We start from the raw sequence: 57671 nt of genomic DNA, 5'->3' as shown, positions 1-57671 counted from the left end.
CGCCGGCCTGATCTTCACGGCGCGACTGAACCTCGCCGGGCCGAAGGCCGGTGACGGCTTCGAGCTGGAGGCGATCTCGGCGGCGTTCATCGGCGGCGCCGCCGTCCAGGGCGGCATCGGAACGATCGGCGGCGCGATCATCGGCGGTCTCATCATCGGCGTGCTGAACAACGGCATGTCGATCATGGGAATCGGCATCGAGTGGCAGCAGGCCGTCAAGGGTCTCGTGCTGCTCCTCGCGGTCGCCTTCGACGTCTTCAACAAGCGCCGCAACGCCGGTCGCTGAGTCGGCAGGGATGCATCCCGGACGTTGGGGAGTGCCGCGCGCGGCACTCCCCAACGTCGCGGGTCACGCGGTTGGGAGCTCAGTCGAAGCGGACGTCGCGCGCGGCCGCCTCGACGTCGACCGTCGAGAACACCCCGAGCCACACGCCGACGAAGCTCATCCGGCCGGCGGCACTCGCGCTTCGCGAGGTCAGGTAGCGCCCATCCACCGACGCGACCAGGCGGCCATCCGCCACGCAGTCGTAGCGGTACCCGTCCACCCGGAGCTCCAGGCGGGTTGCGGATCCCACCTCAGCGACCAGCTCGGCCACCCCATCCCGAACCTGCACCACGCCGTCCGACGAGAACAGCAGATGATCGTGCTCCGACTGGCGTGCGGCGAGCCCCACTCCATCCGGCACGGTCGCCGCGAGCGTCTGGGTCAGTGAGGTCTGGCGACGCCCCACGAACGCCGGCGTCCCCACCTCGGTGAGCGCATCGCCGGGCGACAGCCAGATCGTGTCCCCGTCGACGCGGCCAGCACGGCGAGCGCTGCGCACCTGCGTCCACGCCAGCGGATCCGGAATCGCAACCTGCGTCTCCAGCCGACGGGCGCCGTCGACACGCGCAAGCTGCCCGACTCCGCGGGCGAACACCGGCCAGTCGTCCTCCCAGTCGACCGAGGTCGCGAAGGTCTCGCGCGCCATCGGCCCCTCCTCGCCGTCGTGCGTGCGCACCGCGAGGAGGAACGCCCACCACTCGCCGTCCCGGCCCTCGACCAGGTCGGCGTGGCCGGCCGCCACGATCGGGTGCTGTCGGCCGAGATGGCGGTGGGTGAACACGGGATTGCGCGCGAAACCGGTGTAGGGACCGACGATCTCGCGTGACCGTGCGACCGAGATGGCGTGCTCCTGCGCGGTGCCGCCCTCCGCGGCCAACAGATACCACCAGCCGTTTCGCTGATACAGGTGCGGACCCTCGGCCCAGATGGCCTTGTCGAGCGCGCCCGTCCAGAGGACGTGTTCCGGTCCGATCAGTCGGCCCGCATCCAGATCGACCTCGCGAAGCCAGATCTCGGCCTGCTGGTGCCATGCGGGTTCGGCGGCGAGACGCGTTCCCGTGTACCAGCAGCGATCGCCGTCGAAGACCAGCGACGGGTCGAAGCCTGCCGCGTCGCCGAACCAGATCGGATCCGACCACGGCCCGGCCGGATCCGTCGCCGTGATGAGGAAGTTGCCGTTCTTCTCCGACCCGCCGACGACGGTGCAGACGAGGTAGAAGACCCCGTCGTGGTGCCGCAGCGTCGGCGCGTAGAGCCCGCCCGAGGAGGGCACGTCGCCAAGGTCGAGCTGATCCAGTCGATGGATCGCGTGCCCGATCTGCGTCCAGCTCCGGAGGTCAGTGCTGTGGAAGACCGGCAGCCCCGGAAAGTACTCGAACGTCGACGTGACCAGGTAGTAGTCGTCGCCGACGCGGCAGACGCTGGGATCCGGATACGTGCCCGCCAGGACCGGCGTCTCAGGCTCGAGCGGCATACTGCGCTCGAATCACCGGGCGGGTGTCTGATGACGGTGACGCGGACACCGCGAGCGGCCACTGCGGGCGAGCGCCGGTCAGCGCCCACGCCGCCTGTGCGCTCGCGCCGAAGGCGACGTACTCGGCCGGCTCGGGCACGACCACCGGCGCGTCGAACACCTGAGCCGCGATCGTCGCCACCGCAGGGTTCTGCGCCGCGCCGCCGACCAGCAGCACGCGCTCGGCCGTGACCCCGTGCGCGCGCACGGCGTCGAGTCCGTCAGCCAGACCGCACATCATCCCCTCGATCGCGGCCCGCGCCAGGTTCTCGCGGGTGGTGCTCGCGAGCGTCATGCCGAACAGGGTCGCGGTCGCGTCGGGCAGGTTGGGGGTGCGCTCGCCTTCGAAGTACGGCTGCAGCACGAGGCCTGCCGCACCCGGGTCGGCGGCGAGGGCAAGCCGCCCCAGTTCGTCGTGGTCGACCCCGAGGAGCCGCGCCGTCGCGTCGAGGATGCGGGCGGCGTTGAGCGTGGCGACGAGGGGGAGGAAGGCGCCGGAGGCATCCGCGAATCCGGCGACCGTTCCGGTTTCGTCGCGCACCGGCTGCCCGGTCACCGCGAAGACGGTGCCGCTGGTGCCGATGGAGACGACGACGTCGCCGGGGCTGGCGCCGAGCCCGAGCGCGGCGCCCGCATTGTCGCCCGCGCCGGGGCCCACGATGACGCCAGCCGGCACGGTCCCGTGGGCGGTGGTGGTGCCATCGGTGTCGGCGGGTCCGAGCACCCGCGGCAGGATCGCGTCGTGCCCGAGGGCGGCGATCAGCAGCTCGCGGTCGTACTCGCCGGTGCTGGGATTCCAGTAGCTGGTGCCGCTGGCGTCGGAGCGGTCGGTGGTGAGCGCCGCCAGGTCAGGGCCGAGCGGGCTCGCCTCCGCGGGCCCGTAGCCGAGCAGTCGCCAGGTGAGCCAGTCGTGGGGGAGCGCGACGGCGGCAACGCGGGCGGCGTTCTCCGGTTCGGCGTCGCGCAGCCAGCGCAACTTGGTGGCGGTGAAGCTGGCGACGGGCACGCTGCCGGTGCGCCGGGCGAGTTCGGCGGCGCCGAATTCGGCGATCAGGGCGGATGCCGCCCCGGCGCTGCGGGTGTCATTCCACAGCAGCGCCGGGCGGATCACCTCACCGGCGGCGTCGAGCACGACCATGCCGTGCTGCTGGCCCCCGACCGAGATCGCGGCGACGTCGTCGAGGCCGCCGGCGTCGGCGATCGCGGTTTCGAGGGCGGCCCACCAGGCATCCGGATGCACTTCGGTGCCCTCGGGATGCCCGGCGCGCCCGGTGCGCACCACGGCCCCGGTCTCGAGGTCGCGAATTACGACCTTGCAGCTCTGGGTGGAGGAGTCGACCCCCGCAACGAGCGTCACAACTCACCCCAACCGCGTGACCCGCGCCCCAACCGCGTGCCGCACGCGGCACTCGCTGGCGCCCGGGATGCATCCCTGCCGCAAACAGGCATGGTTAGCGGGCGCCGAGGAGGTGCTCGGTGGCGAGCTGCTGCAGGCGCACGAAGCCGAAGCCCTTGCCGCCGAGGTAGGCGTCGGCGTCGAAGTCCTCGAACGCGCTCGCATCCGCCAGCAGGTCGTCGTACGTCTCCCCGGCCGAGAGGGTCGGCACGGCCAGCTCGGGCACGCGCGAGGCGATGAGCGCCTCCTGCACCTCGGGGTCGGCGCGGAAGGCCGCGGCGCGCTCCTTCAGCAGCAGGTAGGTGCGCATGTTCGCGGCGGCCGAATCCCAGACGCCGGTCTCGTCTTCGGTGCGGCTCGGCTTGTAGTCGAAGTGGCGCGGGCCGGTGTACGACGGGCCGCCGTTGGGGCCGCCGTTCTCGAGCAGGTCGACGAGCGAGAACGCGTTGTGCAGGTCGCCGTGCCCGAACACCAGGTCCTGGTCGTACTTGATGCCGCGCTGACCGTTGAGGTCGATGTGGAACAGCTTGCCCTGGTAGAGCGCCTGCGCGATGCCGGCGGTGAAGTTGAGGCCCGCCATCTGCTCGTGGCCGACCTCGGGGTTGAGGCCGAACAGCTCGGGGCGCTCGAGCGTCTCGATGAACGCCATCGCGTGTCCGACGGTCGGCAGCAGGATGTCGCCGCGCGGCTCGTTCGGCTTCGGCTCGATGGCGAAGCGGATGTCGTAGCCCTTGTCGGTGACGTAGTCGCCGAAGACGTTGAGCGCCTCGCGATACCGCTCGAGGGCGCTGCGCACATCCTTCGCGGCGTCGTACTCGGCGCCTTCGCGGCCGCCCCACATGACGAAGGTGGTGGCGCCGAGCTCGACGCCGAGCTCGAGCTGGCGCATCGCCTTGCGCATCGCGAAGCGGCGCACCTCGCGGTCGTTGGAGGTGAAGCCGCCGTCCTTGAAGACGGGCGCGCTGAACAGGTTGGTGGTGACCATCGGCACCGTCATGCCGGTGGAGGCGAGGGCGCTCTTGAGTCGCTCGATCTCCTTCTCGCGCTCGGCGGGCGTCGAGCCGAAGGCGAACAGGTCGTCGTCGTGGAAGGTGAGGCCGTAGGCGCCGAGCTCGGCGAGCTTCTCGACCGCGTGGACGACGTCGAGCGGCTTGCGGGTGGGGCCGCCGAACGGGTCGGTGCCGTTGTAGCCGATGGTCCAGAGTCCGAAGGTGAACTTGTCGGCGGGGGTGGGCTGAAGGGCCATGATGCTCCTGGTTCGACGGTGAACGCAAAATGTTGCGTGCTCCAACTTATATCATGATGCGGACGCAACGGAAGGGTGCGATGTGGCGCAGATGCGCGCGGATATGGTGAACCAATGGTCAGCATGAAGGACGGCTCGGACGGAGTCCGCCGTCGCAACCTCGCCGCCGTGCTGGCGCGGGTGCACCGCGGCGGTCCCGCCTCGCGAGCGACCCTCACCGCCGAGACCGAGCTGAACCGCTCCACCATCGGCGCCCTCGTCGGCGAACTCGAGAGCCTGGGGCTGGTCGAAGAGGCGGATGCCCCGGCCACCCGGCGCGTCGGACGACCCTCGCCCGTGGTGCGGCCCCACGCTCGCCCCGTCGTCGTCGCGGTGAACCCGGAGCTCGATGCGGTCACGGTCGCGGTCGTCGGGCTCGGCGCCCGCGTCGAGCATCGTGTTCGGCGCGAGGTCGACCACGCGGTCACCGCGCGCGAGACCGCCGAGATCGTGGCGGAGGTGGTGGCCGCCTATCGAGCCGAGACGACCGATGCGCACCGGCTGATGGGCGTCGGCCTCGCCGTGCCTGGCCTGGTGCGCGCCAGTGACGGCGTGGTGCGCTGGGCCCCCCACCTGGGCTGGCGCGACGAGCCGATCGCCGAGCTGATCGCCGACCGGCTGCAGCTGCCGACGTTCGTCGACAACGACGCGAGTCTCGGCGCCCTCGCCGAGCGCCTGTTCGGCGCCGGTCGCGGCGTCGCCGAGCTCGTCTACCTCAACGGTGGGGCGAGCGGTATCGGTGGCGGCCTCATCGTGCACGGTCAGCTGCTGGGCGGGGCCCACGGCTACGCGGGGGAGTTCGGCCAGAACCGCCCCGGCATGGCGGACGCGGGCGACCGCGTGACCGCGCACGGCACGCTCGAGGACGAGGTGAGCCGATCCCGGCTGCTCGCCGTGCTGGGGCTCACCGGCGCCGACGAGCCCCAGCTGGAGCGCGCCCTGCTCGAGTCGAACGATCCGGCGGTCGCCGCGGAGCTGGCCCGGCAGCAGAGGATTCTCGCGGTGGCGCTCGGCAACGCCATCAACGTCGTCAATCCGGAGCTCGTCGTGCTGGGTGGATTCCTGGCGAGCCTGCTGGCCTGCGATCAGGCGGCGCTCGAGCGCGCCGTGGCGGCCACGACGGTGCCGGCCTCCTTCGAGGGGGTGCGCATCCAGTCGGCCGACCTCGGCGAGGACCGACTCCTCATCGGCGCCGCAGAGCTGGCGTGGCAGCCGATCCTGACCGACCCCGCATCGGCGGGAGACCCCGAAAGGTCGCGTCCATGACGACCGCGAATCCCGGAAGCACCTGGTCCGGCACCCACCGCTTCACCGCCCCCCGCCTGGTCGAGGCCCGCTCGATTGCCGACGTGCAGGCGGCCGTGCGAGCGGGCGGCCCGGTGCGCGCGCTCGGCACGCGGCACTCGTTCCACGACATCGCCGACACCGCGGGAACGCTCGTGACGGTGCTCGACATCGACCCGGATCCGGTGCTCGACGAGGCGGCACGTGAGGTGACCGTCGGAGCCGGCACGCGCTACGGCACGCTCGCCGTATGGCTGGAGCAGCGCGGCTGGGCGCTGCACAACCTCGGCTCGCTGCCGCACATCTCGATCGGCGGCGCGATCGCGACCGGCACCCACGGCTCCGGCAACGGCAACGGGGTGCTCGCCGCCGCCGTGCGCGGCCTCGAGTACGTGGATGCCGCGGGCGAGCTCCGTGCGGTGCGGCACGGCGACCCCGACTTCGAGGGGCTCGTGGTGTCGCTCGGCGCCGTCGGCATCACGGTGCGGGTGACGCTCGCCGTCGAGCCGAGCTTCCGGGTGCGCCAGGACGTCTTCGCGGGCCTCAGCTGGGCAACCCTGCTCGCCGAGCTCGAGGCGGTGACGGGCGCCGGCTACAGCGTGAGCGTGTTCACGAACTGGCTCGGTGAGGACGCGGGCGACATCTGGGTGAAGTCCCGCATCGACGGCGAAGGCGCGGCGCCGGAGCGTCTCTTCGACGCCTCCCGAACCAACGGCGTGACTCCGATCTTCGAGACGGCGGAGAACCTGACCACCCAGGGCGGGGTTCCCGGTCCCTGGCTGGAGCGGCTGCCGCACTTCCGGCTGGACGCGACGCCGAGCAATGGCGACGAGATCCAGACCGAATACTTCGTCGATCGGGCCGCGGGTGCGGAGGCGCTCGCCGCGGTGCGCGCGCTGCGCGACGACATCGCTCCCCAGCTGCTGGTGACCGAGCTGCGCACCGCGAGGGCGGATTCGCTTTGGCTCTCGGGCGCGTTCGAGCGCGAAATGCTGGCGATCCACTTCACCTGGAAGAACGAACCCGAGGCGGTGCGCGCGCTGCTGCCGCGCATCGAGGCGGCGCTCGCCCCGTTCGATGCGCGGCCGCACTGGGGCAAGTGGCACGCCTTCGACGCGGAGCGGATCGCTGCGGTGACCCCGAAGCTCACGGAGGCGCGCGCGCTGTTCGAGCGCCTCGATCCCGAGGGGCGCTTCTCGAACGCCCATCTGACGCGGCTGGGGCTGCGCGGCTAACGACGCACCGGGGGTGCTCGGCCGTTCTCACGCGGTTCTCCAGAGAACGCTCTCTCAGATTCTCTCCGGATGTTGCGCTGGCGCGGTTTCCATGTTTTTATGATGCCCAGGTCGATCTACCACCACAGCCCTGTGCAACGGCTCACGGTTTTCGGCCCAGTCAGAGAACGCTCTCTGGCCGGTGGGTGCAGAGGCGCATCCATCGCAAACCGCGATCCCGCAGAGAAGGGGGATTCACCGTGAAAGCCCGTACCACCACCGCCATGACAGCGGTTCTCGCCGTCGCTTTGGCCACAGCCGGCTGCAGCAGCACCGAGTCCGGCACCGACAGCACGTCGTTCGAGTTCTGGTCGTTCACCGGCATCAACCAGACCGCCGACGTCGAGGCCTACGAGGCCGACCACCCCGGCATCGACATCAAGCTCACCGAGGTGGGCAGCTCGAACGAGACGGCGCAGGCGCTGGCGACGGCGCTTGCCGGCGGCAAGGTGCCCGACCTGGTGCTCATCCAGGGCGACAACATGCCCAACTTCCTCGAGAACCCGGGCAACTTCTACGACCTGAACGAGCTCGGCGCCGACTCCATGACCGGCGACTACCTCGACTGGGTCATCTCGCAGTCGACCGCGCCCACCGGCGAGGTCATCGGCATCCCGACCGACGTCGGCGGCCTGGGCCTGGCCTACCGCACCGACCTGTTCGCCGAGGCCGGTCTGCCGACCGACCGCGACGAGGTGTCGGCGCTGCTGGCGACCTGGGAGGACTACTTCACGGTCGGCGAGCAGTACGTCGCCGCGACGGGCAAGGCGTTCGTCGACAACGCGGCCACGTCGGTCTTCTCGCAGGCGGTCAACCAGGTGTCGGAGAAGTTCTTCGACAACGACACCCAGGAGCCGGTGTACGACACGAACCCCGAGGTGAAGGAGGCCTTCGAGCTCGGCGTCGAGGCCGCCACGCGTGGCATCTCGGCCAACCTGCCGTCGTTCACCGACGGCTGGTCGGCGGGCATGGCGAAGGGCGACTTCGCCACGATCGCCGCTCCGTCGTGGATGCTCGGCATCATCAAGGGCAACGCTCCCGACACCGAGGGCCTCTGGGACATCGCCGAGATCCCGGGCGGCGCCGGCAACTGGGGCGGCAGCTACCTCGCCATCCCGAAGGGCGCGGCCAACCCGGAGGCGGCGTGGGCGTACATCCAGGAGATGCAGTCGCCCGACGCTCAGCTCGCGAAGTTCGTCGAGTCGGGCTCGCTGCCGACCACGCCGGCCGTGTTCGACGACCCGGCGCTGCTGGAGAAGACGGATGACTTCTTCTCGGGCGCTCCGATCGGCCAGATCTACACCGACGCCGTCCTCAACCTGGAGCCGTTCTACATCGGCCCGGACAGCGCCACCATCGGGCAGGAGTTCGCTCTGGTCATCGCCAACATCGAGAACGGAGGCGACCCGTCGGGCGCCTACGAGACCGCGTTGGCCAACATCAAGACCGCGCTCGGCGGTTGACCACTCGGGTGCGGTGCCTTCGGGCGCCGCACCCTCCGGAAGGTACCTCATGACTTCTTCGACGGTCTCTGTGTCGCGCGCGGCGCAGACGACGCGCGCGGTCCGCGAAAGCTGGGCCGAGCGGGTCGCGCCCTACGGCTACATCGCCCCGTTCTTCGTGCTCTTCGCGATCTTCGGGCTGTTCCCGTTCCTCTTCACGTTCGTGATCGCGCTGTTCGACTGGAACCCGATCGGGTCGCAGACGTTCATCGGCTTCGACAACTTCGTGCGCCTGTTCGAGGACCCCCGCTTCTGGAACGCCGCCGGCAACACGGTGAGCATCTGGGTGCTGTCGACGGTGCCGCAGCTGCTGCTGGCCCTGGGGCTGGCGCACCTTCTGAACCACGCCCGACTCAAGTGGGCCAACTTCTTCCGCATGTCGCTGCTGGTGCCGTACATCACCTCGGTGGCGGCGACCACGATCGTCTTCTCGCAGATCTTCAACCGCGACTACGGCGTCTTCAACTTCTTCATCGGCCTGTTCGGCGCCGACCACATCGACTTCCTCGCCTCCAAGCCGGGCAGCCACATCCTGATCGCGCTCATGATCATCTGGCGCTGGTTCGGCTACACGACGCTGCTGTACCTGGCCTCGCTGCAGGCCATCCCGCACGACATCTACGAGGCCGCGGCGGTCGACGGAGCCAGCGGCTGGAAGCAGTTCACGAACATCACCATCCCGTCGCTGCGTCCGGTCATCATCTTCACGATCGTCACCTCGACGATCGGCGGCCTGCAGGTCTTCACCGAGCCGTTGCTGGTGTCGCGGGGAACGCCGCTCACCTGCGGCACCGCGCGCGAATGCCAGACGCTCACGCTCTTCCTCTACGAGCAGGGCTTCGGCCGGTTCGAGTTCGGCTACGGCTCGGCGATCGGCGTCGCCCTCTTCCTCATGGTGGTCGCCATCGCGACCGTCAACTTCCTGCTGTCGACCCGCATCAAGGGGGCGAACTGATGACGACCGAACTCGTCGACACCGTCGCGGTCGCACCGCCGACCACCGGGCAGAAGCGGCGCCCGCGCCATTTCGACCGGGTGCGCTGGTGGGTGTACGCCTTCCTGATCCTCGCCGCCGCCGCGTGCATCTTCCCGCTGTACTGGATGTTCGTCGTCTCGACGACCGACTCCGCGACCGCGACCCAGCTGCCGCCCCGTGTGATCCCCGGCGACAACTTCTTCGCACTCGCCGAGGTCGTGTTCACCACGATCCCGTTCGTGCGCTCCATCATCAACAGCTTCGTCGTCGCGATCACGGTCGCCGTCGGGCAGGCGGTGCTCTCGGCGCTCGCGGGCTTCGCCTTCGCCAAGCTGCGGTTCCCCGGGCGCAACGTCCTGTTCATCATCGTGCTGCTCACGATGACCGTGCCGACGCAGCTCGCCGTGATCCCGCAGTACATGATCATCTCGACGCTCGGCTGGGTCGACACCCTGCAGGCGCTGATCGTTCCCACCCTGGCGAGCGCCTTCGGCATCTTCTGGATGCGTCAGCACATCGGCGTGACCATCAGCGACGAGCTGCTGCAGGCGGCGCGCCTCGATGGGGCCAACAGCTGGCAGATCTTCTGGCGCATCGTCTTCCCGATCGTGCGTCCCGCCGCCTTCGTGCTCGGACTGCTCGGCTTCGTCACCTCGTGGAACGACTTCCTCTGGCCGTTCATCGTTCTGAAGTCGCCCGACATGTACACGGTGCAGATCGCGATCCAGGCCTTGCAGAACAGCTTCGCCATCGATCTCGGCCTGGCGATGTCCGGCTCGTTCTTGGCCACGATTCCGCTGCTGATCGTCTTCGTCTTCGTCGGACGTCGCATGGTCGCCGGAATCATGGACGGCGCCTTCAAGGGCTGACGGACCGCACCTTCTCAACGAAAGCAATCATGACGAATCTCCTCCCCGCGTCCGGCCGTGCCGTCGACCCCGTCGCCGAGCCCTGGTGGGATCCGACGCTCTCGGTCGATGACCGGGTCGACGCGCTCCTGGGTGCGCTGACGCTCACCGAGAAGGTCAAGCAGCTCGGCTCGATCTGGCCGCAGGGCAACCTCGATCCGGAGGACGAGGGCGCCAACGTGGCGCCGCTGTCGGACCAGTTCACCGGGGGCGACGTGCCCATCGAGGAGCGGATCGTCGACGGACTGGGCCACATCACGCGCGCCTACGGCACCGCGCCGCTGACCCCGGCGCAGGGGGCCGGGATCCTCCGACAGCTGCACCAGCAGGTGGTCGAGTCGAACCGGCTCGGCATCCCCGCGCTCGTGCACGAGGAGTGCCTGACCGGCTTCGCCGCGTACGGGGCGACCGCCTACCCGACGCCGCTGGCGTGGGCGGCGAGCTTCGACCCGGCGCTCGTGGAGCGGATGGCCCGCGCGATCGGGCGCGACATGCGGGCGGTCGGCGTGCACCAGGGCCTCGCCCCCGTGCTCGACGTGGTGCGCGACTACCGGTGGGGACGCGTCGAGGAGACGCTCGGCGAAGACCCGGTGCTGGTCGGCTCCGTCGGGGCCGCATACGTGCGCGGCCTCGAGCAGGAGGGGATCATCGCCACGCTCAAGCACTTCGCCGGCTACGCGGCTTCGCGCGCCGCGCGCAACCACGCGCCGGTGTCGATCGGCGCGCGGGAGCTCGCCGATGTCATCCTGCCGCCGTTCGAGCAGGCGCTGGTCGAGGGCGGTTCGCGCTCGGTCATGAACTCGTACACCGACGTGGACGGCGTGCCCGCCGGTGCCAGCCACGATCTGCTGACCCGCCTGCTTCGCGACGACTGGGGCTTCGCGGGCACCGTCGTCTCGGACTACTGGGCGGTGCCGTTCCTGCGGTCGATGCACCGGGTGGCGGCCACCGACAGCGAGGCGGGCGTGCTGGCGCTCTCGGCAGGTCTCGACGTCGAGCTGCCGTATACCGTGTCCTTCGATGAGGGTGTGGTGCGCGCGGTCGAGTCGGGCGCCCTGCCCGCCGACGTGCTCGACACGGCGGTGCGCCGCGCGCTGCGCCACAAGATCGAGGCGGGACTCCTGGACCCTGATCGGCCGCTCGTTCCGGCCGATGCCGACAGCGCCGATCTCGACTCGGCCGGCAACCGTGAGATCGCTCGCGCGCTGGCGGAGGAGTCGATCATCCTGCTGCACAACGAGGGCGGGCTGTTGCCCCTGGCCGCCGACACCACCGCGCGCGTCGCCCTGATCGGCCCGGGCTCGGATGACGCTCTCGATCTGCTCGGCTGCTACGCCTTCCCCAATCACGTGCTCGGGCGCTTTCCCTCCTTCGGCCTTGGCCTGCCGGTCGCGACCATCCGCGACGCGCTCGCCGAGGAGCTGCCCGCCGCGACCATCACCTGGGCCCCCGGCGTCGACGTGTTCGGCGCCGACGAATCGCGGATCCCGGAGGCCGTCGAGACGGCCGCCGCGAGCGACCTGGTCATCCTCGTCGTCGGCGACCGCTCGGGACTGTTCGGCAACGGCACCTCGGGGGAGGGCTGCGATGCGGCCGACCTGCGGCTGCCCGGTGCGCAGTCGCAGCTCGTCGAGGCGGTGCTGGCCACGGGAGTCCCGGTGGTGCTGCTGAGCGTCTCGGGTCGTCCCTACGCCATCGGCGACGCGGCGCGGCGCGCCGCCGCCGCCCTGCAGGTCTTCCAGCCGGGTGTCGAAGGCGCCTCGGCGATCGCCGGCGTGCTGAGCGGACGCGTCGAGCCCGCGGGCCGACTGCCGGTGCAGATCCCGGGTTCTCCCGTGATCGGGCCCTCGACCTACCTGCAGCCGCCGCTCGGGCAGCGGCAGGACGGGCTGGGCAACCTCGACCCCACAGCCGCTTACCCGTTCGGGTTCGGCATCGGCTACGGCACGGTGGCGATCGAGGGCGCCTCGCTCGGTGCCGAGGAGGTCGCGGTCGACGGTGAGTTCGAGGTCGCCATCGCGGTGTCGAACTCGGGGGAGCGCAACGCCAACGAGACGATCCAGATCTACGCGAGCGATCCGGTCGCCCAGGTCGTGCTCCCCGAGCGACGGCTCATCGCGTTCCAGCGCGTGACGCTCGCACCCGGAGAGTCGGCCGAGGTGCTGCTGCGGATTCCGACCGACCTGGTGAGCTTCACGGGGCTGCGCGGCACGCGCATCGTCGAACCGGGCGAGCTGACGCTGACCGTGGCACGCTCGGCCGGTGACGCGGGCATCCCCCTCGCCGCCCGTCTGACCGGACCGATCCGCGAGGTGGGCCACCGCCGCCGGTTCAGCGCCACCTCGACGATTCGCGGGCGCCGCGGGGCATGACCCCGGATGCCGAAAGGTATGCTCGCTCCGAGGAGCGGGAGGCTGTCGATGAGAAGTCCAACACTCGTCGACGTCGCCGCCGAAGCGGGGGTGTCGCGGGCGACGGCGTCGCGCGTGCTCGCCGGCTCCTCGAACGTCGATCCGCGCATGACGAGTCAGGTGCTCGCGGCGGCCGACAAGCTCGGCTACCGTCCCAACGCGGCAGCGCGGCGTCTCGCGGGCGGGCGGTCCGGCACGGTGGCCGTGGTGCTGGCTGCGGGCGAGATGGACGGGCTGAGCGGCTCGTTCCTGGCAGGGCCGCTGCGCGGGGCGACGTCGGTGTTCGCCGACTCGGCGCTGCAGCCGGCGCTGCTGCTCGCCGACCGTCGTCGGCTCTCGGCGCTCGTCGACTACCTGGCGGCGGGGCACGTCGACGGTGCCGTCGTCATCCTGCAGCACGAGATCAGTCGCATCTCGGAGGCGCTGCGCTCGCTCGAGCTGCCGCTGGTGTTCGTCGGACGCCCGGTGGGGGTCGGGACGGAGAAGCTGGCGTTCGTCGAGTCGGACAACTACGTCGGCGGCCGGCTCGCCGCGCGGGCGCTGATCGATGCCGGGCGCACGCGGATCGCGACCATCAGCGGACCGGCCGACATGAGCGCCTCCGCGGAGCGTCAGGCGGGCTGGCACGACGAGCTCGCCGAGCACGGGATGTCGACCACGGCTGTGGCTCGCGGCGACTTCACGATGGCGGGCGGCGCCGACGCGATGGCGCGTCTGATGTCGCGCCACGCGGACATCGACGGCGTCTTCGCGGCCTCCGACCTGATGGCGGTCGGCGCGATGCGGGTGCTGCAGGCGAGCCGTCGCGCCGTTCCCAGGGATGTTTCGATCGTCGCCTTCGACGACACGGTGGTGGCGGCGACGTCGGATCCGCCGCTCACCTCGGTGCGGCAGCCGCTGGAGGAGATGGGCCACGCCGCGGCCGAGCTGCTCATCCGGATGCTCGGAGGCGCCCCGCCCGAGCAGTTGGTGCTGCCGACCACTCTGACTGTTCGCGAGTCGGCCTAGCCGGTCTCGGGGGCGTCGCGCACGATTCCGCCCTCTGTGAGAGGACCGCACTATGACCATGCTCGGATTCGAGGTTCCGGCGCAGAAGCGCATTCGCGTCATCATCAACACCGACGCGAAGAACGAGGCCGACGATCAGTTCGCGATCGTGCACGCCCTGCTCAGCCCGCTGCTCGACGTGCGCGCGCTGATCGCCGCGCATTTCGGCGATCATGTTCCCGACTCGATGGAGCGCAGCTTCGAGGAGATCCTGCACGTGCTGGAGCTGATGGAGCTGGAGGCGCCGCCGCCGACGCACCGCGGCTCGCCGGTGCGGCTGCCCGACGAGTCCACGCCGGCGCCGTCGGCGGGAGCGGACGCGATCATCGCCGAGGCGATGCGCGAGGATCCGACGCCGCTGTTCGTGCTGTTCCTCGGGCCGATCACCGACCTCGCGAGCGCCTACCTGTCGGAGCCGCGGATCGCGGGCCGACTGACGGCGCTGTGGACGGGCGGCGGGGCCTACCCGGACGGCGGACCGGACGGCGAGTTCAACCTCTCGAACGACGTCGCGGCCGCCAACGTGGTGTTCGCGTCGGGAATCGAGCTCTGGCAGGTGCCGAAGCCGACGTACGCGCGGGTGCGCGTGTCGCTGGCCGAGCTCGCGGTGCGGGTGCGACCGTACGGCCGGATCGGCGCCTACCTGTTCCAGCAGATGGTCGACTTCAACCTGGCACGCGGCGACCGCCCGGGCTGGCCGCTGGGGGAGGCCTGGGCGCTCGGCGACTCGGCCCTCGTGGGGCTGCTGCTCGACGAGCAGTGGATGAGCCACCACCGTGAGCCGGCGCCGCACGTGACGCCGGAGCTGCGGTACGACGTGCGGTACCCGGAGCGCACGGTGCGGGTCTACGACGAGATCGATGCGCGCTTCATCATCGAGGACATGCACGCCAAGCTGCAGCTCGCCTACGGCTAGTCCTGCGGTGTCTCCGCGTCTCGACGTCGGAGGCGCAGCGCCTGGTACTGCCGGCGCGGCATCTCGATGCGCACCGCATCGCGGCAGCCCCGGGCCACCTCGTCGATCGTCATGTTCCAGGTGTCGATCAGGTCGACGTCCCACTCCCCGGCGGGCAGTTCGAGCTCGCGGAACGACGGACGCATGAATCCGAAGTAGGCGAGGTGCACGCGGCCGTCGACGCCGCCCCACGGCAGGTCCCAGGTCGAGGCGAGCGGGTCGGCGATCCCGTCGGGCATGTCGGCGAAGACCTGCTCGAGGAAGGCGAGTCGCTCCGGGCTCTCACCGTGGAGGCGACCGCCTTTGGACCACCAGAGGATCTCGTCGTCGCGCACGTAGGTCTCGCCGTGGGTGAAGTAGCCGCCGCGCACGGCGGTCTCCCATGCCCGTCGGGTGATCTCTTCGGCGGTCAGGTTTCCCCAGCCGAGGTCGATGTCGCCCTCATAGCCGCACTCGTCGACGACCACCGGCTTGCCCCACTGCTCGCGCCACCGGTCGGTGCTCTCGGCGGTGCGGTAGACGTCGACGCGCTGCATGCTGATGTGCGTGATCCAGGGCTGCGACTGGTCGTAGATCTCGAAGCAGTTGTGGATCGAGCGCAGGTGGTCGACGGGGTCGTTCTGCTGCACGAGGGCGGCCAGCCGCTCCCAGTCGTCGAAGGTCTTGGTGCGCAGGAGGTCGAACTCGTTCGCCATCGACCACCAGACGTTCGGGAACGCCGAGAGACGACGCACGACGTAGCGCACGTAGGCATCGTCGATGCGGCGGGGCAGGTCGCTGAACCCCCAGCGGTCGTAGGGGTGGAACAGGATGAGGTCGGCCTCGATGCCGAGCTCGTCGAGTTGTCGGATGCGCTGCTCGAGCCGGCGGAAGAACTCCGGGTCGAAGCGCTCGAGGTCGAACCCGTCGCCCTCACGGGGGAACGGGAACCGGGTCGGCTCGTCGGTGTTGTATTGATACCACTTGGGGAATATGCACATCCGGATCTTGGTGAACGGGGCCGCCGCGAGCGTGCGGAGCGTCTCGTCCTGAAGCTCGTCGGGCTGGTGCGTCCAGGCGTAGGCGGTGGTTCCGACCGGCCGGTACCGGGTGCCGTCCGCGTAGCGGAAGTGCATGCCGTCGCGCCGCACGGGGCCGTGCTGCCGGGTCGAGGCGGTGACCGTCACGGTGCCCCGGTGGCCGTCGAGCGCGGGCAGGTTCGACGCCGTCTCGAACTGCCAGGGGCCCTCGCTCTCGGGGAGGAAGCGGATCAGGTAGCGGCCCGGTTCGTCGGCGAAGCCGTCGACCGTGAGCTCGGCGTCGCCGGAGCGCAGGCGCGCGCGGAGTTCCACGTCGCGGAACGGGTTCGGCACCTCGGCATCCGTTGTCAGGGCGATCTCGACGGTGCTCCAGCGCTCGGCCGTGGCGGGCGCCTCCACGGTGGCGGTCGCGCGGTCGCCCGCGAACTGCCGGGGCCCTTCGACCGGGCCGCCGCTCGCGTCGTCGCGGTCGAGTGCCTCGAGGGCGGCCACGAACTCGTCGCCCGTCTCGCGCAGCTCGACCCGCTGGGCGATGAACTCGCTGACGCTGTGCTCCGAGAACCGGACCGAGTCGGGATCTCCGGCGAAGCCCGGCAGGAATCGTTCGAAGACGAGGCGCGCGCCGGGCGTCGTGAGCGCTGCCGCGATGGTGGTGGTCGAGTCGATCGGCACGGTTCCTCCGAGTTGTGTCGTGTTGAGAATAACCGATCAACCGGTTGACAACTACGGGGGATTTAGGCTGACGGGGTGCTCCTATTTGGCGGGCGCACGCGCGAGCCTGCCTCGAGCCCACCACCACGCAGGAAAGGCCGTACCCTCATGGCGACCACCGGCTCCCCCGACTACCGCGACGGCGGACTCCAGTTCGCCCCCGACTTCGTGTTCGGCTCGGCCACCGCGAGCTATCAGATCGAGGGCGCCGCCCACGAGGACGGCCGTGGACCGAGCATCTGGGACACCTTCAGCCACACCCCGGGCAAGACCTGGAACGGCGACACCGGCGACGTGGCCGACGATCACTATCACCGACTGGATTCCGACCTCGACCTGATGAAGGAGCTGGGGCTGGAGGCGTACCGCTTCTCGATCGCCTGGCCGCGCATCCAGCCGACCGGGTCGGGCTCGTTCAACCGCAAGGGCGTCGAGTTCTATTCGAGGCTCGTCGACGGGCTGCTGGCCCGCGGCATCCGGCCGGTGGCGACGCTGTACCACTGGGATCTGCCGCAGCCGCTCGAGGATGCGGGCGGCTGGCCGAACCGCGACACCGCCTACCGCTTCGAGGAGTACGCCGCGCGCACGGTGGAGGCGCTCGGCGACCGCGTGCACACCTGGACAACATTCAACGAGCCGTGGTGCTCGGCCTACCTCGGCTACGGCTCGGGCGCCCACGCGCCCGGTCGCACCAACGGGGCCGACGCGCTCGCCGCCGTGCACCACCTGAACCTCGCGCACGGGCTCGCGGTGCCCGAGATCCGGCGGGCGGCGACGAACGACCCGGAGCTGTCGATCACGCTCAACTTCCACGTCATCCGCGGCGACGATGAAACCAGCGGGGAGTCGAACAGCGCAGAGGCGATCCGCCGCATCGACGCGCTCGCCAACCGCGCGTTCACGAGCCCGCTGCTGCGCGGCCGCTACGACGACGACCTGCTCGCCGACACCGCCGACGTGACCGACTGGTCGTTCGTGCGCGACGGCGACCTGGAGCAGATCCACCAGCCGATCGACGTGCTGGGCGTGAACTACTACTCGACCGTGACGGTGAAGATGTGGGACGGCGTCAGCCCCCGCGGCAACAACGACGGCCACAAGGACATGGGCGGATCCGCCTGGCCGGGCAGCCGCAACGTCGAGTTCATGAAGCAGGCCGGCCCCTACACCGACATGGGCTGGAACATCGCCCCCGACGGCCTGGAGGAGCTGCTCGTGCACCTGCACGAGGAGTTCCCGAACCAGCCGCTGATGGTCACCGAGAACGGCGCCGCGTTCCCCGACAAGGTGGTCGAGACCGAGCACGGCACACGGGTTCCGGATGCCGATCGCATCGACTACCTGAACCGCCACTTCACGGCGGCGCACCGCGCGATCGCACGCGGGGTCGACCTGCGCGGGTACTTCGTCTGGTCGCTGCTCGACAACTTCGAGTGGGGCTACGGCTACTCGAAGCGCTTCGGGATCGTGCGGGTGGACTACGAGACGCAGGAGCGGATTCCGAAGGACTCGGCGCGCTGGTTCGCCGAGGTCATTCGCGAGCATCGCACCCCCCAGGTGGGCTAGCGTCGCTTCGTGAGTTCTGAGATCAGCGTCGAGGCGCACCCGCCGACCAAGCCGATCGTTCTCCACCCCGGTGACTCGCTCACCAAGCGTCAGCGCCTCGTCTACGTGCTGGTGCTCGGCGCGCTGGTCGCCCTGGGGCCGTTCACGATCGACCTGTACCTGCCCGCGTTCCCGGCGATCGCGACGGTGTTCGACGCGAGCGACGCCGCGATCCAGCTCACCCTGACCGCGACGACGGTCGGCTTCGGTCTCGGCCAGCTTCTGGTGGGCCCGTGGAGCGACAAGGTGGGCCGCCGCACGCCGCTGCTGGTGGCGACCGCGCTGCACATCGTGGCGAGCCTCGGCGTCGCGCTCGCTCCCGACCTCGGCCTGATCGGCTTCTTCCGCGTGCTGCAGGGCATCGGGGCCGCGGGCGGCGGTGTCGTGGCGATGGCGATGGTGCGCGACCTGTTCGGCGGGCATCCGCTGGTGCGCATGCTGGCCCGACTCGCGCTGGTGACGGGCCTCGCCCCGATCCTGGCGCCGGTGATCGGCTCGCAGCTGCTGCAGCTGATGGACTGGCGCGGCATCTTCTGGGTGCTGATGGCCTACGGCGTGCTCGTGCTGGCGCTCGCCTGGTTCTTCATCATCGAGACGCTGCCGCCGGCGCGCCGCCGCGACGTCGGCCACAGCACGGCACGCGACCGCTATCGCGCGCTGTTCACCGACCGGGTGTTCGTCGGCATCGCGATCGTCGGCGCGATGAACTTCTCGTCGCTGTTCGCGTATCTGGCGGCCTCGTCGTTCCTCTTCCAGGACGTGTACGGCATGGATGCGCAGCAGTTCGGTCTGCTGTTCGGCGTCAATTCGCTCGGTCTGGCGGTGTGCTCGCAGATCTCGTCGCGCGTGATGCGCCGGGTCGGGCCGCAGTGGGTGATCGCGGTCACGCTCACCGGCATGTTCCTCGCGGCGGCGACGATCGCGGTGTTCGCGCTGCTGGGCGGCGGAATCTGGACAGTGCTCATCCCGCTGTTCGTGCTCATCTCGCTCACCGGGGCGACGTTCCCGGCGATCCAGGTGACGGCGCTGGCCCATCACGGCAAGGAGGCGGGCACGGCGGCATCGCTGCTCGGCGCGGTGAACTTCGGCCTTGCCGGTCTCATCTCGCCGATCGTCGGCTGGCTCGGAATCGGCTCGGCGCTGCCGATGGCGGCGGTGCAGCTCGGCACGCTCGGCATCGCGATCCTGGTGCTGTGGATCGTGGTGCGGCCGCGCACCGTGCCGTCGATCGCGGGAACATAGGGGGATGACCTCCTCCCGTCGTCGACGCATCTCACGGCGCGGCGCGACGCTGATCGCGAGCGCCGCCGCGGTGCTCATGATTGTGGCGGTCGGCGGGCTGTTCGCGCTGCGCGTGCTGGTCGGGCCGAGCGCCCTCGACCTGGCCTGGGTCGACGAGCTGCGCGAGAACCCGGGGCCGTGGTTCGAGCTGCCGGCGCGGCTGCTCGACTTCCTCGGCGGGGGCTGGGCGGGGGTGCTCGTCATTCCGCTGGCGCTCGCGATCGCGTTTCTCGTCGAACGCCGTCCGATCGCCGCCCTCACCTTCGTGACGGCGTCGGCGGCGAGCGCGCTCGTGGTGCAGGCGGTCAAGCTGCTGGCCGATCGCGATCGCCCGCTCGAGGCGCTGCTGCAGCTCGAGTCGGCGTCGTTCCCCTCGGGGCATGTCGCGAACGCGGCCACGATGGCGGTGCTGCTCACGCTGCTGGTGCGGCGCTGGAGCGTGGGGATCGCGGGCGCGATCTGGGTGGTGGCGATGGCGTTCGCGCGCACCTACCTCGGCGTGCACTGGCTCACCGACACGCTCGCGGGCGCGGTCGTCGGGGCGGGGGTCGCGGTGTTCGTGTGGGCGCTCTGGGCCCCGAGACTGCAGCGCGAGGAGCGACGCCGTCGCTAACCGTAGGCCGCCGCTCTTCCCGAGGCGCGGCCCCGCGCGATAGCGTCGGCCCATGAGGATCCTGCTGGTCGGCGCGGGCGGTGTCGGCGATGCGATCGCCAAGATCGCGGCGCGACGTGACTTTTTCGAACTGCTCGTGGTCAGCGACTACGACCAGAGCCGCGCCGAGCGCACCATCGCCTGGATCACTGAGAAGCACGGCGCCGACGTCGCTGCGCGCTTCACGGCGGCCCACGTTGACGCCTCGAGCCCCGACTCGGTGGCCGACCTGGCGCGCGAGCACGGCGTCACGCACGTGATGAATGCGGTGGAGCCGAAGTTCGTGCCCACCATCTTCGCGGGCGCGCTCGCCGCGGGGGCCGGCTATCTCGACATGGCGATGAGCCTGTCGGAGCCGCATCCGGAGGAGCCGTATTCGCTCACCCACGTGAAGCTCGGCGACGACCAGTTCGCGCAGTCGCCCGACTGGGAGAAGGCCGGGCAGCTGGCGCTCGTCGGCATGGGCGTCGAGCCGGGCCTCAGTGACGTGTTCGCCCGCTACGCGAGCGACGAGCTGTTCGACGAGATCGACGAGCTGGGCACCCGCGACGGCGCCAACCTGGTGGTGCGCGACGAGGCGGGCAACGAGATCTTCGCCCCGAGCTTCTCGATCTGGACGACCATCGAGGAGTGCCTGAACCCGCCGGTGGTGTGGGAGAAGGACGCCGGCTGGTACACGACGGCGCCGTTCAGCGAGCCGGAGGTGTTCGAGTTCCCGGAGGGCATCGGCCCGGTCGAGTGCGTGAACGTCGAGCACGAAGAGGTGCTGCTGATGCCGCGCTGGCTCGACGCGAAGCGGGTCACCTTCAAGTACGGGCTCGGCGACGAGTTCATCGGCGTGCTGAAGACGCTGCACCTGCTCGGGCTCGACAAGACGACACCGCTGCGGGTGCGCAGCGCCGACGGCCCGGTCGAGGTCGCCCCGCGCGACGTGGTGGCGGCGGCCCTTCCCGACCCGGCGAGCATCGGACCGCGGATGACCGGCAAGACCTGCGCCGGCGTCTACGTCACGGGCACCGGGAAGGACGGCGCTCCGCGCGCGGTGTACCTCTACCACGTGAGCGACAACGAGTGGACGATGGCCGAATACGAGGCGCAGTGCGTCGTCTGGCAGACGGCGCTGAACCCGGTGATCGCGCTCGAACTGCTGGCCTGCGGCGTCTGGACCGGCGTCGGCGTGCTCGGCCCGGAGGCCTTCCCCGCGGCCCCGTTCCTCGAACTGATGGCGACGCCCGAGGCCGAGGGCGGCTACGGCCAGGCCTGGGGCCTGGAGGAGCGCACCCCGGTCTGAGTTCGATCGGCGCGGCTAGGCTGACCGCCATGAACGCTCCGAAGAACAGCGGGCCGCTCGACGACGCTGCCGTCGAGACCATTCGCGCCGGGTACGCCTTCGAGGCGCCCGCGCTGGAGATGGGCGCCCTCGTCAACGGCGAGGCGCTGGCGAAGGTGCCGGTGCGCATCCCGATCGCCATGACCAACCGTCACGGCCTCGTCGCCGGCGCCACCGGAACTGGCAAGACGAAGACGCTGCAGGTGCTGGCCGAGCAGCTGTCGGCGGCCGGCGTGCCGGTGTTCGCCGCCGACATCAAGGGCGACCTGTCGGGTATCGCGAGCGAGGGCACGTCGAGCGAGAAGCTGCTGGAGCGCACCGAAAGCATCGGGCAGGACTGGGAGCCGGTCGCCAGCCCCACCGAGTTCTTCTCCCTCGGCGGGCTCGGCTCGGGCGTGCCGATCCGGGCGAGCATCGACAGCTTCGGACCGCTGCTGCTGAGCAAGGTGCTGGGCCTCAACAGCACCCAGGAGTCGAGCCTCGGCCTGGTCTTTCACTACGCGAAGAAGTCCGAGCTGCCGCTGGTCGACCTCGCCGACCTGCGCGCCGTGGTGAGCCACCTGGTCAGCGCCGAGGGCAAGGCCGAGCTGGCCGAGCTCGGCGGTCTGTCGAAGGCGACCGCAGGTGTGATCCTGCGTGAGCTGATCATGTTCGCCGACCAGGGCGCCGATGTGTTCTTCGGTCAGCCGCAGATCGATGTCGCCGAGTTCATGCGCCAAAGCCCCGACGGGCGCGGCATCGTCAGCCTGCTCGAGGTGCCGAGCGTGCACGACAAGCCGGCCCTGTTCTCGACGTTCCTGATGTGGCTGCTCGCCGAGCTGTACTCGACCCTGCCCGAGGTGGGCGATCTGCCGCAGCCGAAGCTGGTGTTCTTCTTCGACGAGGCGCACCTGCTGTTCAAGGACGCCTCCAAGGACTTCCTCGACCAGGTCACCCGCGTGGTGCGCCTGATCCGCTCGAAGGGCGTCGGCATCTTCTTCGTGACGCAGACCCCGAAGGACGTGCCCTCGGATGTGCTGGCCCAGCTGGGCAGCCGCGTGCAGCACCAGCTCCGCGCGCACACCCCCGACGACGCGAAGGCGCTGCGCGCGACCATCTCGACCTACCCGAACTCGGGCTACGAGCTCGACGAGGTGCTGACGAACCTCGCCACCGGCGAGGCGATCGTGACGGTGATGAACGAGAAGGGCGCCCCCTCGCCCGTCGCCTGGACGCGGCTGCGCGCCCCGCAGGGTTCGATGAGCCCGACCGACCCGTCGGTGATCGCGGCCGCGGTCGCCGCCTCGCCGCTCACGACGAAGTACGGGGTCGCGATCGATCCGAGCTCCGCCCGCGAGAAGCTGACGACGAAGGCGGCCGAGGCGGAGCAGGCGCGCACCGCGGAGGCGGAGGCGACGGCCACGGCGGCCGCGCTGGAGCGTCAGCTCGCCGCCGAGCAGAAGGCGGTCGAGAAGCGCATGAAGGAGGCGCAGCGCGCGGCCGACAAGCGCGCGAAGGCGGCCGAGCGCGCCGAGGCGAAGCGGGCGCGCGAGCAGGTAGCCCGCGATGAGCGCCGGCTGAAGCAGACGGTGAACGCGGGCGTCAAGGTCGCGCGCGTGCTCGTCAACACGATCTTCGGCTCCACGCGCAAGCGCTGAGCGGGCCGGCTACATCCCGGGGATCGCGAAGCCGAGCACACTCGTCACGAGCAGCACGGCGCCGGCGAGCGCGGCAAGACCCACGGCCACCGCGGCGACCTTCAGGGCGGGCCGGTTCTCGAACCAGTAGACGCTGCCGGGATACTCGGCGAAGAACTCGGCCATGCTGAGCGGCCCGGCGACGCGGACCACCGGCACCGGCAGGGCCGCCATCAGCGCTTCGATGTCGTGCGCGTGCCAGAAGTTGCCGCGCAGCCGGTAGAGGGTGCGGCCGTTGATGTCGCGCGCGATCATCTGGGTGACGACCTCCGGCGACTGCCCGACGTGAGTGTCGACGAGCAGCACCTCTTCGATGTCGTCGAGGTCGACGCGGATCGTCGGCGAGAAGATGCCGTTGCCGGTCAGCTCGGTGTCGGTGACGACGGCGCTCACCTGAAGCTGGCGCAGCAGCACCGCGAGGGCGACGGCGAGGATGACGGCGTGCACCGCGAAGACCGGCGCGATCGACTCGCGCTCGCTGGCGAACCAGTACAGCACTCCGAAGATCGGCACCATGCCGGCGATGAACGACACGACCGCCGTGAGCATCAGTGAGCGGCGAGGGTAGATGACGACGCGCTTGCTCGACACACGCCCCCCTTCGAGCGGCACAGGTGATGTGGTGCGGAGTTCGTGGTGGTTGTTGTTGTTCAGCAGCGGAGGATGGGGGATTCGAACCCCCGAGGGCTTTCACCCAACACGCTTTCCAAGCGTGCGCCATAGGCCACTAGGCGAATCCTCCTGGCAGGACTCCCCGCGCACCCGCCAGAGCCCGGTTACCCTTGCTGCGTTTCCGCCCTGGGGGAGTTGGCCTGGTTGGCGCCACGCGGGGAGCCGCGGCAATACTATCCCACCCGCCTGTCGGAGTCGGAACCGCGCTCAGCCCTCCCGGTCGCGGTGGTCCCGACTACGCTGGGCGAGTGGTTACCGCCCTGTATCGCCGCTACCGGCCCGAGACCTTTGCCGAGCTCATCGGTCAGTCGCAGGTGACCGATCCGCTGCGCACGGCGCTGCGCACCGACCGGGTGAATCACGCCTACCTGTTCAGCGGTCCGCGCGGCTGCGGCAAGACCACCAGCGCGCGCATCCTGGCCCGCTGCCTGAACTGTGCCGAAGGCCCCACCGACACCCCGTGCGGCGTGTGCCCCTCGTGCGTCGAGCTGAGCCGCGACGGGTCGGGCTCGCTCGACGTCGTCGAGATCGACGCCGCCTCGCACAACGGCGTCGACGACGCCCGCGACCTGCGCGAGCGCGCCGCCTTCGCCCCCGCGCGCGACCGCTTCAAGATCTTCATCCTCGACGAGGCGCACATGGTGACGCCGCAGGGCTTCAACGCGCTGCTCAAGATCGTGGAAGAGCCGCCGGAGCACGTGAAGTTCATCTTCGCGACGACCGAGCCCGACAAGGTGATCGGCACGATTCGCAGCCGCACCCACCACTACCCGTTCCGGTTGGTGCCGCCCGCGCAGATGCTCGACTACGTGCAGCAGCTCAGCGGCACCGAGGGCGTCGAGGTCGAGGCGGGCGTGCTGCCGCTCGTGGTGCGCGCCGGCGGCGGCTCGGTGCGCGACACCCTGTCGCTGCTCGACCAGCTGATCGCCGGCTCGGAGGGCGACCGGGTCGACTACGAGCGCGCGGTCGCGCTGCTCGGCTACACCCACGCCGCCCTGCTCGACGAGGTGGTGGAGGCGATCGGCGACCGCGACGCTCCCGCGCTGTTCGCGGCGATCGACCGCGTCATCCAGACCGGCCAGGATCCGCGCCGTTTCGTCGACGACCTGCTGGAGCGCCTGCGTGACCTGATCGTGGTGGCCGCCACCGGTGAGGGCGCCGCCGCGGTGCTGCGCGGCATCCCCGCCGACGAGGTGGAGCGGATGCGCGTGCAGGCCACCGCCTTCGGCACCGCCGAGCTGTCGCGCGCCGCCGATCTGGTGAACGCGGCCCTGAGCGAGATGTCGGGGGCGACCTCGCCGCGTCTGCACCTGGAGCTGCTGGCCGCGCGACTGCTGGTTCCCGCGATGGACGACGCCGAGCGCGGCGCCCTCGCCCGCGTCGAGCGCCTGGAGCGCCGCATCGGCATCGAGGGCGCCGCGCCCGCTGCTGCCCCCGCTGCCGCGCCAGCCGCGCCCGCCGCTGCCGCGCAGCCCGCGCCCGCTGCCGCGCAGCCCGCGCCCGCTGCCGCGCCCGCTGCCCCCGCGCAGCGTGACGTTTCTCCGGAGGTTTCGCCGCCCGCCCCCGAAACCTCGGGGAAGGCAGCGCCCGCAGAGCCAAAAACTCCGGAGAAGCGACACACTGACGAGCCCGCCGCCGCGGCACCCGCGAAGGCAGAGCCCGCGAAGGCAGAGCCCGCCGCCGCAGCGCCCGCGAAGGCGGCGCCGGTCGGCCCGGTCACCTTCCAGCAGATCAAGGATGCCTGGCCCGAGATCCTCGAGGCAGTCAAGAAGGCGAAGCGCAACTCGTGGCTCGTGGTGTTCGCCGCGACCCCGCGCGCGTACGCCGACGAGGTGCTGACCCTCTCGTTCCGCAGCGACAACGACGTGAACGACTTCCGCCCCAAGCAGAAGCCGGGCGACAACGTCAGCGACCACCTGCGCGTCGCGATCGAGCAGGTGCTCGGCGTGCGCGTCAAGTTCCTGCCCCGCGTCGAGGCGACCGCCCCGGCGGCCGCGCAGCGTAACGCTTCTCCGGAGAATTCACCCGCCGCGCCTGGAAACACGGGGGATGCCCCCCGCACCGCGCCGAAACCTCCGGAGAAACGACACACTCAGGCGGCGGCGCCGAGCGCGGAGCCGGTGCCCGAGCCCGACGACGTCCCCGACCCGGAGGCGGAGCCGCCCCGCCCCGACGACGCCGACGGCTGGAACGTCGTGTCGATCCCCGGCGCCCCCGCCAGCGCCGCCTCGAAACCCCAAGACTCCAGCGGGTTGAGTAGCCGCGACAGCGGCGTATCGAAATCCCAAGACTCCAGCGGGTCGAGCACCCGCGACAGCGGCGTATCGAACCCCGACCCCGCGGGCACCAACTCCAGCGGGTTGAGTAGCCGCGACAGCGGCGTATCGAAACCCGCCCCCGCCAAGCCCGCGGCCGAACCCGGCGCCGCCGAACCCGCCAAGCCCGCCAACACCCCCACCCACCCCTCCGCCCGCGCCGCCGCACCGCGCGAGCGCTACGGCGAGGCGGTGGTGCGCGAGCTGCTGGGCGCGAACTTCATCGGCGAGCACTCGCTCGCCCCGGCCGAGGCCCCCGCTGCGGCGCAGGCACCCGCCCCGAGCACCGCCCCGAGCACCGCCCCGAGCAACACCCCGACCAACACCCCGAGCGACGCCCCAGGCGGCACCCCCGCTGACCCGGCCGGGAGCTAGTCATGTACGAAGGCATCATCCAAGACCTGATCGACGAGCTCGGTCGCCTGCCCGGCATCGGCCCGAAGTCGGCGCAGCGCATCGCGTTCCACATCGTGCAGACCGAGAGCTTCGACACGCAGAAGCTGGCGCAGATCCTCACCGACATCCGCGAGAAGATCCGCTTCTGCTCGATCTGCGGCAACGTCTCCGAGCTCGACACCTGCGCGGTCTGCCGCGATCCGCGCCGCAGCCCCGCCTCGATCTGTGTGGTCGAGGAGGCGAAGGATGTGGTGGCGATCGAGCGCACCCGCGAGTTCCGCGGGCTGTATCACGTGCTCGGCGGCGCGATCAGCCCGATCGACGGCATCGGCCCCGACGATCTGCGCATCGCGCAGCTGCTGTCGCGCCTAGCCGACGGCACCGTCACCGAGGTGATCATCGCGACCGACCCGAACCTGGAGGGGGAAGCCACCGCGACCTACCTCAGCCGTCTGTTGCAGACGCAGCCGGGGCTGCGCGTGTCGCGACTCGCCTCGGGCCTGCCGGTCGGCGGCGACCTGGAGTACGCCGACGAGGTGACGCTCGGCCGCGCCTTCGAGGGCCGACGTTTCGTCCAGAACTGAGACATGCTTGAAACACCGGCGTGCAAGAATCTGAACCCGTGACCACAGCCACTCCCGCCACCGCGCGCCTCGTCGCCTTCGACCTCGACGACACGCTTGCGGCCTCGAAGTCTCCGCTCGACCCGCGCATGGCGACCCTCATCGTCGACCTGCTCGGCGCCGTGGAGGTGTGCGTGATCTCGGGCGGCAACTTCGCCCAGTTCGAGCTGCAGCTGGTCGACAACCTGCCGCTGGATCACCCGGATGCCCTGGCCCGCCTGCACCTGATGCCCACCTGCGGCACCCAGTACTTCCTGTTCCAGGAGGGCGGCTGGGTCGCCCAGTACGCCGAGAACCTGAGCGACGAGCAGAAGGCCGCGGCGCTTGCCGCCGTCGAGCAGGAGGCGAAGCGCCTCGGCTTCTGGGAGAGCGAGACCTGGGGCCCGATCCTGGAGGATCGCGGTTCGCAGATCACCTTCTCGGCCCTCGGCCAGGCCGCGCCGGTCGATGCCAAGAAGGCGTGGGATCCGTCCGGCGAGAAGAAGAACGCGCTGCGCGCGGCCGTGCAGCAGCTGCTGCCCGAGCTGGAGGTGCGCTCGGGCGGGTCGACGAGCGTCGACATCACCCGCCGCGGCATCGACAAGGCCTACGGCATGGCGAAGCTGGCCGAGCTGACCGGCATTCCGCTCGACGACATGCTGTTCGTCGGCGACCGCCTCGACCCGGACGGCAACGACTACCCGGTGAAGGCGATGGGCGTCGAGTGCGTCGCCGTGGAGGGTTGGGAAGACACCGCCGAGTTCATCCGGGGCTTCCTCGCCGCACGCTCGGCGTAATCTCGCGCCCCGCTGGCACGATCGCGGCGGCGTCAACGCCCGCGCGCCCGTAGAATCGTCCGTTATGAGCACTTCCGCAGGAGTCCACCTCGGCGTTGTCGGCGCCACCGGTCAGGTCGGCGCCGTCGTGCGTCGCCTTCTCGCCGAGCGCGACTTTCCGATCGCCAGCATCCGCTTCTTCGCCAGCGCCCGCAGCGCCGGCACGACGATCGACTTCCGCGGTGAGCCGATCACGGTCGAGGATGCGTCGGTCGCCGACCCGAGCGGCCTCGACATCGCGATCTTCAGCGCCGGCGCCACGATGAGCCGGGTGCAGGCCCCGCGCTTCGCAGAGGCGGGCGTGCTCGTCATCGACAACTCGAGCGCCTGGCGCATGGATCCGGAGGTTCCGCTCGTGGTGAGCGAGGTGAACCCGCACGCCATGGATCAGGCGGTGAAGGGCATCATCGCGAACCCGAACTGCACCACCATGGCCGCGATGCCGGTGATGAAGGTGCTGGATGCCGAGGCGGGCCTGGAGCGGCTGATCGTCAGCACGTACCAGGCGGTCAGCGGCGCGGGACTGGCTGGCGGCGAGGAGCTGCTGGAGCAGGCGACCGCCGCGGTCGCGCAGGATGCGATCGGCCTGGTGCACGACGGCGGTGCGGTCGAACTGCCGGCGCCGAACAAGTTCCCCAAGAACATCGCCTTCAACGTGGTGCCGCTCGCCGGCAGCATCGTCGACGACGGCCTCTACGAGACCGACGAAGAGAAGAAGCTGCGCAACGAGAGCCGCAAGATCCTCGAACTGCCGGAGCTGCGCGTCAGCGGCACCTGCGTGCGCGTGCCGGTGTTCACCGGCCACTCGCTCTCGATCAACGCCGAGTTCGCGCGCCCGCTGAGCCCGGAGCGCGCCCGTGAGCTGCTGGACGGCGCTCCCGGCGTTCAGCTGATGGATGTGCCGACCCCGCTCGACGCGGCCGGCGACGACCCGAGCCTGGTGGGTCGCATCCGCGCCGACGAGGGTGCTCCCGAGGGTCGCGGTCTTGCGCTGTTCATCTCGAACGACAACCTGCGCAAGGGCGCCGCGCTGAACGCGGTTCAGCTGGCGGAGCTGGCGGCCGCGAAGCTGATGGCGGCCCAGCCCGCCTAGGTCGGCGCACCGCAAGAAGATCCCCGGTTCTTCACGCCACCCCCGACGGCGGCGCCTGGCCCCGGGTTCTAGGATGGATGTCGTGCCTGAACCCGTTGACGTTGCCCTCATCGGTGGCGGCATCATGAGCGCCACGCTCGGTGCCCTCATCTCGGAACTCGAGCCCGACTGGTCGATCACGATTCTGGAGGGGCTCGGCGACGTCGCGCTCGAGAGCTCGAACGCCTGGAACAACGCCGGCACCGGCCACGCGGCCCTGTGCGAGCTGAACTATTCGCCCGAGCGCCCCGACGGCTCGGTCGATGTCAGCAAGGCGATCGACATCAACGAGCAGTTTCAGGTGTCGCGCCAGTTCTGGAGCTTCCTGGTGGAGCAGGGCGTCATCCCGGAGCCCGCGCGCTTCATCAACTCGGTGCCGCACCTCAGTTTCGTGTGGGGCGAGGCGAACGTCTCCTACCTGCGCAAGCGCTTCGAGGCGCTGAAAGATCACCCGCTTTTCGCCGGGCTGGAGTACACCGAGGATGCGCGCCAGATTCGCGAGTGGGCCCCGCTGCTGATTCCGGGTCGCGCCAAGTCGCAGCCGATCGCCGCGACGCGCATCACCTCCGGCACCGATGTCGACTTCGGGGCGCTCACCCACGACCTGATCGATCACCTGGTGAAGCGCGGCGCCGACCTGCGGCTCAGTCACCGGGTGACGGGGTTGAAGAAGAAGGGTGACGTCTGGCGCATCCGTGGTCGCCGCGAGGTGGGCCTGACGGCGTTCGAGCTGAACGCCCGGTTCGTGTTCGTGGGCGCCGGCGGGGGAGCGCTGACGCTGCTGCAGCGCTCGGGCATCCGCGAGATCCGGGGCTACGGCGGCTTCCCGATCAGCGGCCAGTTCTTGCGCACCGATGAGCCGAGCGTGGTGGCGAAGCACCAGGGCAAGGTCTACGGCAAGGCTTCGGTGGGGGCGCCGCCGATGTCGGTGCCGCACCTCGACACCCGGGTGGTCGATGGCAGCAAGAGCCTGCTGTTCGGCCCGTATGCGGGCTTCACCCCCAAGTTTTTGAAGACCGGCACCTGGTGGGATCTGTTCGGCTCGATCCGCTGGCACAACCTGGGCACGATGGTGGGCGCGGGGCTGCGCAACCTGGGCCTGGTGAAGTACCTGGTGGGGGAGCTGCTCGCCTCGCGGGCGGCGAAGCACCGCGTGCTGCAGGAGTTCGCCCCCACGGCGAAGCGCAGCGACTGGCGCCTGATCACGGCGGGCCAGCGGGTGCAGATCATGAAGCGGGATGCGAACGGCACCCCGGTGATCCAGCTCGGCACCGAGGTGGTGGCGGCATCCGATGGCTCGATCGCGGGCCTGCTGGGCGCGTCGCCCGGCGCCTCGACGGCGGTGCCGATCATGCTGGGGCTGCTGGAGCGCTGCTTCCCGGAGCGCTTCGAGGGCTGGCGCCCGGGGCTTCAGTCGATGATTCCGAGCCTCGGCTCGAAGCTGTCGGATGACGAGGCGGCGGCCGCGGCCGCCCTGACATCGACCGCGGCGAAGCTCGAGCTCAGCAACCCGGCGTAGCGCCGACCGCGTCGACGGCCGCCTTCGGCGCCTCAGCTGGTGAGGGCCATGACGACGAGCACCGACGTCAGAATCGCCATCACGACGAGCAGTGCGATCGCCCACCACGGCGCCCGGTTGGGCGGGCGGACGGGCTTGGGGGTTCGCGTCACGGTCATCGTCTGCACGTCTTCGACGCTAGCGGCGTGCGGGCGCCGGAGGGCTGTGTCGGCGGCGTGATTCGACCGTTTCGTTCACCCCATTTCGGGGCACATGGGCGGTGCAGCGTCGGCGTTCGGGGGTTCAGCACCCGGGTGTCGCGAAGGCCTTCACGAAGCCGCCGGTCTGGTGGGCGAACTGCCAGATCCAGGCGCCGAGCGGCATGTCGTCGTCGACGCCGAGCACCTGCACGCCGTCGGCGATGCAGCGATCGAACAGCAGTCGCGTGCGGGCGACGTGAGGGGTCGTTGCGATGACGATCGCGCTGTCCCACTCGTTGTCGGCCAGCGCACGGGCGAGATCCTGGGCCTCGCCTTGGGTGGTGAACGGCTCGGGTTGCCGGCACAGCACCCCGCTGTCGGGATCGTCACACAATTCAACCGCTCGAACGACCGGGCTGCCCGCAACCGCCCACTCCGGGGTCGTGGGCTTCTCCCACCCGGTGTCCTCGGGCGGGGCTGTGTCCTCCAGCTCGATGGAGATCATCAGGTGCGAGGCAAGTCCCTGTTCGATCAGCGTCTCGGCCAGGGCGATCCGGTCATCGGTGGGTGGGCCGATCACGTAGACGACGTCGGCGGGCCGCGGCTCCTGATCGCCGGGGAACACGTAGACGACAACGGCTGCGCCGACGGCGAGCACCAGTGCGGCGAGCAGTGCGAGCGCGCTGCGCACGGCGATCCGGGCGGTGCGCGGCAGGCGGCGGAGTCTCGTCACGGGGCATCGTCCTCTGGGGGCGGGGGCAGAAGCGCACGCCGTCATGCGGGTTCGAGCATACGGGCGCAGGGCGTCGGTTTCGGGTTGACTCCCGCGGGCGTCTAGAATTGTGCGTCTGCACCCGCGATCCAGGAGTCAATCCCCGTGAGCCTCATCGTCCAGAAGTACGGCGGTTCTTCCGTCGCCGACGCCGAGAGCATCAAGCGGGTGGCCAAGCGCATCGTCGAGACCCGCAAGGCGGGCAACGAGGTCGTTGTCGCCGTGTCGGCGATGGGCGACACCACCGACGAGCTGATCGACCTGGCGCACGAGGTCGCGCCGATCCCGGAGCCGCGCGAGCTCGACATGCTGCTCACCACAGGGGAGCGCATCTCGATGGCGCTGCTGGCGATGGCGATCAAGAGCATGGGCTACGAGGCTCGCTCGTACACGGGCAGCCAGGCCGGCATGATCACCGACTCGCGGCACGGCTCGGCGCGCATCGTCGATGTGACCCCGGGCCGGGTGCGCGAGGCGCTCGATGACGGCGCGATCGCGATCGTCGCCGGGTTCCAGGGTTTCAACCGCGACAGCCGTGACATCACGACGCTGGGTCGCGGCGGATCCGACACCACCGCGGTGGCGCTGGCGGCGGCGCTGAAGGCGGATGTCTGCGAGATCTACACCGACGTCGATGGCGTCTTCACGGCCGACCCGCGGGTGGTGCCGAAGGCGCACAAGATCGAGCACGTCACCAGCGAGGAGATGCTCGAGCTGGCGGCGGCGGGGGCGAAGGTTCTGTACATTCGCGCGGTCGAGTACGCGCGGCGCCACGGTGTCACGCTGCACGTGCGCTCGTCGTTCAACAACAACGAGGGCACCTGGGTCGTCAACGGCAATAGAGGAGAGACGATGGAAGAGCCCATCATCACGGGAGTCGCGGGCGATCTGAGCGAGGCGAAGATCACCGTCGTCGGCGTGCCCGACGTGCCCGGCAAGGCTGCCGAGATCTTCACGATCGTGGCGCAGACCGGCGCCAACATCGACATGATCGTGCAGAACGTGTCGGCGGCCGCCACCGGCGTCACCGACATCTCGTTCACGCTGCCGAAGTCCGACGGCGAGAAGGTGCTTACCGCGCTGCGCGTCGCGCAGGAGGCCGCCGGCTTCGAGTCGCTGCAGTACGACGACCAGATCGGCAAGCTCTCGGTTGTCGGTGCCGGCATGCGCACCAGTGCGGGTGTCTCGGCCCAGCTGTTCACCTCGCTGTCGGATGCGGGCATCAACATCGAGATGATCTCGACCTCTGAGATCCGCATCTCGGTCGTCACCCGCGCCGACACCCTCGCCGACGCGATGCGCATCGTGCATAACGCGTTCGGGCTTGACGGCGAGGTTGACGCGGTGGTGCACGCAGGTACTGGGCGCTAGAACGCGACCTGTCGGCGCCTGGCCTTCTTGCGGGCGTGGTGCACCGGCTCATGGCAACTTGACTGCCCACGCTGACGCCTGGGCAGCCACCACCCACATCGGTCCGGCCGGGCGAGTCCCCGCGTCTTTCGCTTCTCCCGCGGCCACCGTTCATTGCCCGTGTCGGGGCTGTCCCGCCACGTCGGAGTTGCTTCGCCCGCACATGGTAGCCCGCCGCTACTCGGTCGGCTCTCTCTGAGTATGCCGAGCACGCCGCCGAGACTCGGCGAATAGCCACACGCCAACCAGTAGGAAGACATACTGAAATCGCATGGCCGATGACAAGTTGTATTGGACGAACAGAAACGCTGACAAGATGGCGGTGCCCAAGGGGACAAAAGTCACTGCAGTCGGCCCTACTTGTGCCCGATAGTCCAGAGTTGCGCTTTCGACAAATCCCGCGATGAGTCCTATCACGCCGAACGCCAGCAGCAAAAAGACGACGCCATGGTTGGCAATTTCGCCAAGGGCGGCGTATGGGATCGCGAAGTTGATTCTCAAGCTTGTGGCCGAGCTCCCCGCGACGGCGAATCCAGGCAGTGGAAATATCGATTCAAGGAACGAACTCCACGGGATGGGGCTTGCGGCGCCAGTCTTCGCCACAACGTTGAAGGCCGAAAGAAGGTTGCCGAGGATTGTCCAAATGGATTCCACCGACACCAGTGAGAACCCATCGAGTGCGCTCAAGTTTGGTATGAGACCTTGAACTGGAAGGCCGCGCGTATATAGCGGTAAAGGAATGAGTGCAAGCGCGAGCAGCGCTCCGATCACCAGGACGACGGCCCGCAATCTTCGAATCGCCATGCTAATCCCGGTAAAGAACATCAAGATCGTCACAGAGATGAGCCGACTCGACAGCGCAAACGAAAACGCCACGAACGACAGAACTAGCGCAACGGAGGCGATCTTTGCCATCATGCCATTTCGCGTGAAGACGTAGCCGAGCAGGAACGCGGCAGGTAGCTGAAGATACGTCAAGAATCCGCCAATCGGCGTGTCGATGTGATACGAGGAGCGCTCGAGGAGATCGTTCACATCTCGCACCGCGAGGTTGACCGCCAGGCTCGCCGTTGCGAAACCGATCGCGACGCGCGGATCGGCGAAGCTTGCTGAGCGCGCTTGAAGACTCGAGAGTCTAAGCTCCCGGGCCAAGGAGCCGCGTGTCGCGGCCGAACCGACCAGGACCGCGAACGAGGCGAGCATGAACCAAGTGAGAGCCTGAGTTCGTACTTCCGGGTCATCAACCACCAAGGCTGCTGTGAAGTATCCCGCAGAGTACCCGCGACTTGCGATTTCGTCGTAGAAGGCGAACCCCGCGATGCCGAAAACGGAAATGATGCCACAGAACGCAACAGTTGGCGTCAAGAGTGAGTGACGAAGTCGAATGCAGGTCGCGCCGAATGCGAGATAGTTGATGGTGATCGCAAGCACGCACTCAAGCGGGAGCGCGGCTGCAGACGATGCTGTCATGACGGGAATCGAACCCAGTAGCAGCAGTAACACCGCGAGGGGCGGGATTGGAGCGCGCTGCCGCAACGGGCTCGCCGCGCTCACTACTGCGCTCCCCTGTGTCCGATTACGTACTCGTGGGAGTGGCAAGGTAGGTAGCCTTCGCCCTTAGGAGCTGAGCAGGATGGGGTCTTTCTTTGGCAGAACCCTAGGGTGCGATTTCCGCTCAAGTCGCACATCGAGGGGAAGCGCTTCCGTGCGTCCAATCGTTTCGGCCCGGCAGTAGAGAGCGTTCGGCTCGCCCGTGTCGCGGAGCGCACCTCTGGCAGTGCGAGAAAGCCAATCGGGTGTTCGGCAGCTCGCGCCGAGTTTGCGCACCGCCACCGGCGGCTGAACCGCTCCGTTCTGTCGCAAGCGGGGTGGCCTGCTTCGAGCGAAGCAGGCGTCCTACTCCGCCACGGACGAGCGGGCAGTGTGCGCGGCTGCCTCCCGATCGGGAAGTCGTGGCTATCCGCATTCATCTGCTCGAAACCTCGCCAATCATTCAGCTTCCTAACGATTCAAGTCATCGGGCTTGGGCGAAACAGAGCAGTTTCGCGTCGAAGGGCTCGCTTGTAGGCGATGGTCCAACCAACCATGCTGACTGCCCCGCTCACCACAAGCGTCGGCAGAATCGGATCCGCCTCAATCCAGGGGGCCCCCGCCACGGCAGCCGCCGAAATAGCCGTGCTCGCCACGAGTGCGATACCTCGAATGAGCGCCCCATACTTTTGATAGCCCAGCGCTTGGCCGGCCGCCTGCAGCGGACTAATCACGACACCGAGAATCGCCGCGATGCCAACGCCCGCCGCGGGTATCAGCGATTCGGGCGTGAGCGGAATCTTTGCCACCACGAGGGCGACGGGTTCAATGACCAGTACGACGCCGAGCGCCAGCGGGAGGAGCAGCGCATACGAATGCCGCACCTTTCGCCGGAGATTGGCGAGTGCACGGAAGTCGGTCAGCGCCCAAGCATTCAGGCCGAACGCCACCACCAGAGTCGAGTTTACGAGATTCAGCGGCCCGGTCGCCGATTGAAGAACACGGTACGTTCCCGCCTGAGCAATATCCGCGGTCAAGCTCGATACGTAGAGCGGCAAGAGAGCGACCAAGGCGGCCATGGCGTTCTCGGTGACCGACCATCTGCCCAATCGCCAAGTCGCGGTCAGACTCGTTGGTGCTACCTGTGTTCGGGTTCGCCCCAAGAGCAGGGCGAGAATGAGTGCGGCGGAAGCCCCGGCGCCCCAGGCGACGACAACCATAGTGACGGTGGCGTCAGGGGCACGCCATATCAAGAACAGACCTCCGAGAGTCACGACTAGCCACGTCAAGTCAGACACCAGCGCTGATCGCACGCGCTCAAGCATGAACAGCCGATATCGGAGCAGATCCTGCGCGACGATCACGCCAGCGGCGATCGCGCCAACGATGAGGAGGGACGGTGTCACCCCGGACTGTCCGACGAACCCCTGCAAGAGGACGAGCAGAAACACCAGTGCGGCGCCAGCTGGAGCCAACAGTGCTGCCCAGCGGTACGGTATTACGCTGCGCCCGCCCGCCCGCTGGGATGCCAACGCGGGCGTCGCGACCCCAGCTCGAACGAGTCCCAACGCGATGGTGACGGCGAGATGAAGCACTGAGTACGTCGAGAGCAAGTCAGGTGTAAGCAGGCGTGCAGATACCAGCAATACAAGGACATTGCTCACACTGGAAACGCCCTGATCGAGGAGTAGGGCCACCTGACGCCGGACGAACAAACGCCTCAAGATGTTGAGCATGGCCCCAGCTTTCGTTGTTGCTGGCGGGCGCGTCTTCGGCGGCTCGGCCTACGGGGGCAATTGGCGGTCAGCTCTGGCTCGGATGGTCGAGGCAGCCTGTCGGATCGTCGTGCGTTCGGGCATGCGATCAGCCGACGGCTTCTCGATCTTGCGTACCGCTCGCTTTTGTAACTTGGGCGAGTATTGAGAAGGCGGGAGACCTCCGGCGCTCGGGAATCGAGCCAAACCCACGTTGCTTCACGCAAGTTCTGACCAGCCACCCAGGGCTTCGGAGTGCTGCCGCTCCTGTGAGACGCTCTCGAAGCGCCGACCAACAGGTTTCGCGGGATTGCCAGCAACGATGGAGAACGGCTCGACGTCCCGGGTCACAACCGAGCCCGCGCCGACAATCGCGCCCTCGCCGATCCTGATCCCGCTCATGATGACCGAAGAAGCGCCTATCCAGACATCCCTGCCGATGTGAATGAAGTCGCGCTCGGTTGGCTCGCGGTGCGCAACCCAGGTCGAGCGTGCGGCAGGTATTCCCACTTCGCGCACTGCATGATCGTCTCTACCTACGATCTGCACGCCCATTCCCACGAGCACGTGGTCTGAAATCGTGCCGCTCACCTGAACGATGGAGCGGGGGCCGATGCTGACGTGACTGCCAATGCTGAGGCCGTGGGGCGAGCTTACGACGACGCCCCGACCAACGCGGAAGTTCTTTCCGTAGGAGACATTTTCGTGGACGTTGAGACGGCGCAGCACCGCTCGAACTAAGCCTTGCAACGGCGCGGCGAGACCTGACGTCGTCATTCTCTTGTTCTCATCGAGGGGAGCCATCGGCCGATCCTTCCGTGCGTGCGAATGCGTCTACAAGGCCGACAGCCATAGATTCTGCGGAGTATCTACTTCGCACATGTTCGACGAGGGTGGAGTTGGGGAGCGAAGCGCGGGACTCCCACAGCTCGAGAATTGCGCGTGCCATTGCGTCTGGGTCGCTACTTCGAAACCAGGAGATCCCCCCGCTTTCCTCCAGCTCGATCTCTGGCGAGTGAGGTTCGTTTCGAGCAACGACCATTGGTACACCGAAACCAAGGCTTTGCGTCACCCCGAGGCCTGCGAAGCCGGGAGACGCCGAGACAAATGCCCCCGCGTACAGCCTCTTGAGCTTGTCGGGCTCGCTGATCCAGCCCAAGAACTCGACGCTCCTGGCTATACCCAACGATTCTGCGAGGTCCTCAAGTTTTTTTCGTTCGGCGCCGTCTCCGACTATTCGAAGGCGCAATCCCGGTTGCAAGGTCGTTGCGATGGCAAATCCCTTAAGCAAAAGGTCCACCTTCTTGGCGGCAGCAAGTCGGCCAACGTAGAGCACGACGTTTCGTTGGGACGATACGGCCCCGCCAAGATACCTAGCGGGGTAAAGCGCGTTCGGCGCCGTCCATACAGGTCGATCCGGCATCGAAGCTGCGGCTTCTTCCGCCTCCCTGAACGAGTATGCGACGAAACCGTAGGCTAGTCGCCGCATCACGCGCCGCAGGGAAGCGGTGCGCGACAACCCCCCGGACTGCGGATTCAGATGCCCCCAGACCAGCGTTCGTCGTCGAAGCACCCGCCTTGTGAACAACAACCCCCAGGCCGCGAGACTGCGCGGGTTGAGGTCAACAACAAGGACTCCGGCGGAGGCGGCGTCGCGCCAGTGCCCGGACTGGAGGTAGAGGCGTCCGCCTAGCAGGCGGGTCATCTTCGTGCGCTTGTAGAGGCGGGGGTTGACCCCGGTCGTGACGCTCGCGTCAAGGTGAGCGTCGCTGGTATACATTTCGAGATCTTTGCCCAGAGTCGAAGCCAGAATATCGATGCAATAGCGTCGGTACTCCGGCAGGACCGCCAAATACATCGCAAACCGCGCAGGCATTCGCTACACGCCTCCCATCAGGGCCAGCCGATGCTTTAGCACACGAAAAGCGTTGGAAGACCGGGCTGAAGACACGCCTCCGGGGCGCGCGTCGTTTTGATGTCGCAGTGCGTACGCGATCCTTGGGATCTCGCCCGCGGGATCCGTCGCGAACTTGATCGACGATTGCGCGCACTGCATGTGGGTCACGTGCATGTCGTTCGACTCGTTCGCCGAGGCCCTCGCGCGCTGCCGCCTGTCCGGCTTCATCTAGCTGCCCCCGCCACTTCGCTCCGAAACCGGCCGAGTTCGCGCGCCTTCAAATCGATCTGCCAGTAGTAGGTCGCGAGGGCGATCGCGTAGTCGAGCCCTGCGCGGCCATCGAGCAACCCGAGCCTGAAGAAATACGAGTAGATGAAGAACGAGATCGGCTTGAAAGGGACTCGGTCAAACAATGCACCTTTCGCGGTGCGTTTGGATGCGATTTCGCGTCGCGCTTCGTCATTCATCCTGAGATGCGCTTCCCAATCCGAATAGCGGTTATGGCGATCGAACCAGCTGCTGACCGGATCTTGATCGTCGTGCAGCAGGCGACCTCTCAACGCGCCCAGCCGCCCCCTGGCGACCGGCTGGTAGTGGCCCTCGACCTCACGGATTCCTGGGGCCGCGAGATCGTCCATCACAGGGAACGCCGTCTGTGTCGGATCGAGAAGTGAACGTTTCGTGACGCGGTGCCCGTGTCGCAGGAACTTTCCGGCGAATCGGTAGCTCAGATGGATATCGAACGCGGCGTGACCGGATGCTTGCAGCGTGGGTGCGAGTTGACGGAGCTCCGAAATCAAGGATGGAGATGGGTATTCGTCCGCGTCGAGCAAGAGAATCCATGGGTGCCGAGGCGCGCAGTTCTCTATCGACCACTGCTTCTTCTTCGGGTACTGGCCATCCCAGGTAAAGTTGATGACTTCGACGCCGAACTGGCGCGCTATGTCGACTGTTGCGTCGGTGCTGTTCGAGTCGATAACGACGACTTGGTCGAAGTCAGTCAGATTGCCGAGCGTTTTCGCAAGGCCAGCTTCTTCGTTCTTGGTGAGGACGACGACGGTCAGTCCGATCTTCTCCACGCGGGGTCTCATTTCACAAGTAGCTGTCGGGGGCTTACGCGGCTCGGGTGGCAACGGGAGCGAGCGCCTTTGCTCCGGCGGGGAGAGAACTAGTGACAAGCGCCGTCGCCCCGACGAGCGCATCGCGACCGATGACCACTCCCCGCAGAACTGTCGCTCGCGCAGCGACCCACGCGCCGTCCTCGACGACGATCGGCGCATTGTCGAATTCGAACGTCGGAGAGCGGTGGTCGTGGCTACCCGTGCAGAGAAACGCGCCCTGCGAGATGCATACGTTCGAGCCGATCGTGATCGGTTCGAGATTGAGCAGCCAGGCGTCAACGCCGATCCAGGTGTGGTCGCCGATCGTGAGCTTCCAGGGCCAGTGCACCCGCACGTGCTGTCGGATCAGCACCCCCGTGCCGACCTTCGCGCCGAACGCACGCAGAATGGCGACGCGCAGGCGCGGCGGGCACCAGGTGCGTTCGAACACGAGCGACGACGTCGCCACCCAGAGGGCCTGCCAGAGCTTGTTGCGCCCCTTGTTGTAGCCAGCACTGGTGAAGCCAGCGAGATCTCGCGTCATGCGACGGCCCCCAACGCGGAGGCGAGAGCAACATAGCGGGCGCGGGCCTGTGCTGCCGAGTATCGCGACTCGTGCATTGAGCGCGCGCGCCCTGCGAGCTGGTGAGCGCGCGACGTGTCTGCCGCGACCGCCAACGTGGCGTCGAGCAGCTGCGCGGCGTCTCCGGGAGCCACCAGCAGCGCGGCGTCGTCGGCCGAGATCACGGCGTGCGTGATGCCGCCCGGCTCCACCGCGGCGACGATCGGCCGGCCGGCGCTCGTGTACGAGGTGAGCTTGCTCGGCAGCGACATCTCTTTCACCCCGGGGCGCTCGTTGAGCACCAGCGCATCGGCCGCGGCCAGCGCCAGCGGGTAGTCGTCGCTCGGCAGCGGGTCGACGAACCGCAGCGTTGGCACATCGCGGGCGAGCCGTTCGAGCTCGGCGCGCTGGTTGCCGTCGCCCACGAGCACGAACGTCACCCCGCTGCCGCGCTCGTGCGAGAGCTTCGCGGCAGCCACCACCGACTCGAGCCCCTGTTTCATGCCCATGTTTCCGGTGTGCACCGCCAGAAACCCCTCCACGGGCCAGCCGAGTCGTGCACGCGCCTCGGCGGCGGTGGCGCTTGAGGGGGTGATGTGGGTGAAGTTCGGCAGCTCGACGATCCGGTCGGTCGAGACCCCGTGCGCGCCGAGCACGGCGGCGAATTGCGGCGTGATCACGCCGACCCGGTCGGCCTTGCGTGCGAGCGCGTACTCGAAGGCGGCGATGGCGCGAGCGGCGCGGCCGCCGGTCGTCCCCGACTCGCCCGCGGCATTGCCGGTGAGGTCCTGCACCAGCACGCCGAGCGGTCGGCCGCGTCGGCCCGCGATGGCGGCGGCAAGGCCGGCGATCGACGGCGTGACGGCGATCACCACGTCGGCACGGTCACGGCGTACCGCGCTGCCCGCCCCCGTCAAGAAGCTCGCCTCCATGCGCGCGCGCCCCGCCAGCGTGGTGACGGCAGGAACGTGGTGTCGAACGCGCGTCACACGGATGCCGTCGATCACCTCGTGCCATCGCGAGCCTCGCCCGTAGGCCGGGTCTTTGACCCGCCACTCCGGATAGTGCGGAATGCCGGTGACGACGTGCACCTCGGCGCCCGCGTCGCGAAACGACTCCGCCATCGCCGTCGTGTAGGGCGCGATCCCCGTTGAGTCGGGGGCGTAGTTGATGCCCACCAGGCAGATGCCGAGGCCGTCGAGAACGGCAGGCGCAGGGGGAGCGGACATGAGCATGAGTCTGAACCAGGAACATTTCGGGGATGTGAACAAGACTCGCTTGCAGCGCGCGGGGAAATGTGAATTCTTCGTTTCCGATGCGAATCTGCCGAGTATTTGTCGCTAATGTAGCCCACCTGAGGGATGCTCTCGAATTCCTCACGAGGAGACGGTATGCACGGCGGCCCCGGCTCGGGCGCCCCCCTGCCCGCAGCCCCAACCCACACCCCCCACGCAGCGGCGAGTTGGGCGGCGCGCTACGCGGCCCGACTTGCGGTGACCGATCTGCTCGTCATCGTCTGGGCTGTGGTCGGCGCCCAGCTGGCGCGATTCGGGCTCGACGGCGGCCACGTCGCCGTCGTCGAAGAGCGCAACCTCTCGCTCGCCTACACCTGGGTGTCGGTCATTCTCATCGTGCTGTGGATGCTCACCCTGGCCGCCGCCGGCACCCGCGACTCGCGCATCCTCGGCACCGGCGCCACCGAATACCGGCGCATCTTCAGCGCGAGTCTGCAGCTGTTCGGCGTGATCGCGATCGTCGCCTTTCTCGCCAGCATCGACCTTGCCCGCAGCTACCTGCTGCTGGCGTTCCCGATCGGCGTGCTGACCCTGGTCGCCAGCCGCTGGATCTGGCGACAGTGGCTCGCCAGCGTGCGCACCCGCGGCGAATACTCGTCGGCGGTGGTGCTGCTCGGCTCGCTCGACTCGGTCATCGCCATCGCGCGCGAACTCGACCGCGTGCCGCAGGCCGGCTACCGCGTCGTGAGCGCGGTGATCCCCGGCTCGACGCTCGAGAGGCTGCCCGGAACGGCTCTGCCGGTGTCGGGCGACCTCGACGAGGTCTTCCCGTTGATGCGGCTGACCTCGGCGGACACGGTCGTCGTCACCAGCAGCGATGAGCTGCCGCCGCGCCGCATCCGTGAACTCAGCTGGGAGCTCGAACCGGGGCGCCAGCACCTCGTCGTCGTGCCGAGCCTCACCGACATCGGCGGCCCGCGCATTCACATGCGACCCGTGGCGGGCCTGCCGCTGGTGCACGTCGAGACGCCGCGCTACGAAGGCTTCGCGCGTGTCATCAAGCGCCTGTTCGACGTCGCCGCGTCGGGAGCGCTCATCGTCGCCCTGTCGCCGTTCCTGATCACCATCGCCATGGTGATCCGGCTCAGCACGCCCGGCGCCGTGCTGTTCCGGCAAGAGCGCATCGGCCTCGGCGGCCGCCGCTTCCAGATGCTCAAGTTCCGCTCGATGGTCGTCGACGCCGAGGCGCGCATCGCCGCCCTGCAGCAGCAGCAGCGCGCCGAAGGCAACACGGTCATGTTCAAGATGCGCGACGACCCGCGCATCACCCCGATCGGCGCGTTTCTGCGGCGGTACAGCCTCGACGAACTGCCGCAGCTCTTCAACGTGTTCGCTGGCGACATGTCGCTCGTCGGGCCGCGCCCGCCGCTCGAGCGCGAGGTCGCGCTCTACGAAGAGCACGTGCATCGGCGCTTTCTCGTCAAACCCGGCATCACCGGGCTCTGGCAGGTGAGCGGTCGTTCCAACCTCTCGTGGGAAGACACCGTGCGCCTCGACCTCTACTACGTCGAGAACTGGTCACTCACCGGCGACTTCTCCATCCTCTGGCGCACCGCCCGGGCCGTCCTGGCCCGCGACGGCGCGTATTGACCGACACCACCCGAGTCATCCCGACCACCCGAAAGAGCCAGGCAGGAACACCCATGACGAAGCGCGCACTCATCACCGGAATCACGGGCCAAGACGGCTCGTACCTCGCCGAGCTGCTGCTCAGCAAAGGCTACGAAGTGCACGGGCTGATCCGTCGCGCCTCCACCTTCAACACGAGCCGCATCGACCACATCTACGTCGACCCGCACGACCCCGAGGCGAAGCTGTTCCTGCACTACGGCGACCTCAGCGACGGGGCGCGCCTCGTGACGCTGCTGGCCGAGATCGACCCCGACGAGGTCTACAACCTGGCCGCGCAGTCGCACGTGCGCGTCTCGTTCGATGAGCCCGAGCACACCGCCGACACCACCGGCACCGGCACCATCCGCCTGCTGGAGGCGGTGCGCCTCTCGGGCATCGAGACCCGCTTCTACCAGGCCTCCTCCTCCGAGCTGTACGGCGCTACCCCGCCGCCGCAGAGCGAGACGACGCCGTTCTACCCGCGCTCGCCCTACGCCGCCGCCAAGCTCTACAGCTTCTGGATCACCAAGAACTACCGCGAGGCCTACGGCATCTTCGCCACCAACGGCATCCTCTTCAATCACGAGTCGCCGCGCCGCGGCGAGACCTTCGTCACCCGCAAGATCACCCGCGCCGTCGCCCGCATCAAGGCGGGGGTGCAGAAGGATCTCTACCTCGGCAACCTCGACTCGGTGCGCGACTGGGGCTACGCCCCCGAATACGTCGAAGGCATGTGGCGCATGCTGCAGGCTGACGAGCCGGAGGACTTCGTGCTCGCCACCGGTGTCGGCTACACCATCAAGGACTTCCTCGAGGCGTCGTTCGGCCGGGTCGGGCTCGAGTGGCAGGAGTTCGTCAAGTTCGACGAGCGCTACCTGCGCCCCACTGAGGTCGACGCGCTCATCGGCGACGCGAGCAAGGCGGCCGACAAGCTCGGCTGGACGCCGACCGTCGACGGGCGTCGCCTGGCCGAGATCATGGTCGACGCCGACATCGAGTCGCTGTCGCACGAAGGCCGCTTCTGGATCGACACTCCGGCCCTGCGCGACTGGGTGGCGGCGTGATCGAGTCCGACGGCCCGCGTCTCGTCGACGATGTCGCCTTCGAGGCGGCGCCGCTCGACCGTGAGGCGACGTTCTACGTGGCCGGGCATCGCGGCCTCGTCGGCTCGGCCATCTGGCGCCGGCTGGAGGCCGAAGGGTTCACCGACCTCGTCGGGCGCACCTCGGCCGACCTCGACCTGAAGGATCGCGACGCCGTGTTCGCGTTCTTCGCCGAGACGAAGCCGCGCTACGTGGTGCTCGCGGCGGCGAAGGTGGGCGGGATCCTCGCCAACAACACCTACCCGGTCGAGTTCCTGAGCGACAACATCCGCATCCAATCCAACGTGATCGACGCGGCGCTCGCGCACGACGTGGAACGGCTGCTGTTCCTCGGCTCGTCGTGCATCTACCCGAAGCTCGCACCGCAGCCGATCACCGAAGACGCCCTGCACACCGGCTATCTGGAGCACACCAACGACGCCTACGCGATCGCCAAGATCGCGGGCATCATGCACATCCAGGCGGCGCGGCGCGAGTACGGCAAGGCGTGGATCTCGGCGATGCCGACCAACCTCTACGGGCCGAACGACAACTTCTCGCCGCAAGGCTCGCACGTGCTGCCCGCGCTCATCCGCCGCTACGACGAGGCCGTCGCCTCGGGCGAGAGCACCGTCACCAACTGGGGCACCGGCACGCCGCGACGCGAGTTCCTGCACGTCGACGACATGGCCGAGGCGTGCCTGCACCTGCTGGAGCACTACGACGGGCCCCAGCAGGTCAACGTGGGCACCGGCACCGATGTGTCGATCCGCGAGATCGCCGAGACGATCGCGCGACTCGTCGGCTTCGAGGGCACCACCGAGTGGGACACCTCCAAGCCCGACGGCACGCCGCAGAAGCTGCTCGACGTCTCGAAGCTCGCGGCCGCCGGGTGGCGCTCGCGCATCTCGCTCGACGAGGGGCTCGCCTCCACCATCGAGTGGTATCGCCAGCACGTCGGCGCGCTGCGCGAGTAGCTCGCACGACAGAACCGAACCAGAGGAAGACAGATGCGCAAGGCCCAGAAAGCCGTCATCCCCGCGGCGGGAATGGGAACCCGGTTCCTGCCCGCCACCAAGGCGATGCCCAAAGAGATGCTGCCCGTCGTCGACAAGCCGGCGATCCAGTACGTCGTCGAAGAGGCCGTCGCGGTGGGGCTCCGCGACGTGCTGATGATCACCGGGCGCAACAAGAACGCGCTCGAGAACCACTTCGACCGCGCCACCGAGCTCGAGCACACGTTGCAGGCCAAAGGCGACACCGACAAGCTCGCCAAAGTCAGCTACTCGACGAGCCTCGCCGACATGCACTACGTGCGGCAGGGCGACCCGCGCGGGCTCGGCCACGCCGTGCACCGCGCCAAGGCGCACGTCGGCGACGAGCCGTTCGCGGTGCTGCTCGGCGACGACATCATCGACGCGCGCGACCCGCTGCTCGAGCGCATGATCGACGTGCAGCACGAGCGCCAGGCCACCGTCGTCGCGCTGATGGAGGTCGACCCCGCCACCACGCACCTCTACGGGGTGGCCACCGTCGAGGCGACCGAGCACGACGACGTGGTGCGCATCACCGGGCTGGTCGAGAAGCCGGCGCCCGGCACCGCGCCCTCCAACCTCGCCATCATCGGCCGCTACGTGCTGCACCCGGCGATCTTCGACGTGCTCGAGCACACCGCACCCGGCAAGGGCGGAGAGATCCAGCTCACGGATGCGCTCGAGACGCTCGCCGCCGAACCGCAGCGGGCCGGCGGAGTCTACGGAGTCGTCTTCCGCGGCCGGCGCTACGACACCGGCGACCGCCTCGACTACCTCAAGGCGATCGTGCGGCTCGCCCTCGACCGCCACGATCTGGGGCCCGAGCTCGAGCCCTGGCTGCGCGAGCTCGTCGCCAACCTGCCCGAGCGGTCCGCCGCGCAGCCCGACGACCCTAGCGACGCACAGCTCATCGCCTGATTTTCGGCATGTCCGAATGATGTGCAATGCTCACGTGCATCATCGAGGCCGACCGACCGCCTACTGATCCCCCTGGAGAGACATGGAACTGCGCGACTATCTGCGGATTCTGCGCAAGAGATGGGTGCTCATCCTCATCCTCACGCTTGCCGGAGTCTCCGGCGGGGCCGGGGCGACGATCCTCGCGACCCCGCAGTACCAGGCGAGCACCAAGATCTTCATCGCCGTGCAGTCGACCGGCGCCGTCAACGAGCTCGCGCAGGGCAACAGCTTCGTGCAGCAGCAGGTCAAGTCGTATGCGGAGGCGATCACCACCCCGCGCGTGCTCGACCCGGTGATCCAAGACCTCGGCCTCGACATCAGCGCGGCCGAACTGGCCGACGACGTCACCGCCACGGCACCGCTCGACACCGTCAACATCGCCATCTCGGTCACCCGCGCCGACCCGAACGAGGCGGCGAGCATCGCCAACGCCGTCACCGCGAGCGCGCGCGAGCAGATCGTCGAGATCAACCGGCCCGCCAACGGCGACCCGTCGCCGATCACCGTGTCGATCCTGCAGTCGGCGGTCGTGCCGACCGAGCCGATCTCGCCCAACACGCGGCTCAACCTCGCCCTCGGTGCGCTGCTGGGGCTGGCGCTCGGGCTCGGGCTGGCGGTGCTGATCGAGGTGCTCGACACCCGCATCCGGGGTGAGCGCGACGTCGAACTCGTCACCGACACCCCCATCATCGGCGGCATCGCCTACGACAAGTCGGCGCCGAAGCGTCCGCTCGTCGTGCACATTGAGCCCTCCAGCCCGCGCGCCGAAGCGTTCCGCATGCTGCGCACCAACCTGCAGTTCCTCGACGTCGAAGGCGGCGCCCGCACCTTCGTGGTCACCTCGTCGATGCAGGCCGAAGGCAAATCGACCACGGTCGCCAACCTCGCGATCGCCATCGCGCAGTCCAACGCGCGCGTGCTCGTCGTCGACGCCGACCTGCGGCGCCCGCAGCTCGCCGACTACCTCGGCATCGAAGGCGCCGTCGGGCTCACCGACGTGCTCATCGGCCGTGTCGACCTCAAGCACGCGCTGCAGCGCTGGGGTCGCGGCAGCCTGTACGTGCTGCCCGCCGGCTCGACACCGCCGAACCCGAGCGAGCTGCTCGGCTCGCAGGCGATGGCCAGCCTCATCGAGCGCCTCGGCGCCGACTTCGACGTCGTGCTGATCGACGCCCCGCCGCTGCTGCCCGTCACCGACGCGGCGGTGCTGGCCCGGCTGGTGCGCGGCGCGATCTTCGTCGTCGCCGCCGGGCGTGCCCGCCGCGGCGAGCTCGAGGCCTCGGTCGCGACGCTGGCGAATGTGGGTGCCAAGCTCAGCGGCATCGTGCTGACGATGCTGCCCACCAAGGGCCCGGATGCCTACGGCTACGGCCGCTACGGCTACGGCCGCTACGGATACGGCTACGGCAGCACCGAGCCGGCGCAGGCCACCGACCCCTCCCCGAGTCGTGGCTGAGCGGGCGAGCGCACCACCGCACCGGATCCTCGCGGTCTGCACCGGCAACGTCTGCCGCTCGCCCATCATGGAGCAGCGACTGGCCGAGCTGGCAGCGAGCGCGGGGGAGCCGTGGCGGGTCGAGAGCGCCGGACTCGGCGCCCCGGTCGGCGAAGAGCTCGACCCGGCGACGGCGCGCGCCGCCGGGGTGAGTGAGAGCGCCCACCGGGCCCGCGCCCTCGATGCGGTCATGGTGGAGGGCGCCGCCCTGGTGCTGACCGCCGCGCGCGAGCACCGCCGCGACGTGGTGGCCCTGGTGCCCGCCGCCAGCCGCCGCGTCTTCACGCTCGCCGAGTTCGCGCGCCTGCTCGACGACGTCGTCGCCCAAGGCTTCGACCGCGAACCCGGCGAGGAGGGCCCCATCGCCCTGCCCGTGCTGGTGGATCGCGTCGCCAGCCACCGCGGCTTCGTGCCGCCGTTCGACGACCCCGCCCAGGAGGACGTGCCCGATCCGCGCGGCGGCACCGACGAGGCGCATCGCGCCGCCGTGGCGCGCATCGACGCCCACCTGGCGAGCATCGCGGCGGCCCTCGCCGAGAGCCGGAGGCGGTAGTCGATGGTTCGTGCGATGTCCCCCGCTCGCGCCCCCCGCCCCGACTCCCGCTGGGCCGCCATCCTCGGACTCGTGGTCGTCGCCGCGATCGCCGCCGTGCTGGTCGTCATGGCCACCACCCGTGCCCAGCCGGTCAGCTCGCTCGCGACCCCGCTGCCCATCCCCGAGTTCACCGAGACGCCGGCGCCGGCGCCGCCCGCCCCGCTGCCCGACCTCGGTCACCTCGCGCGCTACCTGGTGCCGCTCGACGAGACGAGCGCGTGGCGCACGAGCGACGCCTGGTGCGAGCCCGGCGACGTCGCCAGCATCGAAGTCACCGCGGATGCCGGGCAGACCTGGCGGGCCTACAGCTTCGCCCAGCTCGACAGCGCGGCGGTGCCCGCGCTCGATCCCTCGCTGCTCGACCGCTCGATCCTCTGGGCGGTCACCGCCAGCACCGACGACTGCGCCCTCGGCTACGCCGCCTCGTACACCGGCGGCGAGTTCTGGCGGTTCGAAGACGAGACGCCGAGCGTGCCGTTCGTCGATGTCGACGGCGTCACCATCACCAACGGCAACGCCGCGTTCACCGCCCCGTGCACGATCGCCGGGTTCGACGTGCAGGGCTCCGCCGAGGCCGCCGTCGTCTGCTCCGACGGGCAGCTGCTCGTCACCGCCGATGGCGCCGTCACCTGGCAGAGACCCTCGCTCGACGTCGTCGCCCTCGCCATCACCGGAACCGCTAGCGGGTATCTGATCGCGGCCTCGCGCGCCGACGGCTGCGACGGAGTGCAGCTGATCGACGTGCGCGCCGCCGATGCCGGGGTCACCCCCGGCGTCTGCCTCGCCGGGCTCGCCGAGAGCACTCCGCTCGCGCTCGCCCTCGCGGGCGACGCCGTCTGGCTGTGGGCGGGCGACACCGTCGCGGTCAGCCCCGACGGACTCGCCGACTGGCCGGCCGACTGGCTCGAGGCATCGAGCGCGACCCCCTCCACCACCCCCGCACCGAGCGAGGAGCCCGCCGATGACTAGCACCCGAGAGCACGGCGCAGCGGAGCGCCGGCGCCGTCGGATCACCCGCCAGCCCTCGCACCGCTGGCGCTGGATCGTGGCGATCGTGCTCGCGATCCTGGTCGCCGTCACGCTGTGGGTCGGCATCCGTGCCCTGCTGGCGCGCGAGGCGCTGCTCGGAGCGGTGCCGCTCGTGCAGCACGCGCGCGAAGCGATCATCGACGGCGACGCCGACGGTGTGGCGGCCGACCTCGACGAGGTGCGGGAGCGCACCGCGCAGGCGGCCGCGCTCACCTCCGACCCCGTCTGGCGGGCCCTCGAGGCGGTGCCGCTGATCGGCGTCAACCTCACTTCGTTCCGTGAGGCGGCCGCGGTCGTCGACACCGTGGCCCGCGACGCGCTGCCGCCGCTCGCCGACCTGGGCGCGAACCTCGAAGTCAGCGACTTCGCCCCGCGTGACGGCCGCCTCGACCTCGCGCCGCTCGTCGCCGTGCAGCCGCAGCTCGCCGCCGCGGCCGACGTCATGACCGATGCCGCCGCGGCCGCTGAATCGATCCCCACCGAGGGCACCATCCCGCAGCTCGGGATCGCGGTGCGCCAGCTCACCGACCTCATCACCGAGACCGATGAGCTCGTCGCGGCGGCCGCCGGGGCGGCCCAGATCCTGCCGAGCATGCTGGGCGGCGACGGGGAGCGCGAATATCTGCTGCTCGTGCAGAACAACGCCGAGCTGCGCGCGGCGGGAGGCATCCCCGGTGCGCTCGCCGTGATCACCGCCGCCGACGGCACCCTGCGACTGAGCGACCAGTCGGGCGCCTTCCCCGTCTCGGAAGAGGTGGTGCTGCCGAGCCTCACCGACGAAGAGCGCACCCTGTTCGGCGACAACCTCGGCCTGTACATGCAGAACGTCACCGCGACCCCCGACTTCGCCCGCACCGGCGAGCTCGCGCGCGAGATGTGGAGCGACGTGGCGGCAACCACCGTCGACGGCGTCATCTCCGTCGATCCGGTTGCCCTCGCGCACGTGCTCGCGGTGACCGGTCCGATCGACGTCGGCGACGGGGTCACGCTCGACGAGACCAACGTCGTGCCGTTCCTGCTCAGCGAGGTCTACGCGCGCTACGCAGAGCCGCGCGAGCAGGATGCCTTCTTCGCGAGCGCGGCGGCGGCGGTGTTCCACCAGATCCTCCACGGCGACACCGACGCTCGCGCCCTCATCGGCGCGCTCGCCGAGTCGGCGGGGGAGCGGCGGATCCTGGTGTGGAGCGCCGACCCGAGCGAGCAGGCGATCATCGAGCTGAGCGGACTCGACGGCGCCCCGGTGTCATCCACCGACGAGCGCAGCGGCTTCGGCGTGTACTTCCACGACAACACCGAGTCGAAGATGAGCTACTACCTCGACACCGCGATCCGCACCGCCTCGGTGGAGTGCCGCAACGACGATCGCCCCTACGTCGAGGTGAGCGTCACGCTGACCTCGACCGCCCCGGCGGATGCCGCCAGCAGCCTTCCCGACTACGTCACCGGCACGCGCCACGGCCTCGGCCTCACCAAGGGCCAGATCCAGACGACGACGTTCATCGCGGCCCCGGCCGGCAGCGACATCTTCGACGTGCAGATCGACGGCGTCTCGTCGCCGCGCATCCTGAGCACCCTCGACGGGGTGCCGATGGCGGGCGTGACGGTGACCCTCGAGCCGGGGCAGAGCACCCAGCTGCGCTACCTGGTGCTCGCGCCCGCGAACGCCCCGCTCGCCGTCGACCTCGAGCACACGCCGACGGCATTCGACGTGCCGGTGTCGCTGAACCACCTGCTCGCCTGCCCGGCGGCGCCGACGGGGGAGCCGGGCATCAGCGCGCGTGCTGCGGCGCCGGCGCTCGCCGATTACTGATTAACGCTCAGCACCTGTAACATGAATTTTACTTCGAATGAGTTGTTGTCGGGTTTCCCGATCAGTAGCGTGATTCGCATCTGGAACTGCGTCCGACCCGACGGCGTCCTGGAGAAGCACACACCGCACCCTTCGCACGCTCGACCCCCCGGGCACCACTGAGGCAGGTTACCCACCATGTTCAAGAAACTGATCGCAGCTGCCGCCCTCATCGGCGTGGCGACCCTGACCCCCGTTGCTGCGCACGCCTACGGCGAACCGAGCGGCCCCACCACCGTCACGCCGGGCACGAGCACCACGCTCACCCTGCAGAACCTGCCGAGCGAATACGACGACGAGCCCGACGGCATCCTCGTCAGCGTCAACGGCCCCGGCGACGCCGTGCTCGCCGGCCTCGTCACCCGCGCCTACACGTCCAGCTCGGGCGCCGTCAGCATCAGCATCAGCTTCCCCACCGCCGGCAGCTACACCGTCGGCATCTCCAACAACCCGAGCGCCCCCGTCGCCGGCGCTCCCGCGTTCAGCGACTCCTTCACGATGACCGCCGAAGCGGCCGCCGCCCCCGGCGACGCGCTGCCCGAGACCGGCGTCAACCTGGTGCCGTTCCTCTGGTTCGGCGGCGGGCTCGTCATGCTCGGCTTCGCGCTCGTGGTCATGCTCGCAGTCGTCCGCCACAGCCGCCAGCAAGAGAGCATCGACGCGTAACGCGCGCCCCTGACCTGACCGACGCCGGGCCGCGAGTCACTCGCCGCCCGGCGTCGGCCTCTATGCTGAAAAGGTGACACCAGGCGAGGCGCAGCCGACGACGACCGACTCTGCACGGTTCTCGCGCGTTCCGACCCTCGGCCTCGTCGCCGCAGATGCGGAGTTCCGTGCCGAACTGGAGCAAGCTCTTGAGCTCGCCGGGCTCGCCGAAACCGTCGCCGTCTCGGTCGGAACCTGGATGGAGACCGTCTCGCATGAGGCCTTCCCCACCCAGGCCGTCGTCTTCGACGCCGACGACGAGAGCGCGACCCCGTCCGTCGAGGCACGCGTGCGCGCCAGCCGCGCCGCCAGTGCCCGCGTCATCGCCGTCACCCGCGACCTCGACGGCGCCAGCGCCGAGCGCTGGAAGACCGCCGGGGCGACCGAGGTCGTCACCCGCGAACAGCTCCCCGACGCCGTGCGCGCCCTCGCCGGCGCCCAACCCGGGATCGCCGCCGAATGGCACCAGGATGCGCTGCAGCGCGCCCAGCGCCCCAAGCTCAGCCCCGGCGAGACGCAGGCGCTCAAGCTGTACTGCAGCGGGCTGTCGACCATCGAGGTCGGGCGCGAGATGAACGTGCAGTACGAGACGGCCAAGACCTACCTGCGCCGCGTGCGCGAGAAGTACGCCAAAGTCGGTCGGCCGGCCAGCAAGAAGATCGAACTGATCCGTCGTGCGACGGAAGACGGGATTCTGGAGGAGTAGGTGGCGAAGCTCTACTTCCGCTACGGGGCGATGAACAGCGGCAAGAGCACCGCGCTCCTGCAGGCGGCCTACAACTACGAAGAGCGCGGGCAGCGGGTGCTGCTGGCCAAGCCCGCCATCGACTCCAAAGGTGAGAACTCGATCGTCTCGCGCCTCGGCGTCGCGCGCCCCGTCGACTTCACCATCGGCCCCGGCGCCGACCTCGCGGCGCTGTTCGTCGCCGAGCGCGCGCGGTTGGTGCGCGAGAGCGGGCACGACCTCAGCTGCCTGCTCGTCGACGAAGCCCAGTTCCTCGACGAGCAGCAGGTGGACGACCTGCTGCGGATCGCCATCCAGCAGGACGTCCCGGTGCTCGCCTACGGCATCCGCACCGACTTCCAGACCGTCGCCTTCCCCGGCAGTCGCCGACTGCTCGAGGTCGCGCACTCGCTCGAAGAGCTGAAGACCATCTGCCGCTGCGGACGCAAGGCCGTGTTCAACGCGCGCACCATCAACGGCGACTTCGTGTTCGACGGCGACCAGGTCGCCATCGAAGACGGCGCCGAGGTCGTCTACGAGTCGCTGTGCGGCGCCTGCTACCTCGACGAGAGCGGCGGCACGCTCAACCGCGGCTGGCGGCCCCGCATCGACTTCAGCTACACCAGCGGGCCCGACGCCGACTTCGCCTGAGCGGGCGCGCGTCACGCGCACCGCATCCGGATACGCGAAACGGCCGCCCTCTCGGACGGCCGTTCCTGTTCTGGTCGGGGTAACAGGATTTGAACCTGCGGCCTCGTCGTCCCGAACGACGCGCGCTACCAAGCTGCGCCATACCCCGGTGATGCACTTGCCGCGAACGGCAACCTGTCAAGGATAGCCGATTTCTGCGGGCATCTCGGTCAAGGTCAGCACAACGGCCTCCGGCGGGCACGCGAAGCGCACCGGTGCGTAGATCGAGGTGCCCAGGCCCGCCGACACGTTCAGCAGCGCCGCGCCGCGCGCGTGCCGCCAGACGCTCAGGCCCTGCGCCTGCTCGCGCGGAATGTCGCAGTTCGTGACCAGCGCCGGCATGCCCGGCACCCGCACCTGGCCGCCGTGGGTGTGCCCGGCGAAGATCAGCGAGGCGCCCTCCGTGACGAAGTCATCGAGGACCCGCTGGTAGGGGGCGTGCGTGACGCCGACCGTCAGCGGCGGCAGCGCCACGTTGTCGGTCCACTCCACGTTCTCGCGCACCGCCTCCAGGTTCGCCGGAATCGACCCCAGGTCGTCCCAGCCGCGGTGCGCATCCGCCGTGCCCACGAACTCGAACGCGGTTCCCCTCAGCTCGATCGCCGCGGCGCGGTTGTTCAGGTCCGACCAGCCGTGGCCTTCGACGAACAGGTGCTCCAAAGCGGCGGTGTCGAGCTTCAGGCCGTCGTGGTGCGCCTTCGACGGGCCGCTGAAGTAGCGGAACGGGTTCTTGAACGTCGGGCCGACATAGTCGTTCGAGCCGTGCACGAAGACACCCGGCACGTCGCGGAACGGCTCCAAGGCCTCCGCCACCGCCGGGATCGCGTCCGGGTGACCCAGGTTGTCGCCCGTGTTGACAATGAGGTCGGGCTCCACGCGCGCCAGCGAGCGCACGAAGTCGATCTTCGAGCGCTGCCACGGTGCCAGATGCAGGTCGCTCAGGTGCAGGATCGTGATCGGGCGCGAGCCGCGCGCCAGAATCGGCAGCGTCTCCTCGCGCACCGTCCAGCGCACCCGCTCGACGAGGGCGCCGTAGGCGAACGCCGCGGCGCCGAGCGCCGCGACGGCGCCGATTCCGGCGCCGACGCGGCGAAGCTCAGCACTCACGGGCAGGCGACTTTTCGAACCGTCAGGGTGATCGCCGAGTTCTTGTTCTTCACCGAACCCGCCGCCGGGTTCTGCGCGACAACGGTGCCGACCGAGGCGGGCGGATCATCCACCGTGGCGACGACACATGCCTCCACCACGTTGGTAAAGCCGGCGTCGATCATCGCCGTCTCAGCGGTCGCGTAGTCGTAGCCCTGCGTCGAGACGTCGGGGACCACCGCCGACTTGCCGTTCGAGGTGTAGACCTTCACCTCGGTGCCACGCGGCACCGACGAGCCCTCGCTCGGCGAGACCTTCGCGACCGTGCCCTCGGGCAGATCGGAGTCGACCTCGCCAGCGTCCTTGTAGCGCAGCTCCACGAGCTCGATCGCCGACTTCGCCGCCTGGGGCGTGCCGCCGATGAGACCCTCGGGGATCTCGACCGGGTTGCCGGTCAGCAGTCCCGGGTCCGGATCGGCGAACGCCGAACCGGGGAACAGCTTGTCGATCTCCAGCGCGATCGGCAGGAAGATCGAGTGGCGCAAGACGGACGCGCTGATGCCGTTGACATAGATGCTTCGCAGCGCCTGGGTGCCCACGATGTTGCCGACCCAGACGGCGGTCGCGACGCGGGTCGAGGTGCCGACCATCCAGGTGTGCACCGAGGCATCCGTCGTTCCGGTCTTGCCGATGTACGGGGTGCCGTCGTACGGGTTCGAGGCGCGCGCGGTGCCCGTCATCACCGTCGCCATCGCATACGCGGCCGTGTTGGCGACCTCGGGCGAGACCAGCGACTGGCCGCAGACCTGCGGCTGCCCCTGCACCTCGGTGCCGTCCGGCTGGATGACCGCGTCGATGATGATCGGCTCGCAGTACACGCCCTCGTTCGCGATCGCCGCGTAGGCGGCGGCCTGCGTCAGCGGCGCGATGTTGTTCTCGCAGCCGCCGATCGCGCACGACGGGTTCGTCGCCAGGTCGGTGCCATCCGCCGCGCCGTCGCCGCGGTGCACGCCGATCGAGGCGGCCAGCTCCGCGATGCGGGCCTGGTCGACATCGGCCGCCATCTGCATGAAGACCGAGTTGACCGACTCGGCGGTACCGCGCACCACCGTGTACGACCCCTTCTCGCCCGCGTCGTTCTTCACCTTGAAGGTCGTGCCGCCGTAGGTGCCGCCGATGTTCGAGTCGAAGAACTCGGCGTAGTTGAACTCGGTGATGCCGGCGTCGAAGGCCTCATTCACGCCGTGGCCGGCATCCAGGAACGCCAGCAGCACGTACGGCTTGTACGTCGACCCCGGCTGGAAGCCGCTGCCGCCACCGCCCGCGAGATCGGTGTTGAAGTTGACCGCGGTGGTCGAATCGCCGCCGCCGTCCAGCGTGTTGTCGAAGGTCTTGTTCTGCGCCATCACGATGATGCGGCCGGTGCCGACCTCGACGCTCGACACGGCGGCACCCAGCTCGAACCGATCCTCATCGGCCGGAGCGTACTTCTTCACCGTCGAGTTGGCGGTCTTCGACAGGCTCGGGTTGATCGTGAGCACGAGCGTGTAGCCGCCCTGCTTCCAGTTCTCGGCGCGCTCTTCCTCGGTGGTGCCGAGGCTCGCCAGCGACTCGACCTGGCGCGTCGCGTAGTCGCAGGCGAAGCGGTACTGCGTCTTCGCCGCGAGGCAGCCGTTCTTCGGCGCCGAATAGTTGACGAACTCCTCATCCACCGGAATCGCGAGAGCCTCGTCGCGCTCCTCGAGGGTGATGTAGCCCTCCTCGTGCATCGCCGTCAGAATCACGTCGCGGCGCTCCTGGTTCGCCGCGTAGTTGTCGGGCGTCGCCAGGCTGCGGGCGTTCGGGTACTGCACGATCGCGATGAGGCTCGCCGCCTCGGCGATCGTCAGGTCGGCAGCGCTCTTCGAGAAGTACTGCTCGGAGGCGGCCTGCACGCCGTAGGTGTTGCCGCCGAAGCCGGCGATGTTCAGGTATCCGGTGAGGATCTCTTCCTTCGTGTACCGCTGCTCCAGCCCGATGGCGAGCTTCATCTCGCGCAGCTTGCGGTCGATCGACGGGTCGAGCGCTTCCGCGATCAGCTCGTTCTGCGTGTCGATGTCGTAGTCGGGGTTGTTGACGATCTGGTTGACGATGATGTTGCGCACCGTCTGCATCGTCAGCGTTGAGGCGCCACCCGCATCCGCCCCGGTGGCCTGGCCGAGCGCCGCACGGATGACCGACGGCAGGTCGACGCCGCCGTGGTCGTAGAAGCGGCGGTCCTCACCGGCGATGGCCGCCTGCTCGAGGTACGGGCTCATCTCGTCGAGGCTGATCTGCTCACGGTTCTGGTAGAACACCGTGGCGATGTTGACCATCTCGCCGCTGTTGTTGATCGCGACGATCTGGTTCTGCTGCGAACCCTCGTCGAGCTCGATGTAGTCGGGAAGACTGTCGAAGATCCCGATCGTGCTGCTGGCGGTGACGCCGGTCACGGCGATGGCAGGGGCGACCATGACGGTCACAAGCAGTCCGGCGAGCGCGCTCAGGCCAAGCGTTCCGAAGATCGCACCGAGCACCCCGCCAGCCGTCAGATTCTGGGCAGGCATAGTCTTTAGGGTACGGGACGACTCCGAACTTCAAGCTGAACGGAAGCACAAAGATGACCAGGTGGGAATACCTGACCACACCGCTCATGATCCACAACACCGCCGCCATCCTCAACAACTGGGGCAGCGAGGGCTGGGAGCTCGTGCAGGTGGTGACAGGTCCCGAAGGCGGACTCGTGGCCTACCTGAAGCGCCCGGTCGCCTCGGAGGCCTCCGCGTGAGCGCCGTTGCCGCGCGTCTGGCCGAGCTCGGCCTGACCCTGCCCGCCGTCGCGAAGCCCGTCGCCGCCTACATTCCCTCGATCGTCTCCGGCGATCTCGTCTACACCGCGGGGCAGCTTCCCTTCATCGACGGGGCGCTCCCCGCGACCGGCAAGGTCGGCGGCGAGGTCACGCCCGAGGACGCCGCCGGCTACGCCCGCATCTGCGCCCTCAACGCGCTCGCCGCGGCCGAAGACGCGATCGGATCGCTCGACCGTGTCACGCGCGTCGTCAAGGCGGTCGTGTTCGTGGCATCCACCCCCGACTTCACCGGCCAGCCCGCCGTCGCCAACGGCGCGTCGCAGCTGCTCGGCGAGGTCTTCGGTGAGGCCGGCCAGCACGTGCGGAGCGCGGTCGGGGTGGCCGTGCTGCCGCTCGACTCGCCCGTCGAGGTCGAGCTCGTCCTCGAGTTCCACTAGGCCGCGCGGCCCCGCGCTGCGCCGCGCGGCCCCTCGCTGCGCCCTGAGTGTGTCGTTTCTCCGGAGGTTTCGCCGGCAGCCCCCGTGTTTCCGGGCCTGAATCGCGCGCGCAGGGCATTTTCTCCGGAGAAACGACACACTGCGAGCGTGCGGATGCGCGGGGCGGGCGCGCCCCGACGTGCCCCGCGCTCAGCCCGGAATCACGAAGCCTGAGACGGGTCGGGTGTGATCCCCGCGCCACAGGTGCGTCTCGATCTGAGCCACGCAGGCGGGCCAGTCGTGCATGACGAGCCGCGAGCTCAGTCGCGCGGTGAGGTAGCCGCGCTGCGCCGAGGCGTTGTCGCGGCGGCGGTCCTCCACGAATCCGGCCTGTGTCGCGTGCGTCGCCGCCCCATCCGTCTCGATGATCAGCGACGTGCCGACCAG

General features: G+C 69.2%; 50 protein-coding genes, 2 tRNA genes and 1 other RNA gene (2 of these 53 only partly in view). 33 read left to right on the top strand and 20 right to left on the bottom strand.

The genetic code is table 11. The features are described from left to right. Positions 1-286, top strand: partial view of a multiple monosaccharide ABC transporter permease gene (mmsB, locus tag ACR3ZA_RS05975; RefSeq protein WP_473661098.1) — the 3' end only. It extends 899 nt beyond the left edge of the window; the window shows 286 of its 1185 coding nt (coding positions 900-1185); its start codon lies beyond the left edge, outside the window; it ends in the stop codon at positions 284-286. Positions 287-365: 79 nt separating this feature from the next. Here mmsB and ACR3ZA_RS05970 read toward each other — a convergent pair whose 3' ends face one another. The 3 genes from ACR3ZA_RS05970 to xylA form a co-directional block, all read right to left on the bottom strand. Beyond that, positions 366-1799: a family 43 glycosylhydrolase gene (locus ACR3ZA_RS05970; RefSeq protein WP_473661096.1), complete on the bottom strand. Its 1434-nt coding sequence runs from the start codon at positions 1797-1799 to the stop codon at positions 366-368. Next, the gene (xylB, locus tag ACR3ZA_RS05965; protein ID WP_473661093.1) at positions 1783-3195 is read right to left on the bottom strand and encodes a xylulokinase; all 1413 of its coding nucleotides are present in this window, start codon (positions 3193-3195) and stop codon (positions 1783-1785) included. Before xylB ends, ACR3ZA_RS05970 begins: the two co-directional genes overlap by 17 nt. 94 nt (positions 3196-3289) lie before the next feature. Next, positions 3290-4480, bottom strand: coding sequence for a xylose isomerase (gene xylA / locus ACR3ZA_RS05960; protein WP_473661091.1), 1191 nt, complete (start codon positions 4478-4480; stop codon positions 3290-3292). 114 nt (positions 4481-4594) lie between these two features. Between xylA and ACR3ZA_RS05955 the strand changes: the two genes are divergently transcribed. The 8 genes from ACR3ZA_RS05955 to ACR3ZA_RS05920 all read left to right on the top strand — a co-directional run bounded on the left by ACR3ZA_RS05955 (position 4595) and on the right by ACR3ZA_RS05920 (position 14837). Then, positions 4595-5785: an ROK family protein gene (locus ACR3ZA_RS05955; protein WP_473661089.1), complete on the top strand. Its 1191-nt coding sequence runs from the start codon at positions 4595-4597 to the stop codon at positions 5783-5785. After that, the gene (locus ACR3ZA_RS05950; RefSeq protein ID WP_473661088.1) at positions 5782-7038 is read left to right on the top strand and encodes an FAD-binding protein; all 1257 of its coding nucleotides are present in this window, start codon (positions 5782-5784) and stop codon (positions 7036-7038) included. Before ACR3ZA_RS05955 ends, ACR3ZA_RS05950 begins: the two co-directional genes overlap by 4 nt. A gap of 263 nt (positions 7039-7301) precedes the next feature. Further along, the gene (locus tag ACR3ZA_RS05945) at positions 7302-8540 is read left to right on the top strand and encodes an extracellular solute-binding protein (RefSeq protein ID WP_473661086.1); all 1239 of its coding nucleotides are present in this window, start codon (positions 7302-7304) and stop codon (positions 8538-8540) included. A gap of 49 nt (positions 8541-8589) precedes the next feature. Then, a complete protein-coding gene (locus tag ACR3ZA_RS05940) occupies positions 8590-9534 on the top strand; it encodes an ABC transporter permease subunit (protein ID WP_473661083.1) in 945 nt (314 codons plus the stop codon). Continuing rightward, positions 9534-10424: an ABC transporter permease subunit gene (locus ACR3ZA_RS05935; RefSeq protein WP_473661081.1), complete on the top strand. Its 891-nt coding sequence runs from the start codon at positions 9534-9536 to the stop codon at positions 10422-10424. Before ACR3ZA_RS05940 ends, ACR3ZA_RS05935 begins: the two co-directional genes overlap by 1 nt. Positions 10425-10453: 29 nt before the next feature. Then, positions 10454-12835 (top strand): glycoside hydrolase family 3 N-terminal domain-containing protein, encoded by a 2382-nt coding sequence (locus ACR3ZA_RS05930; protein WP_473661079.1) that lies wholly within the window; start codon positions 10454-10456, stop codon positions 12833-12835. 48 nt (positions 12836-12883) lie between these two features. Next, positions 12884-13882 (top strand): substrate-binding domain-containing protein, encoded by a 999-nt coding sequence (locus ACR3ZA_RS05925; RefSeq protein ID WP_473661077.1) that lies wholly within the window; start codon positions 12884-12886, stop codon positions 13880-13882. 52 nt (positions 13883-13934) lie between these two features. Then, positions 13935-14837 (top strand): nucleoside hydrolase, encoded by a 903-nt coding sequence (locus ACR3ZA_RS05920; protein WP_473661075.1) that lies wholly within the window; start codon positions 13935-13937, stop codon positions 14835-14837. Here the strand turns inward: ACR3ZA_RS05920 and ACR3ZA_RS05915 are convergent. Next, the gene (locus ACR3ZA_RS05915; protein ID WP_473661073.1) at positions 14834-16567 is read right to left on the bottom strand and encodes a DUF5605 domain-containing protein; all 1734 of its coding nucleotides are present in this window, start codon (positions 16565-16567) and stop codon (positions 14834-14836) included. The two genes, ACR3ZA_RS05920 and ACR3ZA_RS05915, sit on opposite strands and share 4 nt — an antisense overlap. A gap of 147 nt (positions 16568-16714) precedes the next feature. Between ACR3ZA_RS05915 and ACR3ZA_RS05910 the strand changes: the two genes are divergently transcribed. The 5 genes from ACR3ZA_RS05910 to ACR3ZA_RS05890 are packed head-to-tail and all read left to right on the top strand — an operon-like array spanning position 16715 to position 23111. Then, on the top strand, positions 16715-18172 hold the full coding sequence (locus tag ACR3ZA_RS05910) for a GH1 family beta-glucosidase (protein WP_473661072.1): 1458 nt from the start codon (positions 16715-16717) through the stop codon (positions 18170-18172). Between the two features lie 9 nt (positions 18173-18181). Next, a complete protein-coding gene (locus ACR3ZA_RS05905) occupies positions 18182-19453 on the top strand; it encodes a Bcr/CflA family efflux MFS transporter (RefSeq protein WP_473661070.1) in 1272 nt (423 codons plus the stop codon). 4 nt (positions 19454-19457) lie between these two features. Then, positions 19458-20105, top strand: coding sequence for a phosphatase PAP2 family protein (locus ACR3ZA_RS05900; RefSeq protein WP_473661068.1), 648 nt, complete (start codon positions 19458-19460; stop codon positions 20103-20105). A gap of 52 nt (positions 20106-20157) precedes the next feature. After that, positions 20158-21435, top strand: coding sequence for a saccharopine dehydrogenase C-terminal domain-containing protein (locus tag ACR3ZA_RS05895; RefSeq protein WP_473661066.1), 1278 nt, complete (start codon positions 20158-20160; stop codon positions 21433-21435). A 29-nt stretch (positions 21436-21464) separates the two neighbouring features. Next, positions 21465-23111: a helicase HerA-like domain-containing protein gene (locus tag ACR3ZA_RS05890; RefSeq protein ID WP_473661064.1), complete on the top strand. Its 1647-nt coding sequence runs from the start codon at positions 21465-21467 to the stop codon at positions 23109-23111. A gap of 9 nt (positions 23112-23120) precedes the next feature. Here the strand turns inward: ACR3ZA_RS05890 and ACR3ZA_RS05885 are convergent, their stop codons facing one another. The 3 genes from ACR3ZA_RS05885 to ffs all read right to left on the bottom strand — a co-directional run bounded on the left by ACR3ZA_RS05885 (position 23121) and on the right by ffs (position 23989). Beyond that, a complete protein-coding gene (locus ACR3ZA_RS05885; RefSeq protein WP_486179544.1) occupies positions 23121-23699 on the bottom strand; it encodes a hypothetical protein in 579 nt (192 codons plus the stop codon). A gap of 108 nt (positions 23700-23807) precedes the next feature. Next, a tRNA-Ser gene (locus ACR3ZA_RS05880) sits at positions 23808-23892 on the bottom strand. After that, positions 23893-23989, bottom strand: an RNA gene (gene ffs / locus ACR3ZA_RS05875) — signal recognition particle sRNA small type. Positions 23990-24070: 81 nt separating this feature from the next. Between ffs and ACR3ZA_RS05870 the strand changes: the two genes are divergently transcribed. The 5 genes from ACR3ZA_RS05870 (at position 24071) to ACR3ZA_RS05850 (ending at position 30622) form a co-directional block, all read left to right on the top strand. Beyond that, on the top strand, positions 24071-26512 hold the full coding sequence (locus ACR3ZA_RS05870; protein WP_473661059.1) for a DNA polymerase III subunit gamma and tau: 2442 nt from the start codon (positions 24071-24073) through the stop codon (positions 26510-26512). Between the two features lie 2 nt (positions 26513-26514). Then, the gene (gene recR / locus ACR3ZA_RS05865; protein ID WP_473661057.1) at positions 26515-27117 is read left to right on the top strand and encodes a recombination mediator RecR; all 603 of its coding nucleotides are present in this window, start codon (positions 26515-26517) and stop codon (positions 27115-27117) included. 38 nt (positions 27118-27155) lie between these two features. Continuing rightward, entirely contained in the window at positions 27156-27932 is a 777-nt protein-coding gene (locus ACR3ZA_RS05860; RefSeq protein WP_473661055.1) for an HAD-IIB family hydrolase, read from the top strand. A gap of 64 nt (positions 27933-27996) precedes the next feature. Further along, positions 27997-29064: an aspartate-semialdehyde dehydrogenase gene (locus ACR3ZA_RS05855; RefSeq protein ID WP_473661053.1), complete on the top strand. Its 1068-nt coding sequence runs from the start codon at positions 27997-27999 to the stop codon at positions 29062-29064. 73 nt (positions 29065-29137) lie between these two features. Continuing rightward, complete coding sequence (locus ACR3ZA_RS05850) at positions 29138-30622, top strand: malate:quinone oxidoreductase (protein WP_473661051.1); 1485 nt, start codon at positions 29138-29140, stop codon at positions 30620-30622. A 32-nt stretch (positions 30623-30654) separates the two neighbouring features. Here the strand turns inward: ACR3ZA_RS05850 and ACR3ZA_RS05845 are convergent, their stop codons facing one another. Together ACR3ZA_RS05845 and ACR3ZA_RS05840 are read right to left on the bottom strand one after the other, a co-directional pair. After that, positions 30655-30789, bottom strand: coding sequence for a hypothetical protein (locus tag ACR3ZA_RS05845; protein WP_473661049.1), 135 nt, complete (start codon positions 30787-30789; stop codon positions 30655-30657). 115 nt (positions 30790-30904) lie between these two features. Beyond that, on the bottom strand, positions 30905-31534 hold the full coding sequence (locus ACR3ZA_RS05840) for a YdcF family protein (RefSeq protein ID WP_473661047.1): 630 nt from the start codon (positions 31532-31534) through the stop codon (positions 30905-30907). A 144-nt stretch (positions 31535-31678) separates the two neighbouring features. On the opposite strand from ACR3ZA_RS05840, the gene ACR3ZA_RS05835 reads away from it, so the two are divergent. Continuing rightward, positions 31679-32944 (top strand): aspartate kinase, encoded by a 1266-nt coding sequence (locus tag ACR3ZA_RS05835; protein WP_473661045.1) that lies wholly within the window; start codon positions 31679-31681, stop codon positions 32942-32944. 216 nt (positions 32945-33160) lie between these two features. Here the strand turns inward: ACR3ZA_RS05835 and ACR3ZA_RS05830 are convergent, their stop codons facing one another. The 7 genes from ACR3ZA_RS05830 to ACR3ZA_RS05800 all read right to left on the bottom strand — a co-directional run bounded on the left by ACR3ZA_RS05830 (position 33161) and on the right by ACR3ZA_RS05800 (position 41055). Then, the gene (locus ACR3ZA_RS05830; RefSeq protein ID WP_473661043.1) at positions 33161-34453 is read right to left on the bottom strand and encodes a hypothetical protein; all 1293 of its coding nucleotides are present in this window, start codon (positions 34451-34453) and stop codon (positions 33161-33163) included. A 539-nt stretch (positions 34454-34992) separates the two neighbouring features. Then, positions 34993-36249 carry an MATE family efflux transporter gene (locus tag ACR3ZA_RS05825; protein ID WP_473661041.1) on the bottom strand — a complete coding sequence of 419 codons (1257 nt, stop codon included), beginning with the start codon at positions 36247-36249 and terminating at the stop codon, positions 34993-34995. Between the two features lie 237 nt (positions 36250-36486). Further along, positions 36487-37071: a DapH/DapD/GlmU-related protein gene (locus tag ACR3ZA_RS05820; protein ID WP_473661039.1), complete on the bottom strand. Its 585-nt coding sequence runs from the start codon at positions 37069-37071 to the stop codon at positions 36487-36489. Next, complete coding sequence (locus tag ACR3ZA_RS05815; RefSeq protein WP_473661037.1) at positions 37055-38143, bottom strand: glycosyltransferase; 1089 nt, start codon at positions 38141-38143, stop codon at positions 37055-37057. The genes ACR3ZA_RS05820 and ACR3ZA_RS05815 overlap by 17 nt, the downstream gene beginning before the upstream one ends. 245 nt (positions 38144-38388) lie before the next feature. Then, positions 38389-39243: a glycosyltransferase gene (locus ACR3ZA_RS05810; protein ID WP_473661035.1), complete on the bottom strand. Its 855-nt coding sequence runs from the start codon at positions 39241-39243 to the stop codon at positions 38389-38391. 34 nt (positions 39244-39277) lie between these two features. After that, entirely contained in the window at positions 39278-39808 is a 531-nt protein-coding gene (locus tag ACR3ZA_RS05805) for a WcaF family extracellular polysaccharide biosynthesis acetyltransferase (protein WP_473661033.1), read from the bottom strand. Further along, on the bottom strand, positions 39805-41055 hold the full coding sequence (locus tag ACR3ZA_RS05800) for a glycosyltransferase (RefSeq protein ID WP_473661031.1): 1251 nt from the start codon (positions 41053-41055) through the stop codon (positions 39805-39807). Before ACR3ZA_RS05800 ends, ACR3ZA_RS05805 begins: the two co-directional genes overlap by 4 nt. A 162-nt stretch (positions 41056-41217) precedes the next feature. Between ACR3ZA_RS05800 and ACR3ZA_RS05795 the strand changes: the two genes are divergently transcribed. The 11 genes from ACR3ZA_RS05795 to ACR3ZA_RS05745 all read left to right on the top strand — a co-directional run bounded on the left by ACR3ZA_RS05795 (position 41218) and on the right by ACR3ZA_RS05745 (position 52856). Then, the gene (locus ACR3ZA_RS05795; protein WP_473661029.1) at positions 41218-42711 is read left to right on the top strand and encodes an exopolysaccharide biosynthesis polyprenyl glycosylphosphotransferase; all 1494 of its coding nucleotides are present in this window, start codon (positions 41218-41220) and stop codon (positions 42709-42711) included. Between the two features lie 53 nt (positions 42712-42764). Continuing rightward, positions 42765-43796, top strand: a complete 1032-nt coding sequence (gmd, locus tag ACR3ZA_RS05790; RefSeq protein WP_473661027.1) for a GDP-mannose 4,6-dehydratase — start codon at positions 42765-42767, stop codon at positions 43794-43796. Then, positions 43793-44791, top strand: a complete 999-nt coding sequence (locus ACR3ZA_RS05785; RefSeq protein WP_473661025.1) for an NAD-dependent epimerase/dehydratase family protein — start codon at positions 43793-43795, stop codon at positions 44789-44791. Before gmd ends, ACR3ZA_RS05785 begins: the two co-directional genes overlap by 4 nt. 33 nt (positions 44792-44824) lie before the next feature. Then, positions 44825-45766 carry a UTP--glucose-1-phosphate uridylyltransferase GalU gene (gene galU, locus ACR3ZA_RS05780; RefSeq protein ID WP_473661023.1) on the top strand — a complete coding sequence of 314 codons (942 nt, stop codon included), beginning with the start codon at positions 44825-44827 and terminating at the stop codon, positions 45764-45766. 82 nt (positions 45767-45848) lie between these two features. Then, complete coding sequence (locus ACR3ZA_RS05775) at positions 45849-47264, top strand: polysaccharide biosynthesis tyrosine autokinase (RefSeq protein ID WP_473661022.1); 1416 nt, start codon at positions 45849-45851, stop codon at positions 47262-47264. Next, positions 47257-47856, top strand: a complete 600-nt coding sequence (locus tag ACR3ZA_RS05770) for an arsenate reductase/protein-tyrosine-phosphatase family protein (RefSeq protein WP_473661020.1) — start codon at positions 47257-47259, stop codon at positions 47854-47856. Before ACR3ZA_RS05775 ends, ACR3ZA_RS05770 begins: the two co-directional genes overlap by 8 nt. A gap of 15 nt (positions 47857-47871) precedes the next feature. Continuing rightward, positions 47872-48867 (top strand): hypothetical protein, encoded by a 996-nt coding sequence (locus ACR3ZA_RS05765; protein ID WP_473661018.1) that lies wholly within the window; start codon positions 47872-47874, stop codon positions 48865-48867. Continuing rightward, positions 48860-50737, top strand: coding sequence for a DUF4012 domain-containing protein (locus ACR3ZA_RS05760; protein WP_473661017.1), 1878 nt, complete (start codon positions 48860-48862; stop codon positions 50735-50737). The genes ACR3ZA_RS05765 and ACR3ZA_RS05760 overlap by 8 nt, the downstream gene beginning before the upstream one ends. A gap of 177 nt (positions 50738-50914) precedes the next feature. Continuing rightward, a complete protein-coding gene (locus ACR3ZA_RS05755; protein WP_473661015.1) occupies positions 50915-51442 on the top strand; it encodes a hypothetical protein in 528 nt (175 codons plus the stop codon). Between the two features lie 73 nt (positions 51443-51515). Beyond that, complete coding sequence (locus tag ACR3ZA_RS05750; RefSeq protein ID WP_473661013.1) at positions 51516-52187, top strand: helix-turn-helix transcriptional regulator; 672 nt, start codon at positions 51516-51518, stop codon at positions 52185-52187. Continuing rightward, the gene (locus tag ACR3ZA_RS05745) at positions 52188-52856 is read left to right on the top strand and encodes a thymidine kinase (protein WP_473661011.1); all 669 of its coding nucleotides are present in this window, start codon (positions 52188-52190) and stop codon (positions 52854-52856) included. Positions 52857-52927: 71 nt separating this feature from the next. On the opposite strand, the gene ACR3ZA_RS05740 is transcribed toward ACR3ZA_RS05745, so the two are convergent. The 3 genes from ACR3ZA_RS05740 to ACR3ZA_RS05730 all read right to left on the bottom strand — a co-directional run bounded on the left by ACR3ZA_RS05740 (position 52928) and on the right by ACR3ZA_RS05730 (position 56566). After that, positions 52928-53004: transfer RNA gene (locus ACR3ZA_RS05740), tRNA-Pro, on the bottom strand. Positions 53005-53033: 29 nt separating this feature from the next. Next, positions 53034-54002: a metallophosphoesterase gene (locus ACR3ZA_RS05735; protein WP_473661009.1), complete on the bottom strand. Its 969-nt coding sequence runs from the start codon at positions 54000-54002 to the stop codon at positions 53034-53036. Next, positions 53999-56566: a transglycosylase domain-containing protein gene (locus ACR3ZA_RS05730; RefSeq protein WP_473661006.1), complete on the bottom strand. Its 2568-nt coding sequence runs from the start codon at positions 56564-56566 to the stop codon at positions 53999-54001. The genes ACR3ZA_RS05735 and ACR3ZA_RS05730 overlap by 4 nt, the downstream gene beginning before the upstream one ends. A gap of 53 nt (positions 56567-56619) precedes the next feature. Here ACR3ZA_RS05730 and sp36 point away from each other — a divergent pair, with 53 nt between their 5' ends. Both sp36 and ACR3ZA_RS05720 read left to right on the top strand, forming a co-directional pair. Next, positions 56620-56787 (top strand): Sp36 family protein, encoded by a 168-nt coding sequence (gene sp36, locus ACR3ZA_RS05725; RefSeq protein ID WP_473551615.1) that lies wholly within the window; start codon positions 56620-56622, stop codon positions 56785-56787. Beyond that, positions 56784-57245 carry an Atu1372/SO_1960 family protein gene (locus ACR3ZA_RS05720; protein ID WP_473661004.1) on the top strand — a complete coding sequence of 154 codons (462 nt, stop codon included), beginning with the start codon at positions 56784-56786 and terminating at the stop codon, positions 57243-57245. Before sp36 ends, ACR3ZA_RS05720 begins: the two co-directional genes overlap by 4 nt. A gap of 189 nt (positions 57246-57434) precedes the next feature. Here the strand turns inward: ACR3ZA_RS05720 and ACR3ZA_RS05715 are convergent, their stop codons facing one another. After that, positions 57435-57671: the 3' portion of an endonuclease domain-containing protein gene (locus ACR3ZA_RS05715; RefSeq protein ID WP_473661002.1), read on the bottom strand. The gene runs 696 nt beyond the window's last position; the window shows 237 of its 933 coding nt (coding positions 697-933); its start codon lies off the right edge, out of view — the gene reads right to left on this strand; its stop codon occupies positions 57435-57437.

This window comes from Herbiconiux sp. J20-20 (genome assembly GCF_057365085.1).
The sequence above is the reverse complement of the archived record's forward strand: the minus strand, read 5'-3'. Positions and strand labels throughout refer to the sequence as shown.

Bases quoted from the DNA above. Each gene is read 5' to 3' on its own strand.
- ACR3ZA_RS05730 (WP_473661006.1), bottom strand. From the start codon at position 56,566: ATGCCTGCCCAGAATCTGACGGCTGGCGGGGTGCTCGGTGCGATCTTC.
- ACR3ZA_RS05815 (WP_473661037.1), bottom strand. From the start codon at position 38,143: ATGCCTGCGCGGTTTGCGATGTATTTGGCGGTCCTGCCGGAGTACCGA.
- ACR3ZA_RS05920 (WP_473661075.1), top strand. From the start codon at position 13,935: ATGACCATGCTCGGATTCGAGGTTCCGGCGCAGAAGCGCATTCGCGTC.
- ACR3ZA_RS05950 (WP_473661088.1), top strand. From the start codon at position 5,782: ATGACGACCGCGAATCCCGGAAGCACCTGGTCCGGCACCCACCGCTTC.
- ACR3ZA_RS05935 (WP_473661081.1), top strand. From the start codon at position 9,534: ATGACGACCGAACTCGTCGACACCGTCGCGGTCGCACCGCCGACCACC.
- ACR3ZA_RS05830 (WP_473661043.1), bottom strand. From the start codon at position 34,453: ATGACAGCATCGTCTGCAGCCGCGCTCCCGCTTGAGTGCGTGCTTGCG.
- ACR3ZA_RS05820 (WP_473661039.1), bottom strand. From the start codon at position 37,071: ATGGCTCCCCTCGATGAGAACAAGAGAATGACGACGTCAGGTCTCGCC.
- ACR3ZA_RS05825 (WP_473661041.1), bottom strand. From the start codon at position 36,249: ATGCTCAACATCTTGAGGCGTTTGTTCGTCCGGCGTCAGGTGGCCCTA.
- ACR3ZA_RS05945 (WP_473661086.1), top strand. From the start codon at position 7,302: ATGACAGCGGTTCTCGCCGTCGCTTTGGCCACAGCCGGCTGCAGCAGC.
- ACR3ZA_RS05765 (WP_473661018.1), top strand. From the start codon at position 47,872: ATGTCCCCCGCTCGCGCCCCCCGCCCCGACTCCCGCTGGGCCGCCATC.
- ACR3ZA_RS05805 (WP_473661033.1), bottom strand. From the start codon at position 39,808: ATGACGCGAGATCTCGCTGGCTTCACCAGTGCTGGCTACAACAAGGGG.
- ACR3ZA_RS05940 (WP_473661083.1), top strand. From the start codon at position 8,590: ATGACTTCTTCGACGGTCTCTGTGTCGCGCGCGGCGCAGACGACGCGC.
- galU (WP_473661023.1), top strand. From the start codon at position 44,825: ATGCGCAAGGCCCAGAAAGCCGTCATCCCCGCGGCGGGAATGGGAACC.
- ACR3ZA_RS05900 (WP_473661068.1), top strand. From the start codon at position 19,458: ATGACCTCCTCCCGTCGTCGACGCATCTCACGGCGCGGCGCGACGCTG.
- ACR3ZA_RS05795 (WP_473661029.1), top strand. From the start codon at position 41,218: ATGCACGGCGGCCCCGGCTCGGGCGCCCCCCTGCCCGCAGCCCCAACC.
- ACR3ZA_RS05775 (WP_473661022.1), top strand. From the start codon at position 45,849: ATGGAACTGCGCGACTATCTGCGGATTCTGCGCAAGAGATGGGTGCTC.
- ACR3ZA_RS05925 (WP_473661077.1), top strand. From the start codon at position 12,884: ATGAGAAGTCCAACACTCGTCGACGTCGCCGCCGAAGCGGGGGTGTCG.
- recR (WP_473661057.1), top strand. From the start codon at position 26,515: ATGTACGAAGGCATCATCCAAGACCTGATCGACGAGCTCGGTCGCCTG.
- ACR3ZA_RS05955 (WP_473661089.1), top strand. From the start codon at position 4,595: ATGGTCAGCATGAAGGACGGCTCGGACGGAGTCCGCCGTCGCAACCTC.
- ACR3ZA_RS05910 (WP_473661072.1), top strand. From the start codon at position 16,715: ATGGCGACCACCGGCTCCCCCGACTACCGCGACGGCGGACTCCAGTTC.
- ACR3ZA_RS05895 (WP_473661066.1), top strand. From the start codon at position 20,158: ATGAGGATCCTGCTGGTCGGCGCGGGCGGTGTCGGCGATGCGATCGCC.
- ACR3ZA_RS05930 (WP_473661079.1), top strand. From the start codon at position 10,454: ATGACGAATCTCCTCCCCGCGTCCGGCCGTGCCGTCGACCCCGTCGCC.
- ACR3ZA_RS05800 (WP_473661031.1), bottom strand. From the start codon at position 41,055: ATGTCCGCTCCCCCTGCGCCTGCCGTTCTCGACGGCCTCGGCATCTGC.
- ACR3ZA_RS05850 (WP_473661051.1), top strand. From the start codon at position 29,138: ATGGATGTCGTGCCTGAACCCGTTGACGTTGCCCTCATCGGTGGCGGC.
- sp36 (WP_473551615.1), top strand. From the start codon at position 56,620: ATGACCAGGTGGGAATACCTGACCACACCGCTCATGATCCACAACACC.
- ACR3ZA_RS05885 (WP_486179544.1), bottom strand. From the start codon at position 23,699: ATGCTCACGGCGGTCGTGTCGTTCATCGCCGGCATGGTGCCGATCTTC.
- ACR3ZA_RS05970 (WP_473661096.1), bottom strand. From the start codon at position 1,799: ATGCCGCTCGAGCCTGAGACGCCGGTCCTGGCGGGCACGTATCCGGAT.
- ACR3ZA_RS05755 (WP_473661015.1), top strand. From the start codon at position 50,915: ATGTTCAAGAAACTGATCGCAGCTGCCGCCCTCATCGGCGTGGCGACC.
- ACR3ZA_RS05890 (WP_473661064.1), top strand. From the start codon at position 21,465: ATGAACGCTCCGAAGAACAGCGGGCCGCTCGACGACGCTGCCGTCGAG.
- gmd (WP_473661027.1), top strand. From the start codon at position 42,765: ATGACGAAGCGCGCACTCATCACCGGAATCACGGGCCAAGACGGCTCG.
- xylA (WP_473661091.1), bottom strand. From the start codon at position 4,480: ATGGCCCTTCAGCCCACCCCCGCCGACAAGTTCACCTTCGGACTCTGG.
- ACR3ZA_RS05760 (WP_473661017.1), top strand. From the start codon at position 48,860: ATGACTAGCACCCGAGAGCACGGCGCAGCGGAGCGCCGGCGCCGTCGG.
- ACR3ZA_RS05855 (WP_473661053.1), top strand. From the start codon at position 27,997: ATGAGCACTTCCGCAGGAGTCCACCTCGGCGTTGTCGGCGCCACCGGT.